This window comes from Microbacterium sp. NPDC056044, assembly GCF_042267145.1.
GTDB lineage: Bacteria > Actinomycetota > Actinomycetes > Actinomycetales > Microbacteriaceae > Microbacterium.
In genome coordinates this window covers 742,092-797,912 of the sequence record NZ_JBHJWZ010000002.1, presented here as the reverse complement: position 1 = coordinate 797,912, position 55,821 = coordinate 742,092, and the positions used below count along the sequence as shown (strand labels likewise).

Annotated in this window: 54 protein-coding genes (2 of these 54 running past the window's edge); 29 read left to right on the top strand and 25 right to left on the bottom strand. The window is 71.0% G+C overall.

Going from position 1 to position 55,821, the window contains the following annotated elements:
* From ACFC1I_RS08720 to purU (ACFC1I_RS08680), 9 genes are all read left to right on the top strand, one after another.
* Window positions 1-958: the 3' portion of a sugar ABC transporter ATP-binding protein gene (locus ACFC1I_RS08720; protein ID WP_376007995.1), read on the top strand. It extends 518 nt beyond the left edge of the window; only the last 958 of its 1,476 coding nucleotides appear in the window; its start codon lies beyond the left edge, outside the window; its stop codon occupies window positions 956-958.
* A gap of 146 nt (window positions 959-1,104) precedes the next feature.
* Window positions 1,105-2,064: an ABC transporter permease gene (locus ACFC1I_RS08715; protein ID WP_376008043.1), complete on the top strand. Its 960-nt coding sequence runs from the start codon at window positions 1,105-1,107 to the stop codon at window positions 2,062-2,064.
* A gap of 86 nt (window positions 2,065-2,150) precedes the next feature.
* Window positions 2,151-3,332 (top strand): ROK family transcriptional regulator, encoded by a 1,182-nt coding sequence (locus ACFC1I_RS08710; protein WP_376007993.1) that lies wholly within the window; start codon window positions 2,151-2,153, stop codon window positions 3,330-3,332.
* A gap of 248 nt (window positions 3,333-3,580) precedes the next feature.
* Complete coding sequence (locus tag ACFC1I_RS08705; protein ID WP_376007991.1) at window positions 3,581-3,820, top strand: twin-arginine translocase TatA/TatE family subunit; 240 nt, start codon at window positions 3,581-3,583, stop codon at window positions 3,818-3,820.
* 61 nt (window positions 3,821-3,881) lie between these two features.
* The gene (gene tatC / locus ACFC1I_RS08700; protein WP_376008041.1) at window positions 3,882-4,634 is read left to right on the top strand and encodes a twin-arginine translocase subunit TatC; all 753 of its coding nucleotides are present in this window, start codon (window positions 3,882-3,884) and stop codon (window positions 4,632-4,634) included.
* On the top strand, window positions 4,631-5,053 hold the full coding sequence (locus ACFC1I_RS08695; RefSeq protein WP_376007989.1) for a Sec-independent protein translocase TatB: 423 nt from the start codon (window positions 4,631-4,633) through the stop codon (window positions 5,051-5,053). The genes tatC and ACFC1I_RS08695 overlap by 4 nt, the downstream gene beginning before the upstream one ends.
* A 251-nt stretch (window positions 5,054-5,304) precedes the next feature.
* Window positions 5,305-6,471, top strand: a complete 1,167-nt coding sequence (locus tag ACFC1I_RS08690; RefSeq protein ID WP_376007987.1) for a sugar phosphate isomerase/epimerase family protein — start codon at window positions 5,305-5,307, stop codon at window positions 6,469-6,471.
* 132 nt (window positions 6,472-6,603) lie between these two features.
* Window positions 6,604-9,357, top strand: a complete 2,754-nt coding sequence (locus ACFC1I_RS08685) for a PQQ-dependent sugar dehydrogenase (RefSeq protein WP_376007985.1) — start codon at window positions 6,604-6,606, stop codon at window positions 9,355-9,357.
* A gap of 198 nt (window positions 9,358-9,555) precedes the next feature.
* On the top strand, window positions 9,556-10,431 hold the full coding sequence (gene purU / locus ACFC1I_RS08680; protein WP_376007983.1) for a formyltetrahydrofolate deformylase: 876 nt from the start codon (window positions 9,556-9,558) through the stop codon (window positions 10,429-10,431).
* Window positions 10,432-10,464: 33 nt separating this feature from the next.
* On the opposite strand, the gene ACFC1I_RS08675 is transcribed toward purU (ACFC1I_RS08680), so the two are convergent.
* The 12 genes from ACFC1I_RS08675 to ACFC1I_RS08620 form a co-directional block, all read right to left on the bottom strand.
* Window positions 10,465-11,268 carry an IclR family transcriptional regulator C-terminal domain-containing protein gene (locus ACFC1I_RS08675; protein WP_376007981.1) on the bottom strand — a complete coding sequence of 268 codons (804 nt, stop codon included), beginning with the start codon at window positions 11,266-11,268 and terminating at the stop codon, window positions 10,465-10,467.
* 25 nt (window positions 11,269-11,293) lie between these two features.
* Entirely contained in the window at window positions 11,294-12,466 is a 1,173-nt protein-coding gene (locus tag ACFC1I_RS08670; RefSeq protein ID WP_376007979.1) for a thiolase family protein, read from the bottom strand.
* Window positions 12,463-13,152 (bottom strand): 3-oxoacid CoA-transferase subunit B, encoded by a 690-nt coding sequence (locus tag ACFC1I_RS08665; RefSeq protein WP_376007977.1) that lies wholly within the window; start codon window positions 13,150-13,152, stop codon window positions 12,463-12,465. Before ACFC1I_RS08665 ends, ACFC1I_RS08670 begins: the two co-directional genes overlap by 4 nt.
* Window positions 13,149-13,910, bottom strand: a complete 762-nt coding sequence (locus ACFC1I_RS08660; protein ID WP_376007975.1) for a 3-oxoacid CoA-transferase subunit A — start codon at window positions 13,908-13,910, stop codon at window positions 13,149-13,151. Before ACFC1I_RS08660 ends, ACFC1I_RS08665 begins: the two co-directional genes overlap by 4 nt.
* 198 nt (window positions 13,911-14,108) lie before the next feature.
* Entirely contained in the window at window positions 14,109-15,461 is a 1,353-nt protein-coding gene (locus ACFC1I_RS08655) for an alpha/beta hydrolase family protein (protein WP_376007973.1), read from the bottom strand.
* Between the two features lie 84 nt (window positions 15,462-15,545).
* The gene (locus ACFC1I_RS08650) at window positions 15,546-15,989 is read right to left on the bottom strand and encodes a MarR family winged helix-turn-helix transcriptional regulator (protein WP_376007971.1); all 444 of its coding nucleotides are present in this window, start codon (window positions 15,987-15,989) and stop codon (window positions 15,546-15,548) included.
* Window positions 15,990-16,027: 38 nt separating this feature from the next.
* The gene (gene pcaC / locus ACFC1I_RS08645; RefSeq protein ID WP_376007968.1) at window positions 16,028-16,429 is read right to left on the bottom strand and encodes a 4-carboxymuconolactone decarboxylase; all 402 of its coding nucleotides are present in this window, start codon (window positions 16,427-16,429) and stop codon (window positions 16,028-16,030) included.
* Entirely contained in the window at window positions 16,426-17,205 is a 780-nt protein-coding gene (locus ACFC1I_RS08640) for an alpha/beta fold hydrolase (RefSeq protein WP_376007966.1), read from the bottom strand. The genes pcaC and ACFC1I_RS08640 overlap by 4 nt, the downstream gene beginning before the upstream one ends.
* Window positions 17,202-18,677, bottom strand: coding sequence for a lyase family protein (locus tag ACFC1I_RS08635; RefSeq protein WP_376007964.1), 1,476 nt, complete (start codon window positions 18,675-18,677; stop codon window positions 17,202-17,204). The genes ACFC1I_RS08640 and ACFC1I_RS08635 overlap by 4 nt, the downstream gene beginning before the upstream one ends.
* A complete protein-coding gene (gene pcaG, locus ACFC1I_RS08630) occupies window positions 18,667-19,251 on the bottom strand; it encodes a protocatechuate 3,4-dioxygenase subunit alpha (RefSeq protein WP_376007962.1) in 585 nt (194 codons plus the stop codon). Before pcaG ends, ACFC1I_RS08635 begins: the two co-directional genes overlap by 11 nt.
* Window positions 19,251-20,120 carry a protocatechuate 3,4-dioxygenase subunit beta gene (gene pcaH, locus ACFC1I_RS08625; protein WP_376007960.1) on the bottom strand — a complete coding sequence of 290 codons (870 nt, stop codon included), beginning with the start codon at window positions 20,118-20,120 and terminating at the stop codon, window positions 19,251-19,253. Before pcaH ends, pcaG begins: the two co-directional genes overlap by 1 nt.
* A gap of 871 nt (window positions 20,121-20,991) precedes the next feature.
* Window positions 20,992-21,750 carry an IclR family transcriptional regulator gene (locus ACFC1I_RS08620; protein ID WP_376007958.1) on the bottom strand — a complete coding sequence of 253 codons (759 nt, stop codon included), beginning with the start codon at window positions 21,748-21,750 and terminating at the stop codon, window positions 20,992-20,994.
* Between the two features lie 145 nt (window positions 21,751-21,895).
* Between ACFC1I_RS08620 and ACFC1I_RS08615 the strand changes: the two genes are divergently transcribed.
* From ACFC1I_RS08615 to ACFC1I_RS08605, 3 genes are all read left to right on the top strand, one after another.
* Window positions 21,896-22,648, top strand: coding sequence for an IclR family transcriptional regulator (locus ACFC1I_RS08615; RefSeq protein WP_376007956.1), 753 nt, complete (start codon window positions 21,896-21,898; stop codon window positions 22,646-22,648).
* Window positions 22,649-22,911: 263 nt separating this feature from the next.
* A complete protein-coding gene (locus ACFC1I_RS08610; protein WP_376007954.1) occupies window positions 22,912-24,114 on the top strand; it encodes a 4-hydroxybenzoate 3-monooxygenase in 1,203 nt (400 codons plus the stop codon).
* Between the two features lie 384 nt (window positions 24,115-24,498).
* Window positions 24,499-25,725 (top strand): MFS transporter, encoded by a 1,227-nt coding sequence (locus tag ACFC1I_RS08605; RefSeq protein WP_376007952.1) that lies wholly within the window; start codon window positions 24,499-24,501, stop codon window positions 25,723-25,725.
* Window positions 25,726-25,751: 26 nt separating this feature from the next.
* On the opposite strand, the gene ACFC1I_RS08600 is transcribed toward ACFC1I_RS08605, so the two are convergent.
* Complete coding sequence (locus ACFC1I_RS08600; protein WP_376007950.1) at window positions 25,752-26,216, bottom strand: MarR family winged helix-turn-helix transcriptional regulator; 465 nt, start codon at window positions 26,214-26,216, stop codon at window positions 25,752-25,754.
* 94 nt (window positions 26,217-26,310) lie between these two features.
* On the opposite strand from ACFC1I_RS08600, the gene ACFC1I_RS08595 reads away from it, so the two are divergent.
* The 6 genes from ACFC1I_RS08595 to ACFC1I_RS08570 all read left to right on the top strand — a co-directional run bounded on the left by ACFC1I_RS08595 (window position 26,311) and on the right by ACFC1I_RS08570 (window position 31,879).
* Entirely contained in the window at window positions 26,311-27,249 is a 939-nt protein-coding gene (locus ACFC1I_RS08595) for an SDR family oxidoreductase (protein WP_376007948.1), read from the top strand.
* A gap of 8 nt (window positions 27,250-27,257) precedes the next feature.
* Window positions 27,258-28,145 (top strand): amidohydrolase family protein, encoded by an 888-nt coding sequence (locus ACFC1I_RS08590; RefSeq protein WP_376007946.1) that lies wholly within the window; start codon window positions 27,258-27,260, stop codon window positions 28,143-28,145.
* A 1-nt stretch (window position 28,146) separates the two neighbouring features.
* A complete protein-coding gene (locus ACFC1I_RS08585; protein WP_376007944.1) occupies window positions 28,147-29,337 on the top strand; it encodes an acyl-CoA dehydrogenase family protein in 1,191 nt (396 codons plus the stop codon).
* Window positions 29,338-29,361: 24 nt separating this feature from the next.
* The gene (locus ACFC1I_RS08580) at window positions 29,362-29,814 is read left to right on the top strand and encodes a MaoC family dehydratase (protein WP_376007942.1); all 453 of its coding nucleotides are present in this window, start codon (window positions 29,362-29,364) and stop codon (window positions 29,812-29,814) included.
* Window positions 29,815-29,897: 83 nt separating this feature from the next.
* Window positions 29,898-31,421, top strand: coding sequence for a long-chain fatty acid--CoA ligase (locus ACFC1I_RS08575; RefSeq protein WP_376007940.1), 1,524 nt, complete (start codon window positions 29,898-29,900; stop codon window positions 31,419-31,421).
* Window positions 31,418-31,879, top strand: coding sequence for a DUF3237 domain-containing protein (locus ACFC1I_RS08570; RefSeq protein ID WP_376007938.1), 462 nt, complete (start codon window positions 31,418-31,420; stop codon window positions 31,877-31,879). Before ACFC1I_RS08575 ends, ACFC1I_RS08570 begins: the two co-directional genes overlap by 4 nt.
* Window positions 31,880-31,901: 22 nt before the next feature.
* Here ACFC1I_RS08570 and ACFC1I_RS08565 read toward each other — a convergent pair whose 3' ends face one another.
* The 5 genes from ACFC1I_RS08565 to ACFC1I_RS08545 all read right to left on the bottom strand — a co-directional run bounded on the left by ACFC1I_RS08565 (window position 31,902) and on the right by ACFC1I_RS08545 (window position 36,337).
* Window positions 31,902-32,729 carry a PaaX family transcriptional regulator C-terminal domain-containing protein gene (locus ACFC1I_RS08565; protein WP_376007936.1) on the bottom strand — a complete coding sequence of 276 codons (828 nt, stop codon included), beginning with the start codon at window positions 32,727-32,729 and terminating at the stop codon, window positions 31,902-31,904.
* Window positions 32,726-33,547, bottom strand: a complete 822-nt coding sequence (locus ACFC1I_RS08560) for an ABC transporter ATP-binding protein (protein WP_376007934.1) — start codon at window positions 33,545-33,547, stop codon at window positions 32,726-32,728. The genes ACFC1I_RS08565 and ACFC1I_RS08560 overlap by 4 nt, the downstream gene beginning before the upstream one ends.
* Complete coding sequence (locus tag ACFC1I_RS08555) at window positions 33,540-34,364, bottom strand: ABC transporter permease (RefSeq protein ID WP_376007932.1); 825 nt, start codon at window positions 34,362-34,364, stop codon at window positions 33,540-33,542. The genes ACFC1I_RS08560 and ACFC1I_RS08555 overlap by 8 nt, the downstream gene beginning before the upstream one ends.
* Window positions 34,361-35,197, bottom strand: coding sequence for an ABC transporter permease (locus tag ACFC1I_RS08550; protein ID WP_376007930.1), 837 nt, complete (start codon window positions 35,195-35,197; stop codon window positions 34,361-34,363). The genes ACFC1I_RS08555 and ACFC1I_RS08550 overlap by 4 nt, the downstream gene beginning before the upstream one ends.
* A gap of 150 nt (window positions 35,198-35,347) precedes the next feature.
* Entirely contained in the window at window positions 35,348-36,337 is a 990-nt protein-coding gene (locus ACFC1I_RS08545; RefSeq protein WP_376007928.1) for an ABC transporter substrate-binding protein, read from the bottom strand.
* Between the two features lie 589 nt (window positions 36,338-36,926).
* On the opposite strand from ACFC1I_RS08545, the gene ACFC1I_RS08540 reads away from it, so the two are divergent.
* The 4 genes from ACFC1I_RS08540 (at window position 36,927) to ACFC1I_RS08525 (ending at window position 40,811) form a co-directional block, all read left to right on the top strand.
* Window positions 36,927-37,748, top strand: a complete 822-nt coding sequence (locus ACFC1I_RS08540) for a methylenetetrahydrofolate reductase (RefSeq protein WP_376008039.1) — start codon at window positions 36,927-36,929, stop codon at window positions 37,746-37,748.
* Window positions 37,745-38,620, top strand: coding sequence for a formyltetrahydrofolate deformylase (gene purU, locus ACFC1I_RS08535; protein WP_376007926.1), 876 nt, complete (start codon window positions 37,745-37,747; stop codon window positions 38,618-38,620). Before ACFC1I_RS08540 ends, purU (ACFC1I_RS08535) begins: the two co-directional genes overlap by 4 nt.
* A gap of 71 nt (window positions 38,621-38,691) precedes the next feature.
* On the top strand, window positions 38,692-40,098 hold the full coding sequence (locus tag ACFC1I_RS08530; protein ID WP_376007924.1) for an aminomethyl transferase family protein: 1,407 nt from the start codon (window positions 38,692-38,694) through the stop codon (window positions 40,096-40,098).
* A 131-nt stretch (window positions 40,099-40,229) separates the two neighbouring features.
* Window positions 40,230-40,811, top strand: a complete 582-nt coding sequence (locus ACFC1I_RS08525; protein ID WP_376007922.1) for a PadR family transcriptional regulator — start codon at window positions 40,230-40,232, stop codon at window positions 40,809-40,811.
* 262 nt (window positions 40,812-41,073) lie between these two features.
* On the opposite strand, the gene ACFC1I_RS08520 is transcribed toward ACFC1I_RS08525, so the two are convergent.
* Window positions 41,074-42,570, bottom strand: a complete 1,497-nt coding sequence (locus tag ACFC1I_RS08520; protein ID WP_376007920.1) for an aldehyde dehydrogenase family protein — start codon at window positions 42,568-42,570, stop codon at window positions 41,074-41,076.
* Window positions 42,571-42,776: 206 nt separating this feature from the next.
* On the opposite strand from ACFC1I_RS08520, the gene ACFC1I_RS08515 reads away from it, so the two are divergent.
* On the top strand, window positions 42,777-43,436 hold the full coding sequence (locus ACFC1I_RS08515; protein ID WP_376007918.1) for a GntR family transcriptional regulator: 660 nt from the start codon (window positions 42,777-42,779) through the stop codon (window positions 43,434-43,436).
* A 387-nt stretch (window positions 43,437-43,823) separates the two neighbouring features.
* Here the strand turns inward: ACFC1I_RS08515 and ACFC1I_RS08510 are convergent, their stop codons facing one another.
* From ACFC1I_RS08510 to ACFC1I_RS08490, 5 genes are read right to left on the bottom strand one after another with little or no spacing between them, the layout of a single operon-like run.
* On the bottom strand, window positions 43,824-45,092 hold the full coding sequence (locus ACFC1I_RS08510; RefSeq protein ID WP_376007916.1) for an ABC transporter substrate-binding protein: 1,269 nt from the start codon (window positions 45,090-45,092) through the stop codon (window positions 43,824-43,826).
* Window positions 45,093-45,116: 24 nt separating this feature from the next.
* Window positions 45,117-46,211 carry a branched-chain amino acid ABC transporter permease gene (locus ACFC1I_RS08505; protein WP_376007914.1) on the bottom strand — a complete coding sequence of 365 codons (1,095 nt, stop codon included), beginning with the start codon at window positions 46,209-46,211 and terminating at the stop codon, window positions 45,117-45,119.
* Entirely contained in the window at window positions 46,211-47,092 is an 882-nt protein-coding gene (locus ACFC1I_RS08500) for a branched-chain amino acid ABC transporter permease (RefSeq protein ID WP_376007912.1), read from the bottom strand. Before ACFC1I_RS08500 ends, ACFC1I_RS08505 begins: the two co-directional genes overlap by 1 nt.
* Window positions 47,093-47,094: 2 nt before the next feature.
* Window positions 47,095-47,805 (bottom strand): ABC transporter ATP-binding protein, encoded by a 711-nt coding sequence (locus ACFC1I_RS08495; RefSeq protein ID WP_376007910.1) that lies wholly within the window; start codon window positions 47,803-47,805, stop codon window positions 47,095-47,097.
* On the bottom strand, window positions 47,792-48,571 hold the full coding sequence (locus ACFC1I_RS08490) for an ABC transporter ATP-binding protein (RefSeq protein ID WP_376007908.1): 780 nt from the start codon (window positions 48,569-48,571) through the stop codon (window positions 47,792-47,794). The genes ACFC1I_RS08495 and ACFC1I_RS08490 overlap by 14 nt, the downstream gene beginning before the upstream one ends.
* 259 nt (window positions 48,572-48,830) lie before the next feature.
* Here ACFC1I_RS08490 and ACFC1I_RS08485 point away from each other — a divergent pair, with 259 nt between their 5' ends.
* The 3 genes from ACFC1I_RS08485 to ACFC1I_RS08475 all read left to right on the top strand — a co-directional run bounded on the left by ACFC1I_RS08485 (window position 48,831) and on the right by ACFC1I_RS08475 (window position 52,065).
* The gene (locus tag ACFC1I_RS08485; protein WP_376007906.1) at window positions 48,831-50,219 is read left to right on the top strand and encodes an aminomethyl transferase family protein; all 1,389 of its coding nucleotides are present in this window, start codon (window positions 48,831-48,833) and stop codon (window positions 50,217-50,219) included.
* Between the two features lie 136 nt (window positions 50,220-50,355).
* Complete coding sequence (locus tag ACFC1I_RS08480; RefSeq protein WP_376007905.1) at window positions 50,356-51,276, top strand: IclR family transcriptional regulator; 921 nt, start codon at window positions 50,356-50,358, stop codon at window positions 51,274-51,276.
* Window positions 51,277-51,285: 9 nt separating this feature from the next.
* Window positions 51,286-52,065, top strand: coding sequence for a DUF1932 domain-containing protein (locus tag ACFC1I_RS08475; RefSeq protein ID WP_376007904.1), 780 nt, complete (start codon window positions 51,286-51,288; stop codon window positions 52,063-52,065).
* A 112-nt stretch (window positions 52,066-52,177) separates the two neighbouring features.
* Here the strand turns inward: ACFC1I_RS08475 and ACFC1I_RS08470 are convergent, their stop codons facing one another.
* Window positions 52,178-53,587, bottom strand: coding sequence for an aminomethyl transferase family protein (locus tag ACFC1I_RS08470; protein ID WP_376007902.1), 1,410 nt, complete (start codon window positions 53,585-53,587; stop codon window positions 52,178-52,180).
* Between the two features lie 150 nt (window positions 53,588-53,737).
* Between ACFC1I_RS08470 and ACFC1I_RS08465 the strand changes: the two genes are divergently transcribed.
* The 3 genes in view from ACFC1I_RS08465 to ACFC1I_RS08455 are tightly spaced (at most 33 nt apart) and all read left to right on the top strand, a layout consistent with a single transcriptional unit that may run on beyond the window.
* Window positions 53,738-54,496, top strand: a complete 759-nt coding sequence (locus ACFC1I_RS08465) for a PIG-L deacetylase family protein (RefSeq protein ID WP_376007900.1) — start codon at window positions 53,738-53,740, stop codon at window positions 54,494-54,496.
* A 33-nt stretch (window positions 54,497-54,529) separates the two neighbouring features.
* Window positions 54,530-55,249, top strand: a complete 720-nt coding sequence (locus tag ACFC1I_RS08460; protein ID WP_376007898.1) for a 4-carboxy-4-hydroxy-2-oxoadipate aldolase/oxaloacetate decarboxylase — start codon at window positions 54,530-54,532, stop codon at window positions 55,247-55,249.
* Window positions 55,236-55,821, top strand: partial view of a 4-oxalomesaconate tautomerase gene (locus tag ACFC1I_RS08455; protein ID WP_376007896.1) — the 5' portion only. 494 nt of this gene lie beyond the right edge of the window; the window shows 586 of its 1,080 coding nt (coding positions 1-586); its start codon is at window positions 55,236-55,238; its stop codon lies beyond the right edge, outside the window. The genes ACFC1I_RS08460 and ACFC1I_RS08455 overlap by 14 nt, the downstream gene beginning before the upstream one ends.

Below are 55,821 nucleotides of genomic sequence, written 5' to 3'. Positions count from 1 at the left end.
CGTGGTGCACGAACTCACGTCCGAAGGCATCGCCGTCGTGTACATCACGCACCGGCTCGAAGAGATCCGCCAGATCGGCGACCGCATCACGGTCCTGAAGGACGGACGCACCACCGCGGTGGGCCTGCCCGTCGCCGACACCCCGACGTCGGAGCTGATCCGCCTGATGACCGGCCGCGAGGTCGCGAACGTCTTCCCCCCAGCTGTCGCCATCCCCGCCGAAGCGCCGACGATCCTCGAGGTCGACGGCCTCGGGCTCGCCGGGGTGTTCGAAGACGTCTCGTTCAGCGTGCGCGCCGGCGAGATCGTCGGCCTGGCAGGCCTGGTCGGCTCGGGCCGGTCCGAGATCCTCGAGACCGTCTACGGCGCGCACCGCGCCACCGCGGGGACCGTCAAGGTCGCCGGCACCCAGCTGCGGCGCGGCTCGGTCGTGCACGCGGTGCGCGCCGGCGTCGGGCTGTCGCCCGAAGAGCGCAAGAGCCAGGGGCTGGTGCTCGACGAGCCGATCTTCGTCAACGTCACGCTGTCGTCGGTGTCGCGGTTCGCGAAAGCGGGATTCCTCGACGAGCGCGCCGAGCGCAAGATCACGCGCGAGCAGATCGATGCCCTCGAGCTGCGCCCAGCCGACCCCGACCGCGCGGCGATCACCCTCTCGGGCGGCAACCAGCAGAAGATCCTCCTCGCCCGCTGGCTCGTGCACGGCACCCGGGTGCTGCTGCTCGACGAGCCGACCCGCGGCGTCGACGTCGGCGCACGCGCCGAGATCTACGCCCTCATCCGCCGGCTCGCCGCCGCCGGCAACGCGGTCGTGATCGTCTCGAGCGAGATCGAGGAGGTGCTCGGCCTGGCCGACACCGTCCTCGTCGTCGCCGACGGCCGCGTGCTCGAAACCCTTCCCGCCTCCCAGATCGACGAGCACGGTGTGCTCGATCTCGTCATGAAAGGAACCGCCGCGTGAGCGAGCAGACTGGACTCAATGGGGCTCCGCCCCCCGCCCCCGGCGCGCCGGCGCGATCCCAGGGGACCGCCGGCGTCGCCACCGCCGGCGAGGCGCCGCCGCCCGCCGGTGGACCCGGCTCGTCCGGCAAGTCCGCGTTCCAGCGCGTGCTGTCGGGCTCGGTGGGACGCAACCTCGGCCTCGTGCTGGCCCTCGTGATCCTCATCGTGATCGGCGCCGTCACGGCGCCCGACACGTTCCCGACGGTGAACACGATGCTCACGATCCTCCGCCAGGCGTCGATCATCGGCGTCATCAGCATCGGCATGACCCTCGTCATCATCGCCGGCGGCATCGACCTGTCGGTCGGGTCGGTGATGGGCCTGGCATCCGTCGTCGCGACGCTCGCCGCGATCCAGGACCTCGCCGATCAGATGCACTGGATCGTCATGGTGGTGATGGCGCTGCTCGTGGGAGTGGCCGCCGGCCTCATCAACGGCATCGTCATCGCGTATGGAAAGGTCGTCGCCTTCATGGCCACCCTCGCCATGCTCGTCGCCGCCCGCGGCCTCGCCGAGATCCTCGCCGAGCGGCGCACGCTCCAGGTGGGCGACCGCGACTTCATCACGTTCATGAACCTCGACATCATCGGCGTCGACATGCTCATCTGGATCTTCGCGATCGTCGCGGCGCTCGGCTGGGTCCTCCTCAACCGCACCACCTTCGGCCGGCGCACGGTCGCCATCGGCGGCAACCGCGAGGCCGCGCGCCTCGCGGGCATCAACGTGAAGCGTCACCTGATGTGGCTCTACGCGATCTCGGGACTGTGCGCGGGCATCGCCGGCGTCATGATCGTGGGCCGCACGACCGCCGGCAGCTCGACCAACGGCACGCTGTACGAACTCGACGCCATCGCCGCGGTCGTGGTCGGCGGCACGCTCCTCGTCGGCGGGCGCGGCACGATCACCGGCACGGTGTTCGGCGTGCTCATCTTCGCCACGCTCACGAACGTGTTCGTGCAGAACAACCTGAACTCGTCGGCGCAGGCCGTCGTCAAGGGCGTCATCATCGTCGTCGCCGTGCTGCTCCAGCAGCGCTTCGCGAAGCCCACCGGGCGATCGAGTTAGAAGTTCGCCCGAAAGGAGCCCGTGACCGGCAGAAGTCTGTCGACTTCTGCCGGTCAGCTGCATGATGTACTGAGGAAGTGAGACCAATGACGACGGAATCCCCCGCTTCGGCGATGGGTGTGAGCCAGCTGTTCCAGCTGCTTCGCGACGGTGTGCCGCGCACGCGCGCAGAACTGGCGAAATCGACCGGTCTGGCACGATCGACGATCGCGGCCCGCGTCGACGAGCTGATGCGCATCGGCCTGATCACCCCCGTCGCCGACGGCGTCTCGACCGGCGGCCGGCCGCCGTCGCAGTTCGCCCTGAACCCGGCCGCAAAGGTCGCTGTCGCTGTCGACCTCGGCGCATCGCACGCGACGGTCGCGATCACCGATCTGACGGGCTCGATCATCGCGGAGCACTCCGAGCCGCTCGACATCAGCCTCGGTCCCGTGCCCGTCCTGGAATGGGTCGTCTCGGGTGCGAAGGACCTGCTCGACCGCAATCACCGCGCGGTCGCCGACATCGCCGCCGTCGGCATCGGCGTCCCCGGCCCGGTCGAGCACGAGACGGGCCAGCCCGTCAATCCGCCGATCATGCCGGGGTGGGACCACTTCGACATCCCCGGCTGGGTGCAGCAGCACCTGCCGGTGCCCGTCCTCGTCGACAACGACGTGAACATCATGGCGCTCGGCGAACGCGCCGTCGCGTGGCCCAACGTCGAGCATCTGATGTTCGTCAAGGTGGCCACCGGCATCGGCTCCGGCATCATCTCGGGTGGCCTGCTGCAGCGCGGCGCCCAGGGCATCGCCGGCGACATCGGGCACGTCCAGGTCGCGCGCGGCGCCAATGTGCCCTGCCAGTGCGGCAACCGCGGCTGCCTCGAGGCCCTCGCCTCCGGCCCCGCCCTCGCGCGCGCCCTCCGCGAGGAGGAGGTGGAGGCGTACACCGGTCGCGACGTCGTCGATCTGGTCAAGCGCGGCAACATCGACGCGATCCAGGCCGTGCGCCAGGCCGGGCGCGACATCGGCGAGGTGCTCACGGCCTGCGTGAGCCTCATGAACCCGTCCGTCATCGCGATCGGCGGCTCCATGGCCCAGGTCGGCGAGCACCTCATCGCCGGCGTCCGCGAGGTGGTCTACACGCGCTCGACGCCGCTCGCGACGAAGCACCTGTCGATCGTGCAGTCCCTCGCGGGCGAGAAGGCCGCCGTGATCGGGGCGAGCATGCTCGCGGTCGAGCACGCCCTCTCCCCCGAAGCGCTGAGCGCGGGACTCGCGCTCAGCTGACCTGCGCCGTCCCAGGAGCACGCCGAGAGGCGTGCTCCTCGGCGTGCCTGCGTCCGGATCTTCTGTCGACGCTCACGCAAAACTCGCATGAGAACTTTCACATTATTGAATTGCACCGTGCATCTTGTTTCTTCGCGATGTAGGCCAATAGGCTCCGAGCACTACTAATGGCCTTGGGGGAGTCACGCGTGGTGCGCTCGACGCATGCCACCGCTCTGCCCCGACATGGCGCCCAAAGGAGGGCACTCATGCTTCATGGACTGACCGGCTGGCACCTCATCATCCTTCTCGTCGTGATCCTGCTGCTGTTCGGAGCTGCGAAGCTCCCGGCGCTGGCGAAGAGCGTCGGCCAGTCGGCCCGCGTGCTCAAGGGCGAGATGAAGGCGATGAAGGCCGACGACGCGGCCGACGTCCCCGCCGACGCGGGCTCCGCACCGCCCGCGAAGGACGCGACCGGCGTCTCAGGCTCCGTCCCCACCGCCTCCTGAGCCCGCCGTGGTCGCGATCGACCGTCCCGTGACGCCTCCCCGCGTCCGGGACGACAAGCGGATGACGCTCGGCGGTCATCTCGCCGAGCTGCGGCGCCGGCTGCTCGTCGCGGCCGCCGCCCTGCTCGCGGGCATGATCGTCGCCTTCGTCCTGACGGACCCGATCATCTTCGTCCTGACCGAGCCCATCCGCGCCGTCGCCGAGGCCCGCGGCGACGACTTCGCGGTGCTGAACTTCGAGACGATCACGAGCGCGTTCGATCTGCGCCTGCGCATCGCCTTCTCGATCGGCCTCCTCCTGTCGGCGCCGGTGTGGCTGTGGCAGGCGTGGGCGTTCCTGATGCCGGGCTTGAGCAGGCGCGAGATCCGGTACACGGTGGGATTCCTCGCCGCCGCGATCCCGCTCTTCTTCGCCGGGTGCGCTGCCGGGTGCCTCATGATGCCGCACATCATCGAGATGATGGCGACATTCGTCCCCGAGCAGGGCGCGCAGTTCTATACGGCGAGCTACTACTACGACTTCGTCTTCAAGCTGCTGATCATCGTCGGCATCTCGTTCGTGCTGCCGGTCTTCCTCGTCGCGCTCAACCTCGCGGGCGTGGTGACGGGCCGCACGATCCTCAGAGGATGGCGGGTCGCGATCCTGGTCGCCACGGTCTTCGCGGCGGTGGCCACGCCTGCCGCCGACGTCGGGTCGATGCTCCTCCTCGGAGGCATGCTCGTGGCCCTCTTCTTCGCCGCGGCCCTGCTGTCGCTGCTGTTCGACCGCCGCAGGGCCACGCGGGCTGCGGCGTCGGAGGCGAGGATCGCATGACCTTCGGACTCACGATCGAGAAGCTGGTCATGATCGCCTTCATCGCGGCGATGCTGATCGGGCCGACCCGTCTCCCCGCCTACGCGGCCGCGCTGGCGCGGACGGTCCGCCGAACGCGGGAGTTCCTCCGCGACACGACGGATCGCGTCAAGGGCGACCTCGGCCCCGAGATCGGCGACGTCGACTGGCGCTCGCTCGATCCACGCCGTTACGACCCCCGCCGCATCGTGCTGCAGGCGCTCCTCGACGACGACACCCCCGGCCCGGGCGCCACGCGGGCGATCGACGGCGATGCCGACGGCGGTCGTGGCAACAACGATCCCCGGCCGAACGGGTACACGCCGCAGCGGTACACCCGCGCCATCGCGGCGGCCGAGAGCGCCTCCATCGAGGAGTCGGCCGGGCCACCGGGCCGCTGAGGCCCGCACGTCCACCCGCCGTCGCCGGCGGGAGATACCTTTTGCCCTGCATCGGCAAAAGTTGTCTGTTCGACACTAAATTGACGCTTGCCAGACGCACAATTTGTGCCATAACGTGCAACATGATTCGAAGTCGCAAGACGACAAGACCTTGCCGGGTCGAGCCAGACCCGGCGGAGGAGACAGTGCCTCGCAAGGGCACCGTTCGCGGGCAGAGCCCGTTCCACCCCAGGGAAATGCAAGGGAGCATGATGGACGACATCACCTATCAGGCCGAAGAGGACGCCCGCGTCCTCGGAGGCAAGCTCGGTCTCAGCCGGCGGCAGCTGCTCGCCGCCACGACCGGAATGGCGGCCGCGGCGGCGTTCGGCCTCGGCACGGGACACGCGCACGCGGCGACCGGCGCCACGGCGGCGGCAGCTGCTGCGGTGAAGACCGGCCCGGGCGGCGGCAACGGGGTGCTGGTGCCCCCGGGCAAGCGCGGGATCATCCTGTACACCGTCCGCGACGCGATCAGCCGCGACCCGAACACGACCGACCTGCCGTCGGGCTTCAAGGAGGTCTTCGCCGAGCTGTCGCGGATCGGCTACAAGCAGATCGAGTTCGCGGGGTTCGGCCAGAGCGCGAACGCCGAGGGCGGCAACGTCAACAACGTCGCGGGTGCTCACCTGCTGCGGACGTGGCTCGACGACAACGGCCTCGAGGCCGAGGGCAACCACGGCTCGATCCCCTCGACGATCACGGATGCCACCCTCGCGCAGTTCGACGCCGCGTGCGAGATCGCCAACATCCTCGGGTTCGGCCACATCGGCACGGGCAACGACCCGACCAGCAGCGCATACCTCTCCGACTGGCAGGCGGCCGCCGAGCGCTGGAACATCCTCGGCGCCCGCGCGGCGACGCACGGCCTGAAGCTGTACACGCACAACCACGACACCGCGTACAACTTCCTGCTGGACAGCGGGCCCGCCGACGCGGCCGGCCGCCCGACGCGCTCGAGCGGCGTCCGGCGCCTGGAGTGGTTCCTGCAGAACACCGACCCGAACTACGTCTGGCTCGAGATGGACATCTACTGGGCCCACGTGGCGCAGTACCGGTTCCGCCAGTTCACGGCGGCGGACGGCACGCTCGTCGACAACGTCTTCGACCCGGCGGGCCTCGTCGCCGCGCAGACGAACCGCTTCCCGCTGTTCCACGCCAAGGACGGCATGTTCACGCCGACGGGGTACTCGATCACGCCGTTCGGTCAGGGAAACATCGACTACAAGACGTTCTTCCAGCGCGTGGGCGCCAAGGGGTACCACAACTCGATGTACGAGCAGGACAACGCGGCGACGGTGCCGGCTCCGGCAGCGCCCGACCTGTCGCTGCGCAACGCCGCGACGTCGTTCGCGCACATGGCGTCGCTCCGCGGCTGAACCGACGCACGCCGGCCGATCCCCCGGCCGGCGTGCGGGGGTGGGCGGCTCCGGCCGCCCACCCCACCGGTCCCCCGAGGACCACCACTCCAGAAACGGATCCCGCCACCCCACATCCGACTGGAGCAGTACATGCGCAACGCAGCGCCACGCACCGTGGCACTCGCGACGGGCCTTCTCGTCGCAGCATCCCTTGCCGTCGCCGCACCGGCGACCGCACACGAGGGCCATGACCACGGAGACGAGATCTCCGCGACCACCTGGGCCAACTACGAGCGGACGACGCTCACCAAGGACGTCGGCGAGGGCATCGACCTCGCCGTCATGCCCGACAAGCGGGTGCTGCACACCACGCGCGGCGGCCAGGTGCGCCTGACCGATCCCGCCCAGGGCACCACGACCGTCGTCAACACGATCGACGTCTACTCGAACTCCGAGGACGGCCTGCAGACCGTCACCCTCGACCCCGACTTCGCGAACAACAAGTGGGTGTACCTCTACTACGCCCCGCGCGAGATGGTCGCGCCCTACCCCGCCACGACGGCCACGGGCTCGGCGCCGAACACCCTCCCGGCCGGGGCTGACGCCTCGTACTGGAACCAGTGGCTCGGCTACAACCAGCTCAGCCGGTACCAGTGGGACGACGCCGCCGGCGCGCTCGACCTGGGCACCCGGCAGGACATCATCCGCGTCGAGGTCCAGCGCGGCCAGTGCTGCCACGTCGCCGGTGACGTCGCGTTCGACAAGGACGGCAACCTGCTGCTCGCGACGGGCGACAACACTCCGGCCGGCACGCCGGGCGCCAACGGGTTCGCCCCGATGAACGACCGCGTCGGCTACAACCCCGGCTTCGACGCCCGCCGCGGCGCGGGCAACACGAACGACTTCCGCGGCAAGATCCTCCGGATCGACGTGCAGGCCGACGGCTCGTACACGGTGCCCGCGGGCAACCTGTTCGCTCCCGGTACCGCGAACACGCGGCCTGAGATCTTCGCCATGGGTCTGCGCAACCCGTTCCGCATCGACGCGGACCCGGTGACGGGCGCCATCACGTGGGGCGACTACGGGCCCGACGCGGGCACGGCGAACGCGCAGCGCGGCCCGATGGGCTACGTCGAGTGGCAGTCCACGACGGTGCCGGTCAACGGCGGATGGCCGTTCTGCCACGGCCCGAACGCGAACTACAACGATTGGGACTACGAGCTCTCGGTCCCCGGCGCCTGGTACGACTGCGAAGGCACGCTCGTCAACAACAGCCCGTACAACACCGGGCTGTCGACGCTGCCCACCTCGACGGCGCCGCAGCTGTACTACGGCGACACCCCGACGCACCAGCCGTGGCCGGAGTTCGGCTCGGGCGGCCAGGGCCCCATGGGCGGACCGACCTACCGCTACGACGCCGAGAACCCGGCGACGACGAAGTTCCCGCAGTCCTGGGACGGCAAGAGCTTCATGGGCGAGTTCTCGCGCGACCGCGTCTTCGTCTTCTCGCAGGACGACCCCGACGGCGAGGTGAAGCGCATCCAGGACTTCCTCCCGAACTCCGCGCTGAACGCCGCCGGCATGCCGGTGTGGGACAACCCGATCGACATGGAGTTCGGCCCCGACGGCTCGCTCTACGTGCTCGACTACGGTGACGGCTTCTTCCGCCCGAACCCCGACGCGGGCCTGTACCGCGTCGACTACGTCGAGGGCACGAAGGGTCCGCGCGTCGATCTCACCGCGTCGGTCACATCGGGCCAGGGCCCGCTCACGGTCGACTTCTCGGCCGCGAACTCGACCCACCCGAACGGCCTCGCGCTGAGCTTCGCGTGGGACCTCGAGGGCGACGGCACCTTCACCCCCGGTGACGCGACCGCGTCGCACACCTACACCGAGGACGGCCAGTTCGCCGCCCGCGTCCAGGTGACCGATGCGTCGGGCCGCGTCAGCCTCGCGTCGGTGACGATCACGGTCGGCAACACCGCGCCGGTGGTCGAGATCGTGACGCCCGCCAACGGCGCGTTCACGGATTGGGGCGACAAGGTCGCCTTCGAAGTGAAGGTGACGGATGCCGAGGACCAGACGATCGACTGCAGCCGCGTGCTGTGGAGCTACGGCCTGGGCCACGACAACACGCACACCCACCCGCTGTTCACGGGGTCGGGCTGCACGGCCGTGATCGAGACGGCGCTCGAGGCGGGTCACGGCGAGACCGAGAACATCTACGGTCAGATCGGCGCCTCGTACACGGACGGCGGCGGCGCGGTCGCGCCGGCCCTCGTCGGTGACGACGCGGTGCTGCTGAACCCGCGCGACCTCGAGGCCGAGCACGCCGACGCCCGCACCGGCGGCACGTCGGTCGCCGAGGATGAGCACGCCTCCGCCCACGGCAAGCTGGCGGGTCTGGTCGCGGGCGAGTCCCTCACCTACGACCCGATCAACCTCGGCGGGATCACCGGTGTCGAGCTGCGCGCGGCCGGCGTCGGCACGGTGGAGCTGCGCTGGAACGACGCGAACGCCACGCCGTTCGCGAAGATCCCGGTGAACTCGGCCACGTGGTCGTCGGTGGCCGTGCCGCTCGTCTCGATCCCGGAGGGGACGGGCAAGATCGTCGTCACCTCGAACGGCGGGCTCGAGCTCGACAAGTTCACCTTCACGACGAGGATCGAGGACCTGAAGGCGGCGCTGGCCGAGCTGAAGGCCGCGGGCAAGGTGACCAACGGCGCCCTGACGTCGCTGGGCATCCGCCTCGACCGCGCCCTCGCGGCGCAGGCCGCCGGTGACGGCGCCAAGGTGCTGAGCGAGCTGACCTTCGTCGAGCGGCAGATCCCCGAGCGCGTCGAGAACCGCGAGGCGCGCGCGCTCCTGCAGCGCAACGTGGCGGCGGTGATCGCCGAGCTGTAGCGATCACCTCGTCGGACAGGCCGGGTGCGGCCGGAAACACACCTTGGCGGGATCCGCCGGCCGCACCTCGACTCAGCCGGGTCGTGCTCTTCGGAGCACGGCCCGGCTCTCTGCGCGGGTGCCGGCTCTGCGCGGGTGCTGGCTCCGCCCGGTAACCGGCGAGACGCGGCGTTTCCTCGCACAGGGCAGAATCGAACAATGCCCGACTCCCTGCACTTGAATCCCGACCACGCCTGCCTCATCGTCCACGGCAGCGACCAGCCGGGGATCGTGGCGGCGGTCTCGGCGATGATCACGCGCATCGGCGGCAACATCGTCGCGTTCGACCAGTACTCCGACAACCCCGAGGGCGGCGCGTACTTCCAGCGGGTCGTGTTCCACCGGCCCGGTTTCGCGGCCGACCGCCCGCGCATCGAGGACGAGATCGCCCAGACCCTCGCCGGGTTCGACCTGGAGTGGTCGCTCACCGACCAGTCCGTGCCGAAGCGCATGGCGATCCTGTCGTCGAAGCAGGACCACTGCCTGCTCGACCTGCTGTGGCGGCACCGCCGCGGCGACCTCCCGGTCACCGTGCCGATGGTGATCTCGAACCACACGACCTCCGCCGAGGACGTCCGCTCGTTCGGCGTCCCGTTCTTCCACGTGCCGGGCGTCGCGGGCCCCGACAAGTCGGCGTCTGAGGCGAAGATCCTCGAGCTGCTGCGCGGGAACGTGGACTTCGTGGTGCTGGCGCGCTACATGCAGATCCTCTCCGGCGACTTCCTCAAGGAGCTGGGCGTGCCGGTGATCAACATCCACCACTCGTTCCTGCCGGCCTTCATCGGCGCCGAGCCGTACAAGAAGGCGAAGGAGCGCGGCGTCAAGCTCATCGGCGCCACCTCGCACTACGTCACCGACGACCTCGACGAGGGTCCGATCATCGAGCAGGACACCGTGCGGGTGACCCACGCCGACTCCGCCGCCGAGCTCGCGCGCCGCGGCGCCGACGTCGAGCGCCAGGTGCTCTCCCGCGCCGTGCTGTGGCACGCCGAAGACCGCGTCATCCGTCACGGGAACCACACGATCGTCTTCTGAGACGGATGCCTCGGCCCGAGGCATCCATCCCTCTCAGACCAGGCGCAGCTCGGCCTCGGCCGCGGCGGCCGTGCGCCGCAGCGCAGGCAGGTGGTGCTCGAGCACGTGCTCGACCGAGTCGCGCGTCGCGCTGGTCGAGACGTTGACCGCGGCGACGACCTCGCCGCGCCGGCCGTGCAGCGGTACGGCGACCGACCTGAGGCCCGGTTCCAGCTCGCCGTCGACGAGCGAGAAGCCCTGCGCGCGCACGCGGTCGAACTCCGATCGCAGCTCGCCGGTGTCGGTGACGGTGCGCTCGGTGAGGGACGGGAGGGCGGATGCTGCGAGCAGCTCGTCGCGCGCAGCATCCGGCAGTCCCGCCAGCAGCACACGGCCCATCGACGTCGCGAAGGCGGGGAAGCGGGTGCCGATCGTGATGCGCACGCTCATGATGCGCCGGGTCGGAACGCGCGCGACGTACACGATGTCGCCGCCGTCGAGCACCGCGGCCGAGACGCTCTCGTTGACCTCTCGTGAGAGTCGCTCGAGGTGCGGCTGCACGATCTCGGGGATCGACAGTGCCGAGAGGTAGCTGAACCCGAGCTCGAGCACGCGCGGCGTCAGCGCGAAGGTGCGGCCGACGGCGGCGCCGGCGCCCGCACCCGCCGAGGGGCTCACGTACCCGAGCTCTTCGAGGGTGCGCAGGAACCTGCCCGCGGCCGCGCGCGTGATGCCGGCCCTGCGGGCGACGTCGCTGAGCGTCAGCTCGGGGTGCTCCGCGTCGAACGCGCGGATGACCGCGAGCCCCCGCACCAGCGACTGGACGGTGTCGCCGGCACGGCCCGCGTCGTCGGTCACCCGTTCACCCTCTTCACGCGTCGCCTCAGCGCTCGAGCACGACGGCGAGGCCCTGCCCGACGCCGATGCAGATCGCCGCGACCGCGACACCGCCGCCGCGGCGCGCGAGCTCCTGCGCGGCGTGGCCGATGATGCGGGTGCCCGAGGCGCCGAGCGGGTGGCCGATCGCGAGCGCGCCGCCGTGGATGTTGAGCTTCGCGGGGTCGAGGTCGGGCCAGCCGGCCTGGCACGCGAGCGACTGCGATGCGAACGCCTCGTTGAGCTCGACGAAGTCGACGTCGGCCCACGTGCGGCCGGCGCGCGCGAGCGCCTTGTCCGCGGCCTCGATCGGCGCGATCGGGAACTGGTCGGGGTCGACGCCGTGCGCGGCGCGGCCGGTGATGCGCGCGAGCGGCTCGATCGGCAGCACGCCCTCGCGGGCCAGCAGCACGGCCGACGCGCCGTCGTTGATGGGCGACGAGTTGCCCGCGGTCACCGTGCCCTCGCCGCCGGCGGCGAACAGCGGCTTGAGCCCGGCGAGTTTCTCGACCGACGTGTCGTCGCGGATGCCCTCGTCGCGCGCGAGCTCGGCGCCGGGCACCTGCACGATCTCGCGGTCGTAGTGGCCCGCGGCCCACGCCTCGGCGGCGAGGCGGTGGGAGCGCACGGCGAACTCGTCCTGCGCCTCGCGCGTGATGCCCCACTCGCGGGCGATCAGCTCGGCGGACTCCCCGTTCGAGATGGTCCAGTGCTTCGGCAGCTTCGGGTTGGTCATGCGCCACCCGATCGACGTGTTCCACAGCGTCTGGTTGCCCACGCTCGGCCACGGCCGCGGCGACTTCTCGACGACGTACGGGGCGCGGCTCATCGACTCGACGCCGCCCGCGAGCACGATGTCGGCATCGCCCGCGTCGATCGCGCGCGACCCCTGGATGACCGCCTCGACCGACGAGGCGCACAGGCGGTTGACGGTCACACCCGTCACCGAGGTCGGGAATCCCGCGAGCAGCGCCGCCATGCGGCCGACGTTGCGGTTGTCCTCTCCGGCCTGGTTCGCGCCGCCGAAGATCACGTCGTCGACGCGGGCCGGGTCGAGTCCGGTGCGGTCCACGACCGCCCGCACGACGATCGCCGCGAGGTCGTCGGGCCGCACGCCCGAGAGCGCGCCGCCGGCGCGGCCGAAGGGGGTGCGTACAGCGTCGTACACGTGGGTGGTCATGTCGTTTCTCCTTCACGGATGCCTCGGCTCGAGGCATCCCGTACATCCAATCCGGTGAGCCCCGCGAGGAGCTCGAGGGTATTCTCGCCGAACGCCTCGCGAACGACGAACCCCTCGGGGGTGACGTCGAAGACGGCGTGGTCGGTGTAGACGCGGGTGACGCAGCCGACGCCGGTGAGCGGGTAGGTGCACGCCTCGACGAGCTTCGACTCCCCCGTCTTGGTGAGGAGGTCCGTCATCACGTAGACGTTCTTCGCACCGATGGCGAGGTCCATGGCGCCGCCGACCGCGGGGATCGCGCCGGGCGCGCCCGTCGACCAGTTCGCCAGGTCGCCCGTCTGCGACACCTGGAACGCGCCGAGCACGCACACGTCCAGGTGCCCGCCGCGCATCATGCCGAACGAGTCGGCATGGTGGAAGTACGCGGCGCCCGCGAGCGCCGTCACCGGCTGCTTGCCGGCGTTGATGAGGTCGGGGTCGATCTCGCCGGCGGCGGGCGACGGCCCCATGCCGAGCATGCCGTTCTCGGTGTGGAGGATGATCTCCTGGTCCAGCGGCAGATAGTCGGCGACGAGCGTCGGCGCGCCGATGCCGAGGTTGACGTAGGAGCCCTCGGGGATGTCCGCCGCGATGCGCGCGGCGAGCTGCTCGCGCGAGATGCGTGTCGCAGGCGTCGGTTCGCTCAATGGTCGACCTCGATTCCGGATGCTGCGGCCCGCGCCAGCGGGCGGCCTTCGATGTCGACTCCCCCGGTGAAGGCGCCGGCGTCGAGCCACGCGCGCTCGCCGACCGCGACGACACGGTCGACGAAGATGCCGGGGGTCACGACGGTCTCAGGATCGAGCGATCCGAGCGGGACGACCTCGTCCACCTGGACGATCGTGGTCGTCGCGGCGGAGGCCATGATCGGCCCGAAGTTGCGCGCGGTCTCTCGGTAGACCAGGTTGCCCCAGCGGTCGGCGCGGTACGCGCTCACGAGGGCGTAGTCGGCCTTGATCGGGTACTCGAGCGCGTAGAGGCGGCCGTCGATCTCGCGTGTCTCCTTGCCCTCGGCGAGCTGCGTGCCGACGCCGGTGGGCGAGAAGAACGCGCCGATGCCCGCGCCTGCCGCGCGGATGCGCTCGGCGAGGTTGCCCTGCGGCACGAGCTCGAGCTCGATCTCGCCGGCTCGGTAGAGCCCGTCGAACACCCACGAGTCGTGCTGGCGGGGGAACGAGCAGAGGATCTTGCGCACGCGCTTCTTGGCGAGCAGGGCCGCGAGCCCGACGTCGCCGTTGCCCGCGTTGTTGTTGATGATGGTGAGGCCCTTCGCACCCTGCGCGATGAGGGCGTCGATCAGCTCGACCGGCTGCCCGGCGCGCCCGAAGCCGCCGATCATGATGGTGGCGCCGTCGTCGATGCCGGCCACAGCCTGCTCGACCGACGCCACGGTCTTGTCGATCACGTACTCGCCTCCTTGCTGTTCGCTCTGCGAACACTTGTACGCTATGCGACCCAGTCTACGTTCCACTTGCGCGTTGGGGAAGCCCGGGGCAGCATCCATCTCCCCCCTCGTTCTGGGACGCGGCGGGACAGAACCGCGGGGCGACATCCGGAGGGATGCCGCCCCGCGGGGTGCGTCACGTCGCTGTCAGCGATTGCCTTAGCGGTCGCCGAGGAACTCGCCCGGCTGGGTCGCGACGAACGCCGAGCCGCTGTCGTCGATCGACGCGGCGAGCCTGTTCATGACGGTCGCCGAGCTGCCCGACCAGTGCCCCGACTGCACCCGCTCGTGGAGCACGTCGATGCCGGCGGCGATCTCGGCCGCGGTGAAGCTGCAGTGGCCGACCCGGTCGACGAAGAACTGCCGCAGCAGGCTCGCATCGTGCGCACCCCGGACGTCTTCGGCATACTCCTGCTCGACCTGGACGGGCGCCAGGATGTCGTCGAGCGTGTGGAGCGTGACCACCGGCATCTGCAGGTCGCCGGTGAGGGTCGACGACGCGCGGAGCGTCTCGACCGAACCCGGATCGGCGACGATGTCCGCGGTCCGGGTCAGCGTTGCGAGGTCGGCCTTGAGGTCGAGCCCCGCCTCGCGGTAGAGCTTCGCGACCAGGTTGCGGTCCTCGGACTGCGCGAAGAGCTTGCCGTAGTCGACCCCGGCGTTCCACGTCGCGTTCCCGCCCACGGTCGACTCGATGTCGAAGCGGCCCGGGGTCACGAAGCCGATCGTCTGCAGCAGCTGGGTGTACAGCGACTGCTGATGGACGGCGGTGTCCTTCGTCGCCTGGGCGGCGGGAACGCCGTCCGAGATGTGGAAGAGCGCGGCGGCGAGCGCGACGCGTGCACGCCCCTCGGACGTCTGCTGCCCCGCCTGCACGGCGGCGCTCAGCGCGGCCGACGTCGCGAAGGCGTCGTTGAGCGACGCGTAGCCCTCGATCTGCAGGTCCTGGTCGGTGAGGAGCTGCTCGATGGCATGGGATCCGTCGAGCTGGTAGTTGTTCAGGTCGACGGCGCCTTCCATCAGGCCGCACGTCGGCATGGCCCCGTCGATGATGTCGCCGGCGGACTCGGCGATGCGCCCGGTGACCAGGCCGCCCATCGAGGTGCCGTAGGCGAGGATGTGCTCGGGATCGAGCCCGGTCTGGCCGAGCATGGCGTCGAGCGACTGCAGCTGGTCGTCGACCGCGGTGGGGACCGCCCAGCCGCCGGCGGCGTACGACGAGCCGACGAGGGCGTACCCCCGCTCGAGCAGCAGCGCCTTCGTGGCGTCGTCGGGCGCGACCGAGGCCGGGTTGCCCGGCACGAACGACGGGCGGTAGCCATGGCTGTAGAGCAGCACCGTGCCGTTCCATTCGGCGGGCACCGAGGCGAGCCACGTGGTGCCGTTCGAGAGCGAGCCCGCGTAGTCGCCGCCGGCGTCGGCCGAGGCCGGCGGCGCGACGAGTGCGACAGAGAGGGCGACACCGGCGGCTGCGGCGACCGCGAGCGCGCGAGTGCGATGGCGTGGGGACATGGGGATGGTCCTTCCGTTGTCGTCGTCGACAGGGGCGCCGTCGTCGTCGACGGCGCTAGGACCAATTATCAAGTTTCCTGATGATCAGTCAACGGGTGGCGATGACTCCAGCGCTCTGCGCGCATCCTGCAGCCACCGGCCGAGCTGTGCTCTCTGGTCGGCGGTCAGCCCGGCGAAGGCCTCGCCCTCGATACGGTCCACGTCCGCGCGGCACGCCCCCAGCATCGCGGTCCCGGCGGGCGTGAGCGAGATCGTCATGCGGCGGCGGTTCTGCGGGTCGCGCACGCGGTCGATGAGTCCGGCGTCGCTCAGCGCGCGCACGATGCCCTCCATCGCCTGCGCCGAGACGAACGCGTGGCGCGCCAGCTGCGCCGAGCTCATGCCGGGGTGCTGCTCGAGCACCGTGAGGGCGGTGTACTGCGTGACGGTGATCCCGTGCGGACGCACGACGGCGTCGAGCCGCCCGCGGACCGCGAGCTCGACCTGCTTCACCTGGTAGAGGATCCGGGGCGCGTGCTCGGCCGTCATGCGGTCCCCGGGTCCGTCATGCGATGAAGCCTACGGGTTCACTCCGCCTCGGCGAACACGTCCTTCGCGATGCGGAATGCCGTGTTCGCGGCGGGAACGCCGCAGTAGAGCCCGGCCTGCAGGATCACTTCCCTGATCTCGTTGACCGTGAGCCCGTTGCGCAGGGCCGCGCGCAGGTGCATCGCGAGCTCCTCGTGGTGCCCGAGCGCGATGAGCGCCGTGAGCACCGCGACCGACCGCGACCGGCGGTCGAGCCCGGGGCGTGACCAGATGTCGCCCCACGCGACGCGGGTGATGAAGTCCTGGAAGTCGGCCGTCAGCTCGGTCGTGCCCGCGATCGCGCGGTCGACGTGCGCGTCCGAGAGCACCTCGCGCCGCACGACCATGCCCTGGTCGTAGCGCTCCTCGTCGGTGAGGCCCTCGCCGTCGGGCCGGCTCACGCGGCACGCTCCGCGGCGACGGTGGCGAAGAAGTCGAGCAGCACGGCGGCGGTCGCCGCCGGGGAATCCGCAGGGGCGAGGTGCGAGGCATCCGGGATCCCGATCGCCTGGCCGTGCCGCACCCCCGCGGCGATCTCGCGAGCGGATGCCTCGGGCGTGACCGCGTCGTGATCGCCCCACACCGCGAGCACCGGCGTGGCGATCTCGCCCAGCCGGTCGCGCACGTCGAAGGCCGCGAGCGCGTCGCAGCAGCGGGCGTAGCTCTCGTCGTCGGTGTTCTGCAGCACGTGGAGCAGGCGCCCGGTGAGGTCGGGGTCGCGCTCGATCGAGCCCGGCGCGAACCAGCGCTGCGCGGACCCGATGATGAGGCTCGAGGTGCTCTGCGCACGCACCTGAGCGGCCCGCTCATGCCAGCCCTCGGACGTGCCGATGGCCGCGCCCGAGCACAGGATCGCCGCCGCCGTGACACGGTCGCGGTGGCGCAGCAGCAGTTCGAGTCCGACGGCACCGCCGAGCGAGACGCCGGCGTAGCGGAAGGGGCCTTGGACCGCGTCGGCGACGGCATCGGCGAGCTCGGCGATCGTGAAGGCGTCCGTCGACGCGGGCGCGGCGCCGTGGCCGGGCAGATCCCACGCCACGACGCGATAGTGCTCGGCGAGCGCCGGGATCACGCGGTCCCACAGCAGCGTCGAGGTGCCGAGCGAAGGCCCGAGCACCAGCAGCGGGGCGCCGGCGGCACCGGCGGGATCGGTGAGGGCGATGGCGGGGACGGTCACGCGTCCTCCTCCTCTGAGTCGAGTGGCGTTCGGGGCGCCGCGGAGTCGTCCGGGGCGTGCGCGGCGCGCCCCGGACGGTCGCCGTCCGCCCCGGAGGCTGCGGTCTCGTCGACCAGGCGGCCGGCGAGTCCGGTGTAGCGGGCGGGGTCGATGAGGTCGGCGACGAACGCCTCGGGCGTGGCTCCCGCCTCCGCGGCGAGGGCGGCGACCTCGGGCAGTGCGGCGAGGAGCGCGGCGAGATCGCCTCCGGACGCAGCATCCGTCACGATCTCCGACACGCGGGCCGCGCCCACCGCGGGCGCGAGCACGATCGAGAGGCGCTCCGACACGATGAGCCCGCCGGTGGCGGCGAGGTTGCGGGCGACGGCGTCGGGGTCGACGTGCAGGCCCGCGACGAGCGATGCGGCATGGGCCGTCGCGCCGAGCGCGAGGCGCAGCAGCTCGCGCAGCGTCGGCCACTCCGCGTGCCACGCGCCGTCGGGGCGCTCGTCAGCGGCGAGCGCCGACGCGAGGTGCAGTGTCGCGCCGAGCTGCGGGGCGCGCAGGGCGGCGGAGCGGATGAGGACGGATGCTGCGGGGTTGCGCTTCTGCGGCATCGCCGACGATCCCCCGCCGGCGCCCTCGGCGAGCTCGCCGATCTCGGTGCGGCTGAGGGTCGCAACGTCGGCCGCGATCTTGCCGACGGCGTCGATCGCCTGCACCAGGGCGTCGCCCAGTTCGGTGACCGGCCAGCGGTTCGTGTGCCACGGGGCGTCGGGCGCGGCGAGTCCGAGTTCGTGCGCGAAGGCGGCGGGGAGCGCGGCCGCGCGCTCGGGCCCCGCGATCTCGGCGAATGACGCGAGAGTCCCGGCGGCGCCGCCGAGCTGGGCCGGCAGCCGGTGCTGCACCTCGTCGACGCGGTCCTTCGCGCGCTCGACAGCCCGCAGCCAGCCGGCGGCGCGCAGGCCGACGGTCGTCGGCACGGCGTGCTGCGTGAGCGTGCGCGCGGCCGCGACCTCGTCGCGCCGCGAGCGGGCGAGGGAGCGCAGCGAGACCCCGGTGTGCACGAGCGCGGCGACGATCCGGCTCGTCGCCGCGCGGGCGACGAGCATCACGGCGGTGTCGACGATGTCCTGGCTGGTCGCACCGCGGTGGATCCAGACCCGGGCGTCGACGCCGACCCGCTCCTTCAGCCGGCCGACGAGCGGGATCACCGGGTTTCCCCCGGCCACCGCTGCGGCCGCCAGCGCCGTGCCGGCGACGCCGTGGTCACGGCATCCGCGCAGGGCCCCCTGCCAGCCGAACTCCGCCTCGATCTCGTCGACCGCTTCGGCCGGCGCGAGGCCGATCTCCTGCCACGCCCGCGCCAGCGCGACCTCGGCCGTCACGAGCGCGTCGAGGTACGCGGCATCCGTCACCGTCTCGTCGTGACCGACGGTCACCGGCGAGAGCAGGCCCGCATCGAGGGCGGACCGGTCACGGTCAGAAGGCAAGGAACACGGTCTCCTTCTCGCCCTGCAGGTGGATGTCGTGGTGCAGATTGCCGTCCGGCAGGCGCGTCGCGATGAGCGTAGCGCGCTCGTCGTTCTCGAGCGAGGAGAGGAGCGGGTCGGCGTCGAGGAGCTCCTCGTGCTCGGGCAGGTAGACGCGCGTCACGAGCTTGTCGGGAAGACCGCGGGCGAACACGATGACCGAGTAGAACGGCGCGCCGCCGTCGACGGGGCCGGGGTTGCGGGTCCAGAACTCGTAGCGGCCGACGTCGGTCGTGGCCGCGCGGCCGAAGCCCGTGAACGAGTGGTCGTCGCGGCGGAAGGCGCCGTGGGCGCGCGGGATGTTGCCGTTCTCGTCGGCGCTCCAGATCTCGATGACCGCGTCGGGGATCGGGTTGCCGGCGCCGTCGAACACGGTGCCGCCCAGCACGATCGCGCCCGGGCTGTGCGGGAAGACGACCTCGTGCTTCTTGTCGTAGTCCAGGCCGAAGGCGAAGAACGGGCCGACGGTCTGCCCGCCGGTGGCCTCGTGCGTCTTCGGGCCGAGGTCGCGTGCCGTGCGGGGTGCGGCGGCCATCAGTGCTCTCCTTCTTCGGGCTCGAACCAAGTCGCGTCGGGGCCGTCGACGACGATGTCGAAGCGGTAGCCCATCGAGAACTCGGGCACCGACAGGTCGTGGTCGTACAGGCCGATGAGGCGGTCCCGGTCCTTCTGACGCCAGATGGTGTTGTAGATCGGGTCGAGCGGGAACAGCGGGTCGCCCGGGAAGTACATCTGCGTCACGAGGCGCTGCGTGAAGCCCGAGCCGAAGATCGAGAAGTGGATGTGGGCGGGCCGCCACGCGTTGACGTGGTTCTTCCACGGGTAGGCGCCGGGCTTGATCGTCGTGAACTTGTAATACCCGTCGTCGTCGGTGACGATGCGGCCGGCGCCGGTGAAGTTCGGGTCGAGCGGGGCCGGGTGCTGATCCCGCTGGTGGATGTAGCGGCCCGCGGCGTTCGCCTGCCAGATCTCGACGAGCTGGTTCGCGACCGGACGCCCCCACGAGTCGAGCACGCGGCCCTCGACGGTCATGCGCTCACCCTGGGGCTCGCCGATGTGCTGCAGCGTCAGGTCGGACTCGATGGCCGCGACGTCGCGCTGGCCGAAGGCCGGCGACCACAGCTCGATCGTCTCGGGGTCGACGAGCTTCGGGTTCTTCGTCGGGTGGCGCAGCAGGCTCGACCGGTATGGCGGGAAGTCGTGCAGGCTCATGTTGAGCCGCTCCCCCGCCGCCTCGCGCCGCGCGGCGGCGGCGTGGTAGTCGACGATCTCCTGCGTGATCTCGCGCTGGGTGAGCTGGTCGGGCGAGGCCAGCAGCGACTCGGGCGCCGCCGCCGTCTGCTCCAGCACCACCGACGACGAGAACGCCTCCTCGCCCCGGGGATCGGGCTGCGCCTGTGTCATGAGGTCTCCTTCGACGACTCGGGTCGTCCCAGGTTCGCACCGCCTGCTTCTCGCGCCGTGCCGGATTCCCACTCAGTAGGAATCCGGATGCCTCGGCCCGCAGCATCCGTCCCCCATCACGGGTTCGAGGCGCGGCGCGGGGGTCTCCTCCCGGGTTTGGGGCGCGATCCCTCCGTTGGGGCGCGATTCGCGCGCCCCAACGGACGAAATGCGCCCCAAACCCCGGCACAGGGCCCGGACATGACGGATGCCTCGGCCCGCAGCATCCACCACCATCACGGGTTCGGGGCGCGGCGTGGGGGGGGTCCTTCCGGGTTTGGGGCGCGGCGTGTTCGTTCGGGGCGCACAGCGTGCGCCCCGAACGCGCGGCGTGCGCCCCGAACGGCCAGGAAGGCGGGCCTGTCGCGTCGGGCGGTCCCGCTGTCGCGCGGTGCGGGGTCGGTGCTGTCGCTTGGGTGCGCTCGCGCTGTCCGAATCGGCAATCGCTACCGTTCCCGCACCACCCCACCGTTCGCGCTATAGGAATCGGCAATCGCTGCCGTCCTGTTCGGGCGCGAATGCCGATTTCGACAGCGCGGAGCCAGGGGCCGACCTCGCACAACGCGTGCGGACGACGGATGCCTCGGCCCGCAGCATCCGTCCCCCACACGCCTGGCGGGGTCGGTGCTGTCGCCTAGTGCGCTCGCGCTGCCCGAATCGGCAATCGCTACCGTTCCCGCACCACCCCCATCGTTCGCGCTATAGGAATCGGCAATCGCTGCCGTCCTGTTCGGGCGCGAATGCCGATTTCGACAGCGCGGAGCCGAAGCGCGGGAACGCGAACCTCCGAGCATCCGAGCCCCCGAGCCCCGAACGGTCAGAAAGGAGGGGCTTACGTCGTGCGCAGGTCGTGGTGGAGGTCCTTCGCGGCCTGCACCACGAGGGGGCCGAGGCGGCGCTCGTCGGCGCGGCCGAGGTGCACGACGAGGCCGAGGGCGATCGGCGGCAGGCCCTCGACGCGGGGCAGCGCGGCGGCGACCGAGACGTTGCCGAGGGTCATCTCCTCGCGGGTCGTGGCGTAGCCGAGGGCGCGGGTGCGCGCGATATCGGCACGCAGCTCGGCCTCGGTCGTGATCGAGTTCACCGTCTCGCGCTCGAGCGGGGCCTCGAAGTACTGCCGCAGCCACCCCTCGTCGCGCGTCGCGAGCAGCGCCTTGCCGACGCCGGTCGTGTGCAGCGGTCCGCGCCCGCCCATGCGGCTCAGCGTCGGGATCGACTGGCGCCCGGTGAGGCGGCCGACGTAGAGCGCGGTCGTCGCCGGCGGCGTCGGGCCGTCGAGCACCGCGAGGTGCACGTTCTCGCCCGTCGCCTCGTAGAGGCGCACCATGTGCGGCAGCGCCGTCTCGCGCAGGCGCAGCGACAGGGGCGAGAGCTCGCCGAGCTCCCACAGCCGCGGACCGATCGCATAGGTGTGCCCCGGCCCCCGGGTGAGGAGCCCCTCGGCCACGAGCATCGCGAGCAGGCGATGCAGCGTGGACGACGCGAGGCCCGTGCGGGCGGCGAGCGTCGTCGCGGTGACCGCGGGCTCGTCGTCGGTGAAGCACCCGAGCACGCGCAGCGTGCGTTCGAGCACGCCCTCGCCCTGCGCCATGGATCCTCCCCGAGCGACGTTACCGGCACGGCCCCCGCAGAACTCCACCGAGGCGCCGGGCGACCGGCCGAACCGGGGGCTGACCCGTCCGTGCGGTACAGGATCCGTGGAGTTCGGCAGGCCGGGCCTGTGGGACAGTGGGCGCATGGCCAACTCGCCCTCCGGCGACTCGATGACCGACCGCATCGTTCGGGTGCTCGAGACGTTCACCGCCGAGCGCTCGATGCAGTCGGCCGCCGAGATCGGCCGCCGCGCGGGGCTGCCGTCGTCGACCGCGCACCGCATCGTCGACGAGCTCGTCGCCGCGGGCCTGCTCGAACGCGACGAGGACCGCCGCGTGCACCTCGGCCTGCGCCTGTGGGAGCTCGCGCTCCGCGGCTCGACCGCCCTTCGGCTGCGCCAGGCCGCACTCCCCCACATGGAGCAGGTGCAGGCCCGCATCCGCGAGCACACCCAGCTCGCCGTGCTCGAGCAGGACGAGGCCCTCTTCCTCGAGCGCCTCTCCCACCCCGACGCCGGCGCGAACATCACGCGTATCGCCGGGCGCCTGCCACTGCACGCCTCGTCGTCGGGCCTCGTCCTCCTCGCGCACGCGCCGTCGGCCCTCCGCGAGCGCGTGCTCGCCGGCCCGCTGCGTGCCCTTGCTCCCGAGACGGTGACGGATGCTGCGCGCCTCCGCCGCCTCATCGCCGAGGTGCGCCGCGCCGGCGTGGTGGTCGCGCCCGGCTCGATCGAGGCCGTATCGACCGGCGTGGCCGTGCCGATCCGCGACGCGGGCGAAGTCGTCGCCGCGCTGTCGGTCGTACTCCCGCGCGAGGCCGACCCGGAGCCCGCGGTCCAGGCGCTGCGCGACGCCGCGGCCGGGATCGAGGCCGACCTGCGGGCCGACCGCCGCTGACCCCTCCCCGACACAACCGCGGATCCGCACGTGCGGACGCCTGCGGCGACACGCCGTTTCCGTGGCGTCAGCATCGGCGTGTCGCGCCGCACGTCCGCACCAGCGGATCCGATTCTGCGCATGGGGGGGAACTCCCAACCAGCGCGCACCCGAGCAATGCACCCGTTGCCCGGCGCCCGTTCAACGGGAATCCGCGTCCAGCTGGGCGGGATCGGTTCACACTGGGTCGCAGCATCCGTTCCCGCACGTCGAAGGAGACGTCCATGTCAACGATCCGCACCCGCGTCGCCATCGTCGGCGCCGGCCCGGCGGGGCTGCTGCTCTCGCACCTGCTCGGGATCGCCGGCATCGAGTCGGTCGTGATCGACCAGCGCTCGCGCGAAGAGATCGAGACGACGATCCGCGCCGGCATCCTCGAGCAGGGCACCGTCGAGGTGCTCGACTCATCGGGCGCGTCGGGCCGCGTGCGCACCGTCGGCAACCGCCACGACGGCATCGAGCTGCGGTTCGCCGGCGCCGGCCACCGCATCGACTTCGCCGACCTCGTCGGCCGCGGGGTATGGCTGTACCCGCAGCACGAGGCCCTGAAGGACTTGATCGCGGTGCGCCTCGCCAACGGCCAGGACCTCCGCTTCGGTGTGACCGCCGTGCGGGTCGAGGACGCAGCATCCAACCTCCCCCGCGTGATCGCGACCGACGCCGACGGCGCGCCCCTCGAGATCGAGGCCGAGTTCGTCGTGGGCGCCGACGGCTCGCGCAGCGTCGCGCGCGAAGCGGTCACGGGTTCGTCGACCGGCGGGTACTTCCGCGAGTATCCGTTCGCGTGGTTCGGCATCCTGTGCGAGGCGCCGCCGAGCGCGGACGAGCTCATCTACAGCAACTCGCCCGACGGGTTCGCGCTCATCAGCCAGCGCAGCGCGACGGTGCAGCGCATGTACTTCCAGTGCGACCCGAACGCCGACCCGAACGCGCTCAGCGAGGAGCAGCTGTGGGAGGAGCTGCAGAAGCGCGTGCCCGGCACGACGCTCAAGGAGGGCCCGATCTTCCAGCGCGACGTGCTGCGGTTCCGGAGCTTCGTGGCCCACGAGCTGCTCAACGGCCGCGTCGCGCTGATCGGCGACGCCGCGCACACCGTGCCCCCGACCGGCGCGAAGGGCATGAACCTCGCCGTCGCCGATGTGCTCGTGCTCGAACGCGCGCTGCGCGCTCTCCTCCTCGACCACGACGACCGCCTCATCGAAGCCTTCCCCGAGACGGCGCTGCACCGCATCTGGAAGGCGCAGCACTTCTCGTGGTGGATGACCAACATGCTGCACGTCGCACCCGACGCGTCGGACTTCGACCGCCTGCGCCAGCTCGGCGAGCTGCGCTCGGTCGTCGAGTCCGAGGCCGGCCGCCGCTACCTCGCCGAGGCGTACACGGGCTGGCCGCTCGAAGGGCTGGGCCCCGGCGCCGGCCTCGGCTGAGGGTTCGGCTGAGGGGTTCGGGTGAGGGTGGGGCTGCGACGAGGTTGGTGGCGCCGCACGACCCCCGCTCTCGCCGAAACAGGGGAATCCCGCCGAGACCCAGGACGACACCCCCGCTCTCGGCGGAAACACCCGGCCTCGGTCTCGGCCTCGGCCTCGGCTGAGGGTTCGGCTGAGGGTCCGGCTGAGGGTTGGGCTGAGGGTTCGGCTGAGACTAGGTTGGTGGCGCCGCACGACCCCCGCTCTCGCCGAAACAGGGGAATCCCGCCGAGACCCAGGACAACACCCCCGGTCTCGGCGCATGCGCCCGGTCTCGCCGATCGTTGCCACCCATTGAGAGCGGACGGATGCTGCGGCCCCGCGGTCGGCTATAGTCCGAGGCCTATGGCCTCAGCGTCGCGGACCACCCCGCCCGAGCCGTCGCGCACGGCATCCGTGGCGATGCTGCTCGCGGCCGTGTGCCTGGTCGCCGCGAACATGCGGCCTGCGATCACGGGCCTCGGGCCGCTCCTCGACCAGATCGGCGCCGACACCGGCATGTCGGTCTCGGCGCTGGGCCTGCTCGCCGCGGTGCCGCTGGTCGCGTGGGCGCTGTTCTCGCCGCTCGCGCACGACCTGAGTCGCCGCTTCGGGCAGCCGCGGGTGCTGCTGTGGTCGCTGCTCGTGCTGCTCGCCGGCACGCTGGTGCGCTCGACCCCGGGACCGGTGGTGAGCCTCTGGATCGGCACCGCGATCATCGGCATGGGGATCGCCATCATCAACGTGCTGATGCCCGCTGTGGTCAAGCGCGAGTTCAGCGGCCACGTCGCCGCCGTGACCGCCGCGTACACCGCGCTGCTCGCGGGCCTCGGCGCGGTCTCGTCGGGCGTGGTCGTGCCGATCTCGCACATCGAGCTCGGCGGCGATCCGGCGGGCTGGCGGTTCGCGCTCCTCGTGACGGGCGCCGCGCTCCTGCCGTTCGCGATCGGTGCGTGGTGGTGGGCGCACCGCGGCACCGTGCGTGCGCACGACCGCCGCACGGCACCGCGTGGACGCACCGGCATCTGGCGCGACCGGGTCGCCTGGCTCGTCGCCGCCTACATGGGGCTCCAGGCATCCATGTTCTACATGTTCGTGACCTGGCTCGCTCCGCTGTCGATGTCGATCGGCCGCTCCGAGGTCGTCGCCGGCATCGACGTGATGGTCTACCAGCTGTTCTCGCTCGCCGGCTGCCTGCTGCTGCCGCTCGCCCTGCGCGGCGGACTCGAACGGTGGGCGCCGGCGCTCATCCCGTCGCTCGCGATCGTCGGCGTCGCGGGCCTCGTCATCGCGCCCGACGGCGTACTGGTCTGGGCGTCGCTCATCGGCCTGACCGGCGGCGCGACGCTCGCGATGTCGCTCACGCTCATGGCCCAGCGCGCCCGCGACCACGACACCTCCGCCGCACTGTCGGGCATGTCGCAGTCGGTCGGGTACGTCATCGCCGCACTCGGACCTGTCGCCTTCGGCGCCCTGCACAGCCTCACCGGCGGCTGGACCGCCTCGCTCGCCCTCGTGCTCGCCGTGCTCGCGGCGCTGACGGTGGTGGGCGTCTTCGCCGGCCGCGACCGCTTCGTGCTCGAACACCGCTGAGGGCGATGGATGCTGCAGCCCGGCGCCTACTCGGAGGGGAAGGCGAGCGTGCGCAGCAGCGTGGCGAGCGTGGCGCGCTCGGCGGCCGACAGCTCGGCGTGCACGCGTTCCTCGGCGGCGCGCGCGGACTCCCCCGCCTGCACGACGAGGGCACGGCCGGCGTCGGTCGCGACGACGACGTTCGCGCGGCGGTCGGCCGGGTCGGGCGTGCGCTCGACGAGGCCGCGGGACTGCAGCTCGTCGACGAGGCTCACGACCTGACTGGGGTCGAGACGGAGGAACTCGGCCAGCTCGCGCTGCGACGGCCGGGCCTCGCCCGATGTCAGCACCAGCACCGAGTACGAGCGCACCTTCAGCCCGTGCGCCGAGAGCGCGGCGTTGCCCGCGGCCAGCGCCACGGCGTTCGCGCGAGCGAGCAGGAAGCTCACGTCGTCGGTCAGCGCCGACGCCCGCAGCCCCTCGGGGCTCGTCGGGTCGGCGCTCTTGGACATGCTGCCGATCGTACTCGAATTCATAGACGAACGGAATGATTGACTTTCTCAACCGTTGGGTCTTCAATGGGTTCCGACACGAAGGAGTTCACGCATGTCTTCGCACGCCCCCCTCGACGGCAAGGTCGCCATCGTCACCGGCTCGGGCCGCGGCCTCGGCCTCGCCTATGCCCAGGAGCTCGCCCGTCAGGGCGCCGCCGTCGTGATCAACGACGTCGACGAGGCCACCGCCGCCGCCGCGGTCGCGACGATCGAGGCAGAGGGCGGCCGCGCCGTCGCCGTCGCCCTGCCGGTCGGCCCGACCGAGACCGCGAAAGAGCTCGTGCGCACCGCGGTCGACACGTTCGGGCGCCTCGACATCCTCGTCACCAACGCGGGCGTCCTGCGCGACACCGTGCTGTGGAAGATGAGCGACGACGACTTCGACACCGTCATCAACGTGCACCTGCGCGGCACCTTCACGTGCGTGCGCGAGGCCGCGAGCTGGATGCGCGAGAACGAGGTCGCCGGCCGCATCATCTGCATCGGCTCTCCCACCGGGCAGCGCGGCAACTTCGGCCAGACCAACTACGCCGCCGCCAAGGCCGGCATCGTCGGCATGGTGCGAACGTGGGCGCTCGAGCTCAAGCGCGCCGGCATCACCGCGAACGCCGTCATCCCCGTCGCCGCCACCGCGATGACCGCGACCGTGCCGTACTTCGCCGCCGCCGTCGAGGCCGACGCCGCGGGCGAGCCGATGCCCGCGTTCTTCCGCCACGACCTCGGGTTCGGCACGTCCGACGACGTCGCGGGACTCATCGCGTATCTCGCATCGGATGCTGCGGCCGCCGTCACCGGTCAGGCCATCGGCATCGGCGGCGACAGGCTGCAGGTGTGGTCGCACCCCGAGGCCGTCGCGACCGCCTACAGCGACGGCGGCTGGTCGTACGACGACCTGGCGACCGGCTTCGCCGACGCGGCGGGCGCCCTCCAGTCGGTCGGCGAGAAGTTCCCGCCGCTTCCCGAAGAGCTGCAGCGCCCGGCCGCCGGCTGAGGACCGACATGACCCGCTACGAACCCGCGATCGACCTCGATGCGCTCACCGCGATCGACGTGCACGTGCACATCGAGGTCGATCACCACGGGCACTCGTCGCTGCCCGACGACCTCCGCGATGCCGCGGCGAAGTACTTCAGCACCGACGGGCCGAACCCCGACCTCGACGGCGTGGCCGCGTACTACCGCGAGCGCAAGATGGCGGCCGTCGTGTTCACGGTCGACGCCCGCACGAATTTCGGGCACGCGCCGATCTCGAGCGCCGACATCGCCGAGGGCGCGGCGCGCAACAACGACGTGCTGATCCCGTTCGGCTCGGTCGACCCGCTGTCGCCGACCGCGGTCGACGACGCCCGCCGTCTCATCGAGGACCACGGCGTGCGCGGCTTCAAGTTCCACCCCACCGTGCAGGGGTTCGACCCGTCAGACCCGGCCTACTCGTCGCTGTACGAGATCCTGCAGGACGCCGGCGTCGTGGCCCTCTTCCACACCGGCCAGACCGGCATCGGCGCGGGCCTCCCCGGCGGGCGCGGCCTGCTGCTGGGCCTGTCGAACCCGATGCTGCTCGACCCCGTCGCGGCCCGCTTCCCCGACCTGCAGATCATCATGGCGCACCCCTCGGTGCCCTGGCAGGACGAAGCGCTCTCGGTGGCGACGCACAAGCACAACACGTGGATCGACCTGTCGGGCTGGAGCCCGAAGTACTTCCCCGAGTCTCTCGTGCGCGCCGCGAACTCGTACCTCAAGAAGCGGGTGCTCTTCGGCTCGGATTTCCCCCTGCTCACCCCCGACCGCTGGATGCGGGACGCCGAGACCGTCGGCTCGTTCAAGCCCGAGGTCATGCCCGGCATCCTGAAGGACAACGCCGCACGCCTCCTCGGACTCGGCGGCTGACATGCCCACCCTCGAGGCGGATGCGACGTTCGGGTTCGACCCGTTCGCGATCGCGGACGCGCATCTGAGCCCCGCCGCGCGGGCGGCGCTCGGGCGTCTGCAGCAGACGCTGGATCGCAGCATCCATCCCCTCCTCGCCGAGGCTTGGGAGACGGCGACCATGCCGCCCGAGGTCCTCGAGTCCCTCATCCCGCTCGACCTCATGCAGCCGGAGGGGATGGATGCTGCGGAGGCGCGTTCGAGCGTGTTCTCGGGGTTTCGCAACTACGTGCTGGCACGCGCCGACGTGTCGGTGGCGACGCTGTACAACGCGCAGTCCGGACTGTTCCGCACCGCGGTCGCGCTCGGCGGGTCGCCCGCCCAGGCGGCGGAGCTCGACCCGCGCGTGCGCAGCTTCGCGCTGAAGGGCGTGTTCGCGCTCACCGAGCCGGAGCACGGGTCCGACATCGCCGGCGGCCTCGCCACCACCGCGCGCCGCGAGGGCGACGCCTGGGTGATCGACGGCCGTAAGAAGTGGATCGGCGGGGCCGCGGCATCCGATGTGCTCGTCGTGTTCGCGCGCGACGTCGACGACCACGCGGTCAAGGCGTTCCTGGTGCCCACCGACGCACCGGGCGTGCAGCTCGAGAAGGTCGGCGGCAAGATCGCGCTGCGACCCATGCAGAACGCGCTCATCACGCTCGACGGCGTGCGCGTCCATGAGACGGCGCGGCTGCAGAACGTGAACGGCTGGCGCGATGTCGCGCGGATCCTGCGCGCGATGCGCTCGGACGTGGCGTGGATCGCCGCCGGCCTCCAGGCCGGCGCGCTCGACGCGACAGTGCGTTACGCGCGCGAGCGGCACCAGTTCGAGCGGCCCATCGGCGGCTTCCAGCTCGTGCAGGAGAAGCTCGCGCGCATGCTCGGCAACACCGTCGCGTCGCTCGCGCTCGTGGCGCAGCTGTCGGCCCGGCAGGACGCGGGCGAGTACGCCGACGAGAACTCCGCGCTCGCGAAGCTGCAGACCGCGCGCCTTGCGCGCGAGACCGTCGCCCTCGGCCGCGAGGTGCTCGGCGGCAACGGCATCCTGCTCGAGCACGACGTCGCCCGCTTCTTCGCCGACGCCGAAGCCGTGTACTCGTACGAGGGCACGCACGAGATCAACGCCCTCATCGTCGGCCGCGCGCTCACCGGCGCCTCGGCCTTCACCTGATCCGCCCCATCTAAGGAGAACCCCATGACCACCACCGTCGACTACGCCGACGTCGCAGGACTCGCCGGCACCGACCTCGGCTGGACCGAGTGGCTCGAGGTCACGCAGGAGCGCGTGAACCTCTTCGCCGACGCCACCGACGACCACCAGTGGATCCACGTCGACCCCGAGCGCGCCGCCGACGGTCCGTTCGGCGCCCCGATCGCACACGGCTTCCTGTCGCTGTCGCTGACCGTGAAGTTCTGGTCGGAGCTGTTCGACGTCACCGGCGTGACCACGCGCGTGAACTACGGCCTCGACAAGGTGCGGTTCGTGTCGCCGGTCAAGGTCGGCGCGCGGGTGCGCGGCGGCGCGGTCATCGCCGAGGTCACCGAGGTCGCCGGCGGCTACCAGTTCGCCGTCGACCAGACCATCGAGATCGAGGGCGCCGGCAAGCCCGCCGTCGTCGCGCGGGGCCTGTACCGCTTCTACGCCTGACCCGCGACCCGGTCGCCGCCCCCCGTCGCCGCGCGGCGGCTCGGCGACCGGGCGCACTCCTCGAAGGAGAGGACACCGCCACGATGCACAAGGGGATCGGGTTCTGGCTCGCCAAGCGGCGCCTCAAGGACCCCGGCAAGACCGCCGTCGTCTTCGGCGACGACGAGCTCACCTATCGGGAGCTCGCCGACGCCGCCGACCGGGTGGCCGCCGTGCTGTGGCACCGCGGCATCCGGCGCGGCGACGCCGTGGCGTACATCGGCGAGAACAGCCCGCAGTTCCTGCAGGTGATGTTCGGCGCCGCGCAGCTCGGCGCGGTGTTCGTGCCCGTCAACACCCGCCTCGCCGCCCCCGAAGTGCAGCACGTGCTCGTCGACGCCGGCGCGCGGGCCGTCGTGCTCGACGCGGAGTTCCTCGAGCGGGCGATGCCCGGCGTCGAGGCCGGCCGGATCGCGCACGTGATCGTCACCGGCGACGGCCCGCCCGAGCACCCGGGCCTCGCGCGGCTCACCGCCGCGGCGCCGGGCGGGCACACTGTCGCCGACGTCGACCTCGACGACCCGGCCGCGATCGTCTACACCTCCGGCACGACCGGCAAGCCGAAGGGCGCCGTGCTCAGCCACGGCAACCTGACGTGGGTCGCGCTCAACTGCGTCGTCGACTACGACGTCGTCTCGACCGACGTGTCGCTCATGATCTCGCCGCTCTTCCACGTCGCCTCGCTCGGCATGGGCGCGCTGCCCGTGCTGCTGAAGGGTGCGACGCTCGTGCTCGAGAAGGGCTTCGACCCCGGCCGGGCGCTGGCGCTCATCCAGCAGCACCGCATCACCATGCTGAGCGGTGTGCCCACGACATACCAGTTGATGGCCGACCACCCGACGTGGGCGTCGACCGACGTGTCGAGCCTCCGCAAGCTCACGTGCGGCGGCTCGGCCGTTCCGACCCGCATCCTCAACGCGTACGAGGAGCGCGGGCTGTCGTTCTCGCAGGGTTACGGCATGACCGAGACCTCTCCAGGGGCGACCTCGCTCTCCCCCGCGATGACTCGCGAGAAGCAGGGCAGCGTGGGCCTGCCGCACTTCTTCACCGACGTGCGCATCACCGACGAGCGCGGCGAGGTGGTGCCGCGGGGCACCGTGGGCGAGATCGAGGTCGCAGGGCCGAACGTGTTCCTCGGCTATCACGGCCTGCCCGACGCGACGGCAGCCGCGTTCACCGCCGACGGCTGGTACCGCTCCGGCGACCTGGGCTACCTCGACGCCGACGGCTACCTCTACATCTCCGACCGCCTGAAGGACATGATCATCTCGGGCGGCGAGAACATCTACCCGGCCGAGGTCGAGAACCTCATCGCCGACATCGAGGGCATCTCGGGCGTGGCCGTGGTCGGCGTGCCCGACGAGCGCTGGGGCGAAGTCCCGTGGGCGGTGGTCACCCTCCGCGAGGGCGCCGAGGTCGATACCGAGATCGTGCGCCGCCACCTCGACGGCCTGCTCGCCCGCTACAAGCTGCCCAAGAACGTCGTGGTCGTCGAAGACCTGCCGCGCACGGCATCCGGCAAGATCCGCAAGGCCGACCTCCGCGCCCGCTACGGAGAAGGTCGATGACCCACCAGCCGCCGGTGCCCGCGCTCGAGCCGGCGTTCGAGGTCGTCGCCGAACTCGGCCCGCTCGAAGACCACGGCCTGACGCGCGCCGGCCACCGCCGCATCATCCCGGTGACCGGCGGCACCATCACGGGCGCGTTCACGGGCGTGATCCTCGCGGGCGGCGCCGACTGGCAGACCGTGCGCGCCGACGGCTCGATCGAGATCGACGGCCGCTACAGCGCGCGCGGCGACGACGGGTCGCTCCTGTACATCCGCGCCCAGGGTGTGCGCAGCGGCGATCCGGCCGTGCTCGAGGCGCTGCTGCGCGGCGACGACGTCGACCCGTCGGACTACTACTTCCGCGCCGCGCTCACGCTCGAGTGCGCCGCGCACCCCGAGTTCGAGCGCGCGGTGTATCTGGCGTCGTACATCCGCGAGGCGGACCGCGTGCGGTACGTGGCGTACCGCGTCACCTGAACGGGGTCCGTCCGGCGTGACCTCAGGTCACGAGGCCCGCGAAATCGCGCACCGCGGGGAACGCGAAAGCCCGCTGCCGGTTGGTGAAGAGCTCGAACGACCGGTCGGCCGGCCAGTCGTCGCCCATGTACTGGCGGGGCAGCCGCGGGTCGGCGCGCAGCAGCGCCAGCCAGTCGGCGACGAGCAGCGTGCGCGCCGTGACGGGAGGGAGATGGGATGCCGCGTCCTCACGCTCCCAGTGGGCGATGAACTCCTCGTGCGCAGCGCGGATGCCTTCGACATCCCACGCGACGCGCACCGCCTCCGCCATCGGGAACCCGTCGAGCTCCGTCGCCGAGAAGGCGTTGACCGAGCCCGGCGGCAGGTCGGGGATGATGGCGCCGAGCGCGGCGGCGAGGTCGACGGCTCCCGGCGCGATCCACAGTCCGTCGCGCAGCACGGCGAAGCCCGACCAGGTGAGCGCGGCCCGCAGCCGGTGACGCAGGTCGCGCAGCTGCTCGGGCACGCTGAAGGTGACGAGCGTCCAGCCCTCGCCCTGCGGCTCGAACGGCGCGGGGCCCTTGACGCGGCCCGACGCCTCGCGCAGCACCTCGCTGCCGTGCGCGGTGAGCTCGAACCCGATCTCCCGCCCCAGCCGGCGGCGCTCCAGCACGCCGCTGTCGACCATGCGGTCGAGGTTCGTGCGCACCGCCGACGCCGCGACGCCCGCGCTCTCAAGCACGCCGATGAGGACGCTCGCACGCAGCGGGTCGAAGTACCGGTCGCACACGAACTCGCCGAAGAACGCCAGCAGCAGCTGGCGCGGCTTGCGCGTGAGGATCGACGCGTCGGCGGCGGGGATCGCGCTCACGCGGCCTCCGGGCGGACGGCCTCCCCGCGCTTGGCGCGCTGGATCTGCTCGTAGACGTGGGTGCGCAGCTCGGTGAACCGCGGCAGCGCCCGCGTGGTGATCTGGTCGCGCTCGGGGGCGAGGTCGATCACGAGATCCTCCTGCACCCAGGTCGGGGACTTCGACAGCACGATGACCCGCTCGCCGAGGTAGACCGACTCGTCGATGTCGTGCGTGACGAACAGGATCGACATGCCGCGTTCGCGGTGCAGCGTCCGCACGAGATCCTCGAGGTCGGCGCGGGTCTGCGCGTCGACGGCGGCGAAGGGCTCGTCCATGATGAGCACCTCCGGCTGGTACGCGACCGCACGCGCGATGGCCACGCGCTGCTGCATGCCGCCCGACAGCTGCCACGGGTAGCTCTTGGCGGCGTGGTCGAGGCCGACGGCGGTCAGCGCGTCGTCGACGAGCCGGTCGCGCTCCGCGCGCGTGAGCTTCTTGTGCTTGAGCGGCAGCTCGACGTTGCCGCGCACCGTCAGCCACGGGTACAGGCTCCGGCCGTACTCCTGGAATACGAGCGCCATCTTGGGCGGCGGCGCCGTCACCCGCTTGCCGTCGAGCTCGACGACTCCCGACGTCGGCTTGAGCAGGCCGGCGATGCACTTCAAGAGCGTCGTCTTGCCGCACCCGGAGGGCCCGACGATGCACACCAGCTCACCGGCATCCATCCGGAATCCGATGTCGCCGATCGCCTCGACGTTGCCGGTCGACGATTCGTACACCTTGCGCAGGTGCTCGACGTTCAAGAGCGTCTGTGCGGTCCGAAGCGAGTCAGGCACGCTCCACCTCCTTGATTCCGTGATACCACCCGAGGACCCGCCGCTCGACCAGGCCGAAGATGGCGGCGAGCAGCACGCCGATGAGTCCCAGCAGCAGGATGCCGCTCCACATCTCGGCGATGAGGTAATTGCGCTGGAAGAAGACGATCTGATAGCCGAGGCCCGACGACGAATACGCCAGCTCCGAGATCACCATGAGGATCAGGGCGATCGAGAGCGACTGCCGCACCCCCGCCATGATGCGCGGGCTGGCGGCCGGGAGCACGAGATACCGCAGGCGCTCCCGCGGGGTCAGCGCGAACGACCGCGCGGTCTCGGTCATCACCGAGTCGGTCGCACGCACGCCCTCGATCGTGTTGAGCAGGATCGGCCACACCGACCCCAGCACGATCACCACGATCTTCATGGCGTCGGTCGGTCCCATCAGCACGACCACGATGGGAAGGAGCACCGGCGGCGGGACCGCGCGGAAGAACTCGAGCATGGGCTCGAGCAGCTCGCGCAGCCAGCGGTTGAGGCCGATGACCGTGCCGGCGACGATCCCGACGACGATCGAGACGACGATGCCGATGGCGAGCCGGCCGAGGCTGGGCAGCACGTCGGTCACGAACGCGGGCCCGACCCACGTGTCGACGAACGCGTCGAGGATCTCCATCGGCGCCGGGAAGAACTTCGCCGGGGCGAGGGTCGCCCAGATGCCCCAGATCACCAGCAGCACGATCGGCAGCCCGATGGCGTAGAGAGTGTTCTCGCCGATCTTCGCCCAGACGCGCGATCGCCGGCGGGGCGTCACGACGGTGCTCGTGTAGAGAGTCACAGCACTTCCTCCCCTCGCACCGACTGGTGCCACGAGAGCGAGCGCCGCTCGATCGCGCGGAAGATGAGGTTGATGACGAGGCCCAGCAGGCCCGTGACGACGACGAGCGCGTACACGGCGGGCCAGTCGCCCGCCGACTGCGCGAGGACGATCTCGCGGCCGAGGCCGGGATTGCCGATGAACATCTCGGCGGTGATCGCGAGGATCAGCGCGACGGCGGCCGCGAGACGCAGGCCCGTCATGAGGTACGGCAGAGCTGTCGGCAGCACCAGATTCACGATGCGCGAGCCCCGTGAGAGCCCGAAGCTGCGCGCCGTGTCGCGGGCCACCGTGTCGACGTCGGCGACGCCGTAGAGCACCTGGATGAACACCTGCCAGAAGCTCGCGTAGACGATGATGACGAGCGCCGACTCGATGCGCAGGCCGAACAGGAGGATCGCAAGCGGGATGAGCGCGACTGACGGGATGGGGCGCAGGAACTCCACCGTCGTGTGAGTCGCGCGGCGCAGGAACGGCACCAGGCCGATGATGGTGCCGAGCACTGTCGCGAGCACCGTGGCGATCACGAGGCCGATGCCCCACGCCGTCATGGTGCGCCCGACGTTGCGCCAGAACTCCAGGTCGCGCATCAGCTGGCCGAGCTCGGCGAGCGTCGTGGTCGCTGTCGGGAAGTAGCGCGGATCGACGACGCCCAGCGTCGGCAGCAGCTGCCAGGTCAGCAGGAATCCGAGGATTCCCGCGACGCCCAGCGCGATCTTACGCAGCGTGCGCAGCCGCCGCGGGCTCCGCGAGCTCCGCGCGGCGCGGGCGGGCGCGGCTTCGGCGATGGCCATCGGCGGTTCCGATCTGCTCGTGGGGATGAAGGCGCGGGAGGGGACGGATGCCTCGGGGCCAGGCTGGGCCCCCGCCCCTAGAGGCTCCGCACGACGCGCCAGCGGCGTGTGGAGGGGGAGCGGGGACCGTCTTCCTCCTTCTTGCGCGGGTTACTGCTGCTGGATGAGGCTGTCGTAGTCGGGCTCGGCGTCGATGTACGCGAACTCGACGGCGAGCGCGCCGAGGTCTTCGATGCCGGCGTCGGCGAGGTCCCACGTGAACGTCGGGAGCGTGATGCCCGCGGCCGCCTCGGCCGGGATCTTGAGGTTGGTCGCGATCGCGGTACGCACGGCCTCTTCGTTGCCGGCCGCCCAGTCGAGCGCCTCGGCCATCGCCTCGGAGTACGCGGTCACGAGCTCGGGATCCTCGTCGAGGAGGGCCTGCGTCGTGATGTTCGTGAGCACCGAGAGGCCCGGGATCGTCGCCTGGTACGGCTGCACGACCGACGTGCCGCCGGCACCGACGACCATGCCGCGGAACGGGTCGGGCGCCCACGCGGCGTCCATCGTGCCCGCTTCGAGCTGCGCCGGCACGTCGGGGAAGGCGACCTCGACGAACTCGATCGTCGCCGGGTCGCCGCCGTCGTCCTGCACGGCCTTGCGGATCGTGAGGTCGCCCGCGGCGCCGAGGGTGTTCACCGACACCTTCTTGCCGGCGAGGTCGGCGGGGCGCGTGATGCCCGAGTCGCCCAGCGCGACGACAGCGTTGACGTCGTCGCCGTCCGCGAGGCTGTTGGCGTAGTTGCCCACGATCACGACGCCGAGGTCCTGCTGGTCGGCGCGGATCGGGCCGAACGGCTGGCCGATAGCGAACTGGATGTCGCCACTCAGGAGCGCCGGGATCGCGTTCGCGCCGCCCTGGGCGGGGACGACCTCGATCTCGAGGCCGTGCTCCTCGAAGATGCCCTCGTCGATCGCGGCCCAGAGGGCCCCGGTCTCGGCGATGGGCAGTGCGGCGACGCGGACCTTGGTGAGTTCGCCCGAGCCGGCGTCGCCGGTCGCGCCGGCGGTGGATTCGGGTCGGGCGGCGGAATCGGTGCAGCCGCTCAGCGCGAGCGCGGCGGCGGCGAGAACGCCGAGGGTGACAAGACTCTTCTTCATTGACGGGCCTCTCGTAGCGGTGCGGGGGTTGCCGGCGGCCTGGGGTGCGTCCACGAGTCGGGGTCCTCACCGCGGCGTGCCGGACATAAGTCATCGTGCGGCAGGCGCGAACCATTGTCAATGGTTTTGTGACGCCCGTCACGATTTGCTTGAACTAGGCCCCTAGTCCTCAACAGGTCAACCGGGCCTCCACATGACCGGATCGGCCGAATTGCTCCTGTGGAAGGGCGGTTGACCTGTCGAAGCGCGGTTGACCTGTCGAAGCGCGGTTGACCTGTGGAAGCGGGGGTGGGGCCGGCGCGCTGGCGCGGGCTCGCGCTCGAGGGTGGGGGTGGGGGTGGGGCCGGCGCGGGGGCGCGGGGGCGCAGCATCCATTCATCGGAACTCGGAAGGTGCACCGCGCGGGCTGAGCCGCAGGCTGGTGGGCATGGCCGACTTGGCTATTGCCATTACCTATGCCCATAGGTAATCTGACATCACTCCCCGCGGTGCGAAGGCGCCCGCGCCGAGGAAAGGACCTCGATCAGTGGCACACCAGACCCCCGTCTCGCCGAAGGCCGCAGCTCTCGTGGACGGCTTCTCGCTCGAGATGACCGGCAAGGACATCCCCGGTCTCGAGGAGGCCCGCGAGATGATCCCGCAGGGCACCAAGATCAACGTGACGTTCCTCGGCAACGAGGATCTCGAGATGCGCGTGGCCGCGGCGAAGGCCGTCAAGGAGATGGGCTTCGTGCCGGTCCCCCATCTGTCGGCCCGCCGGCTGCGGTCGCAGGACGAGCTCGAGGAGTTCCTCGGCCGGCTGCAGGAGGTCGGCGCGACCGAGCACGTGTTCGCCGTCGGCGGCGACCCCGCCGAGCCCGAGGGCCCCTACCCCGACTCGCTCACGGTGATCCAGTCGGGCGTGCTGCAGAAGTTCGGCGTGCGCGAGGTCTCGATCGCCGGCTACCCCGAGGGGCACCCCGACATCGCCGACGACGTGCTGTGGCGGCACCTCGACGAGAAGTCGCTCGCGCTTGCCCAGCAGGGATTGGATGCTGTGATCCTGACGCAGTTCGCGTTCGACACCGATCCCGTGATGACGTGGATCGACGCGGTGCGCGCCCGCGGGATCGAGTCGCAGATCCGCATCGGCACCCCCGGCCCCGCCGGCATCAAGCGGCTGCTCGGCTTCGCCCGCCGCTTCGGCATCGGCGCGAACGCCATGATCGTGAAGAAGTACGGCTTCTCGCTCACGAACCTCATGGGCACCGCCGGGCCCGACCGCTTCGTGTCGGATCTCGCCGGACTGCTGGCCGACGACGAGGACTCCGGCGATGTGAAGCTGCACTTCTACACGTTCGGCGGGCTGCTGGCGACGAGCAACTGGGCGCGGGAGTTCGTCGCGGCGCAATCCTCGGGGGCGCGCCGATGACGACGCACCTCGACGTGCGGCGCGATCACGCGTGCCTGATCGTGCACGGGCCCGACCGCTCGGGCATCGTCGCCGCGGTCACGGCGCTGGTGGCCCGCAACGAAGGCAACATCGTGACGCTCGACCAGTACTCCGACAACCCCGAGGGCGGCGAGTTCTTCCAGCGCGTGGTGTTCCACCGCCCCGACCTGCAGGCCGCCCTGCCGGCTATCGAGGCCGACCTCGACGAAACACTCACCCCGCTCGGCCTCGAGTGGCGGCTCACCGACCAGTCGATCCCCAAGCGCATGGCGATCCTCGCCTCGACGAGCGACCACTGCCTGCTCGAGCTCTTGTGGCGCCACCGCCGCGGCGAGCTGCCGGTCACGATCCCGATGGTGATCTCGAACCACACGAACACGGCGGAAGACGTGCGCAGCTTCGGCATCCCGTTCTTCCACATCCCGTCGCAGGGGCCCGACAAGTCCGCCGCCGAGGCGAAGATCGTCGACCTACTGAAGGGCAACGTCGACTTCGTCGTGCTGGCCCGCTACATGCAGATCCTCTCGGACTCGTTCCTCGACGAGGTGGGGGTGCCGGTGATCAACATCCACCACTCGTTCCTCCCCGCCTTCATCGGCGCGGCGCCCTACCGCAAGGCGAAGGAGCGGGGCGTGAAGCTCATCGGGGCGACGAGCCACTACGTCACCGAAGACCTCGACGAGGGCCCGATCATCGAGCAGGACGTCGCCCGCGTGACCCACGCCATGACGGCGTCCGACCTGCAGGCGCGCGGCGCGTACGTCGAGCGCGCGGTGCTCTCCCGCGCCGTGCAGTGGCACGCCGAAGACCGCGTGATCAGACACGGCAACCACACGATCGTCTTCACCTGAGCGACCCGGAGGCCGCGGGCCGCAGCATCCGACATCCCGACCGACACAACCCACGAACAGAGAGGTTCCCCATGGCGAAGAATCTGCAGGAGCTGCTCGACGGCCACAACGCCGTCGAGATGCTGCGCAATTCGCAGATCGGCTCATACATCTACCCGGTGGTCCCCGCGGACTTCCAGAACTGGATCAAGGAGCAGCGCGCGTGGCGTGACACGGCCGTGCTCTACGACCAGTCGCACCACATGGACAATGTGTTCCTCAAGGGCTCGGACGCGATCCGGCTCATCTCCGACACCGCCATCAACTCGGTCGCGACCTTCCCGGTGAATCGCGCCAAGCAGTACGTGCCGACCACCGCGTCGGGTCACGTCATCGGCGACGGCATCCTCTTCCACGAGGCCGAGGACGAGTACGTCTACGTCGGCCGCGCACCAGCGTCGAACTGGCTGCTGTACCACGGTGAGACCGGCGGCTACTCGAACCTCGACATCACGGTCGACCGCCGCTCCCCCTCGCGTCCCTATGGCGACGCGGTGAGCCGGCGCTACTACCGGTTCCAGATCCAGGGACCGGCGGCGTGGAACGTCATCGAGAAGCTCAACGGCGGACCGCTCGAGCAGCTGAAGTTCTTCAGCATGGCCGAGATGCAGATCGGCGGCGTGAACGTGCGCACCCTGCGTCACGGCATGGCCGGCGCCCCCGGCCTCGAAGTGTGGGGCCCGTACGAGGACCACCACCGCGTGCGCGACCTGATCGTCGAGGCCGGCGCCGAGTTCGGGCTCGTCCCGGTCGGCTCGCGGGCCTACCCGTCGAACACGCTCGAGTCGGGCTGGATCCCGTCGCCGCTTCCCGCCATCTACTCCGGCGAGGCCGAGCGCGGCTACCGCGAGTGGCTCGGCGTCGATAGCTATGAGGCGACCGGCACCCTGGCGGGCTCGTTCGTGTCGGACGACATCTCGGACTACTACCTGACCCCGTGGGAGCTCGGGTACGGCTCGTTCGTGAAGTTCGACCACGACTTCATCGGCCGCGACGCGCTCGAGAAGATCGACCCCGCGACGCAGCGCCGCAAGGTCACGCTGGCGTGGAACGCCGAGGACGTGACGAAGATCTTCGCCTCGCTCTTCGACACCGAGGGCGAGAGCTACAAGTTCTTCGACCTGCCGCTGGCGAACTACGGGTCGGCGAACTACGACTCGGTGACCGACGCCGACGGCAACAACGTCGGCTTCTCGATGTTCACCGGCTACAGCGCCAACGAGAAGCGCGCGCTGTCGCTGGCGACGGTCAACCCCGATGTGCCCGAGGGCGCCGAGGTGACGGTCGTGTGGGGCGAGCCGAACGGCGGCACCACGAAGGCCTCCGTCGAGCCGCACAAGCAGCTCGAGGTGCGCGCCGTCGTCTCGCCCGTGCCGTACTCGACGGTCGCCCGTCAGACCTACCACGGCGGCTGGCGCACGCAGTACCAGCCGGCCTGAGCCGTCCGGCCGCAGCGAACGGACCGAGGGGGGTCCGCCCACGCCGGGCGGGTCCCCCTTCGGGCATTCCGGGCGACGCCTGGCCGAGGCATCCGGATCCGGTCGCTACGCTCGGGGACGAAGGGAGACGCATGAGTCTGCGCTACGCACTGCTGGCGATCCTGCGGGTCGGCCCGCTGTCGGGCTACGACCTGCAGAAGCAGTTCCACCAGTCGGTCGGCCACGTGTGGCACGCGCCCGACTCCCAGATCTATCCCGAGCTGCGCAAGATGGAGGAGCTCGGCCTCATCGAGGGCGAGGAGCAGACGCGCGGCGAACGCGGCACGCGGCGGATGTACCACGTGACGGATGCCGGTGAGCAGGCGTTCGTCGCATGGATGAGCTCTCCTCTGGACTACCAGCGCGTGCGCGACCCCGCCCACCTCCGCGCGGCCTACCTCGAGGCCGCGACTCCCGCCGACGCGCGCGCCTTCCTGGAACGGCACATCGTGCAGTGGGAGGGCGAGCTGGCGCAGTGGGAGGGCGAGCTCGAGCGCATCGACGCGGTCGCGAACCCGATGCTGGTGCGCCGCCTCGAGGTCACCGCCGACGCCGACCGCGAGCGCACCATCGCCTACAAGCGCTTCGCGTACGAGGGTCTCGTCGAGCGCGCCCAGGGCGAGATCGCCTGGGCCCGCCGCGGCCTCGCGCTCGTCACCCGCCTCGACCCCTGACCCGTCCGGCCCGGGGTGCGTCGCCGGCTCCGGCGCGTCGCCCGGCCCCCGGTGCGTCGCCGGCGCCGGGGTGCGTCTCCGGCCCGGGGCGCGTCGCCCGGCCCGGGGTGCGTCGCCGGCCCGGGCTCACTTTCCGCGAGAGTACAGCTGGTCGCCGAGAGGTAGGGAAGCAACCACCCTCTCGTCCACCAGCAGTACTCTCGCGGAAGGGCAGGTCCCGCCGGAGCGGAGACCTGCCCTTCGTGCGTCGGTGGGGTGGGGGTCAGTGGGCCATCGAGGCCAGGGCCTCGGGGTCGAGGGTCGCGATGGAGCGGGTGTCCTGGAACGCGCGGACGCCCTCGATGCCCTGCTCGCGGCCGAAGCCCGACTGCTTCATGCCGCCGAACGGGGCGCGCAGGTCGAGGCGGGTCGCGCCGTGGTCGTTGACCCAGACGTAGCCGCACTCGAGCTGTGAGCCGACGCGCTGCGCCGCCTCGGGCGAGGCCGTCCACACCGAGCCGCACAGGCCGCCCCAGGTGTCGTTGGCCAGGCGGACGGCCTCGGCCTCGTCGTCGAACGGGATCACCGGGATGACGGGACCGAACTGCTCCTGCGTCACCACGCGCAGCTCGAGCGAGGGGTCGACGACGATCGCCGGGCGCACGAAGTTGCCGCCGGCGAGGTCCCCGCCGGGCAGCTCGCCGAACTCGCGGACGTCGGCGCCGGCATCCTTCGCCTCCTGGATGATCTCGTCGACGAACGCCTTCTGCGCCGGCTGGTGCAGCGGGCCCATCGTCGTGCCCTCGTCGAGGCCGTAGCCGAGCTTCGCGGCCTCGAGGCGGGCGGAAAGCCCGGCGACGAGCTCGTCAGCGCGCGAGCGGTGCACGAAGACGCGCTTGGCGTTCATGCAGATCTGGCCCGTGGTGTCGTAGATCGCCGCGTAGAGCCGGTCGAGGTGCGCGTCGTCGAGGATCGCGTCGTCGAGGAAGACCGCCGCGTCGTTGCCGCCCAGCTCGAGCGTGACCCGGGTGAGGGTCTTCGACGCCATCTCCATGATCCGCTTGCCGCCGTTCACGCTGCCGGTGAAGCAGACCTTCGCGATGTCGGGGTTCTGGATGAGCGCACTCATGTCCTGGTCGCGGCCCGTCACGACGTTGAGCACGCCGGGCGGCAGCTTCTCGGCTACCCGCTGCACGACGCGGGTCGTCGCGAGCGGCGCCGAGGGCGGCGGCTTCACGATCGCCGTGTTGCCCGCGAGCAGCGCGTGCGGCAGCGCCGCGCCGAGGATCGCGATCGGCCAGTTGAACGGCACGATCACGGTCACGACGCCGAGCGGCTGGTAGGTCACGTCTGTCGACACCGGGATCGCGCCGGGGATCGGCGGCAGGTTCTTCGAGGCGTCGACCTCGTCGGCGAGCATGAGCGCGAGGTTCCAGCGGATCTCGAACACGAGCGCGTCGATCCACGCCTCCATGCGGACCTTGCCGTTCTCCTGCGACAGCACCGCCGCGTCCTCGTCGCGGTCGTCCGCGATGCCGGCGATCGCCTCGGCCATCGCGGCCGCACGCTCTTGCGGCGTGAGGGCCGCCCACGCGGGGAAGGCCTTCTTCGCCGCGGCCACGGCATCCTTCACATCCGACTCGCTCGCCGCCGCCGCCTCACCGACGACCGCACCCGGCTTGCCGGGATCGGCGATCGTCAGCACATCATCGGTGAAGCGCTCCTCACCCCCGATGTAGAGCCCCGTCCGGACCGAAGTCCCCGTTGTCGTCTCGCTCATGGAACGCCCACCTCTCCGTGTCGTGCGCCAGGATCCGCCTCGGGTCGGCGCGGATCCACACCTCTTCCAGCGTGCCCCTCCTATGCGTGTGAATCAAGATTGTCGACGATTTTCGCGCACATTTCGTATGAGATTCTTCGCGATGACCGGCCTCTCGCGAGATAGTGTCAGTGCACGGACGATGGCGCCGAAGGAGGTTGGCCGAGATGACCGATGCTGCGATCCTGCGCGACGACGAGACCACGGAGCGTCCCGACCTGACTCAGGTGATCCGCGAGGCGATCCTGGACGCGCAGTTCGCGCCGCACCAGCGTCTCATCGAGGCGGACCTGAGCGAACGCTACGGCGCATCGCGCGCCTCCGTGCGCACGGCGCTGCTGAACCTCGCCGGCGAAGGGCTCGTCGAGCGCCTCCCCAACCGCGGCGCGCGCGTGCGGGCGATCACCGTCGACGAGGCGATCGAGATCGTCGAGGTCCGGATCGGGCTCGAGACGCTGTGCGCCCGCAAGGCCGCCGAGAACCTCACGCCCGCCGACGCCAAGAAGCTGCGGGCGCTGCGCGCCGAAATCGAGGCGGCGATCGGCTCGGGCGACCTGATGGCGTACTCGCGCCTCAACCAGGAGCTCGACCGCCGCATCCGCGACTTGAGCCGCCACGGCACCGCGACGCAGCTGCTCGAACGCCTGCGCGCGCAGTCCGCGCGCCATCAGTTCCGGCTCGCCTTCCACCCCGGTCGCGCCGCGACCTCCGCGCCCGAGCACATCGCGATCATCGACGCGATCCTCGCCAAGGACCCCGACGCCGCCGAGGCCGCGACCCGCGCCCACCTCTCGGGCATCGTCGAGGTGCTGCACGGCATGGAGTGACCCGCGGCCGCGGGCCGCAGCATCCATCCCCTCCTTCGCCCGGCCCGAGCTCGCCCGCACTCCCGCCGCCGCTGGTGTTCGAATCAGGCGATGAGGCGAAATCAGGAAGATTCTGCCGCCAGACGTCCTGTTTTCGCCTCATCGCCTGATTCCGATACCGGACGAGGGACGGATGGACGCACCACCACGACACCGGACGCGGGACGGATGGACGCACGACCCCGGCACCGCGAAGGGGCGGGCGGACGCACGACCCAGACACCGGACGGGGACGGACGCACGCACCACCGCGACCCCGACACCGGACGCGGGACGGACGCACGCGCGACCCCGGCACAGCGAGAGGGGCGGGCGGATCACTCCGCCCGCCCCCTCGCGGGGCTCAGGTCACTCGCCCCAGGCTGTGGCCGGGGCGTAGCCCTTGCCGTTGTACTTCTGCACCTGCACGGTCGAGACGGCGGGCTGGCCGTCCTCGGTCGTGTCGACGCTGGAGCCCTCGAGCATGAGCGGCGCGACGTAGTCCTTGATGCTGCGCAGCTGCGTCATGAAGTCGTCGCGCGTCGGCTCGGTCATCTTCGCGAAGACCTGCTCGAGCGTCGCGCCGACCTGGTACGACCAGACGCAGTGCGGGAACGCGGGGACGTCGGAGTAGTTCGCGTAGTCCTTCAGGGCGCTGAGGAACGCGCCGCCGTCCTCGCTCTCGGCGAAGGTCGGCGCAGCCGCGGCCTGCGCGAACGCGACCGTGTAGACGCCGGGGAACGCCGACGCCCCGCCGGGCTCGAGGATCGCGGACGGGCTCGACGTGTTCGACGGCAGGAACCAGCTGGGCAGCCAGCCGAGCTCCTGCGTCTTCTGCAGCGACGAGATCACGAGCGGCGTGATCGACATGGCGTTGAAGAACACGTCGGCGCCGGAGCCCGCGAGCTCGGTCAGCTGCGCGTCGACCGAGGTGTCGGTGGCCTCGTACGTGAGCTCCTTGACGATCTCGATGTTGTCGGCGCCCTCGATGCCCTTCTTGAAGCCCTCGACGTAGCCCTCGCCGTAGTCGTCGTTCTGCGAGAGGATCGCGACCTTGTGGTCCTCGCTCGAGCTCGCCAGCAGCGTGCCGAAGGCCTCGCCCTCGTTCTGGTAGATCGGCACGAAGCCGAGCGACCACGGGCTCTCCTGCTGGTCGCTGAAGATCGGGTCACCCGACATGATCAGCGCCTGCGGCACCTCGTCGGCGATCGCGGCCTCGCGCCATGCGCGGTTGGTGGGCGTGCCCAGTCCGGCGGTCATCGCGAAGACGCTGCTCTTCAGCTGGTCGTAGTTCGCCTTGGCCTTCTGCGGGTCGTACTCGTCGTCGAGCGCCGTGATCTCGACCGTGCGGGTCTTGCCGTCGCCGAACTCGACGCCGCCGTCGGCGTTCTTGGCGCCGAAGTAGGCCGTGATGCCGGCGACGGTGCACGTGCCAGGGCCGGCGGTGGGCCCCGACAGCGGGGTCGTGATGCCGAGCGTGATCGAGTCGTCGGTGATGCCGGGGCTCGCCTGGGCCGCACCGTCGCCGGTCTCGTTCGGCGTGCCGCCGCCGCGAGAGCAGCCGGCGGCGAGGACGGCGACGATGCCGATCCCGGCGACGACCGAGGCGACGCGCAACTTCCTGCGGTTCATGCTCATGGTCTTGCCTCTCTGTGTGTGTGGTTATGACTGCGTCGGTGAAGCTGGGGGCGGGTCGGTGACGGCCGGGGCGTCTGCGGCGACGGTCTTCGCGGAAGTGGATGCTGCGGCAGCCGTCCGTCCGGAGGGCCCGGTCGCGCCGCCCCGCGGGGCGCCCGCATCGCGGCGGCGGCGACGCCACAGTCGCGGCAGCGACACCAGGCCGCCGGGCAGGATGAACAGCACCACCAGGAGGATCGCGCCCTGCAGCATCGCTGTGATGTTGGGGTCGATGATGTTCGTGATCTGCGGCAGCAGCACGTACCAGACGCCGCCGAGGAGCGAGCCGATGATGCTGCCGGCGCCGCCGATCACCATCGCGGCGAGCAGCTCGATCGAGTGGCCGAAGTGCAGCGTCTCGGGCGACGTGTACTGGATCACGACCATATAGAGGAAGCCGCTCACGCCGCCGATGAGCGACGCGATAGTGAACGCGAGCACCTTGTAGCGGTACGGCGAGACACCCATGGATGCTGCGACAGCCTCGTTGCCCTTCACGATGGCGAAGGCGCGCCCGTACTTGCCGCGCACGAGGTTGCGCGTCAGCAGGAACGTGATGCCGCCGATGAGGATCACGATGTACAGCTGCCACTGGTCGTCATAGAGGCCGGTCCACTCCGGCGCGCTCGAGAAGCGGGCCGACGTGCCCTGGGATCCGCCGGTGAAGTCCGAAAGCCGCTTGGCGAGCGGCAGCCCGACGAGCGGGAGGGCGATCGTCACCATCGCGATCGCGAGGCCGCCGAGACGGGCCGCGGCGAGTGCGACGAGCAGCCCGAACACGGCGGGAACGATGCACGCGAGCACGAACACGAGGACGATGTTCCAGTCCTGGTTGACGCCGTACGCCGTGACGTACGCTCCGACACCGACGAAGAAGATCTGGCCGAGCGAGACCTGCCCGGTGTAGCCCATCACGACGTTGAGGCCGAGCACCGCGACGGCGAAGACGCCGATGCGTGCGATCGTCTGGTTGGCGAACTCGGGGAGGATCAGCGGCCCGACGATGAGCAGCACGACGACGAGGCCGACTCCGGCCCACTTCACCCAGGGGCGCGTCCAGAATTCCGCGGTCGAAGGCATCAGACGCGCACCACCGCTTTCCGGCCGAACAGGCCCTGTGGCCGCACGATGAGCACGACGAAGATGAGGATGAACGGCACCGCGATCTTGAGGTCGTGCCCGATGAAAGGCACGTAGACCGCGGCGAGGTTCTCGAGGACGCCGATGAGCCACGCCGCGACGACCACGCCGATCGGGCTCGAGAGGCCGCCGAGGATGCAGGCGGCGAGCGCGTACACGAGGGCGCCGTCCATCATGCCGGGGGTGAGCGTCAGCTGCGGGGCGACCAGCACGCCGGCGACGGCGCCGAGCACGGCGGCGAGTCCCCAGCCGACCATGAGGTTGCGGCCGACATTGATGCCCGAGAACGCGGCCGAGTCGGGATTGATCGCCACCGCCCGCAGCGCCAGGCCCAGCTTCGTGCCGAGGAACAGCGCCTGCAGGAGCAGCATGATGACGACGATCACGATGATCGTGCCGAGCGAGCGGACGCTGATCACCGCCCCGGCGACCTTGATCGTCTCGAGTGGGAACAGCGACGGGAAGAGCCGGTTGTTGTACGTCCAGATCCACGCGCAGAGCCCGGTGATGAACGTCAGCAGGCCGATCGTCACGACGACGGCAGTGTCGGGGTCGCCGCGCTCGAACCGGCGGATGAGGTAGCGCTCGATGAGCGCCCCCATGAAGAAGGAGATGACGATCGCGCCCAGGATCGCGAGCACGATCGGCACGCCGAACCCGTTGAGGGCCCACGCGATGTACGCCGACAGCACCGCCATGCCGCCCTGCGCGAAGTTGATGAGGCCGGTCGCCTGGTTGACGAGCACGATCGCGAGCGCGAGCGCCGCGTAGATCGACCCCGTCGACAGGCCGTCGATCACGAGCTGGATGAACGTGCCCACCGTCAGCCTCCCAGGTACGCGCGGCGGATCTCGTCCATGCCCTTGAGCTCCGCGGTCGAGCCGGTGAGGACATTGCGCCCCGTCTCGAGCACGGTCGCGCTGTCGACGAGGGTGAAGGCGAGGTTGGCGTTCTGCTCGACGACGAGCATGGCGATGCCCGACTCCTCACGCAGCCGGCCGATCGCCTGGTACACCGTCTTCGCGGTGCCGGGAGCGAGACCGAGGGATGCCTCGTCCAAGAGCAGCAGCCGCGGCCGGGCCATGATCGCCCGGGCGATGGCGAGCATCTGCTGCTCGCCGCCCGACAGGGCCGACCCGTTCGAGCGGATGCGGTCCTTCAGCTGCGGGAACAGCTCGAGGCAGTAGTCGATGTCGGCGCGGATCGCCTTGGCGTCCTTGCGGCGGTACGCGCCCACCCGGAGGTTCTCGCGCACCGTGAGGTCGGAGAGCGTGCCGCGCCCTTCGGGCACGTGCGCGATGCCGAGGGCCGCGACCTGGTCGGGCCGCATGCCCTTGAGGTCCTTGCCGTCGAAGCGGATCGTGCCGGTCGAGCGGACGGTGCCCGACACCGCGCGCAGCGTCGTCGTCTTGCCGGCCCCGTTCGCGCCGAGGATGCCGACCGCTCCCCCGTCGGGCACCGTGAGGGAGACGCCCTCGAGCACCTGCACGCGCCCGTAGAAGGCGCGGACATCGGCGAGCTCAAGCAGCGTCATCGGCGGCGTCCTTCCCGATGTAGGCCTCGATCACGCGCGCGTCGGCCTGCGCCTCGGCGGCCGAGCCCTCCATGAGCTTGCGCCCGTGGTCGAGCACCACGACGCGGTCGGTGAGGGCCGAGATGAGCCCCATGTTGTGCTCGACGATGACGACGGTGATGTCGTCGTCGCGGACGCGCCGGACGGTCTCGATGAGCTGCTCGACCTCGGAGTGCGGGAGTCCCGCCGCGGGCTCGTCGAGCAGCAGCAGCCGCGGCTTCATGAGGAGGGCCCGGCAGAGCTCGACGCCCTTGTGGAGACCGTGCGACAGCTCGTCGGCGCGGGTGCGGGCGGCCCAGCCGAGACCGTGGCCCTCGAGCAGTTCGAGCGCCTCGGCGCGGAGCGCCTTCTCGGAGCGCGTGGTGCGCGGCAGCCGCAGCGACCACTCGGCCGGGCCGCCGGGCAGACGGCTGTGCGCGCCGAGCAGCACGTTCTCGAGGACGGTCTCGCGCAGCTGCAGGGCCGGGTGCTGGAACGTTCGGGCCAGGCCGTGCCGCGCGAGGGTCGCCGGCGGCGAGCCGAGCACCTCGTCGTCGTCGATCGTGATCGAGCCGGAGCTCGGGCGGTAGTGACCGCTCACGCAGTTGAAGAGCGACGTCTTGCCGGCGCCGTTCGGGCCCACGAGACCGAAGATCTGACCGGGCTCCACGGTGAAGGTCACGTCCTCGAGCACCTTGACGCCGCCGAACTGCAGACTCACGTCGCGGACTGCGAGCCGAGCGCCCATGGCCCCCACCTTTCGCGTCGTCGCGTCGTCGTGGTCGATCCGGGAGTCGAGTCCTCCCGTGTTTGGGAAACTACGGATTCGCGGCCAGATTGTCAACGATTTTGGTGCGAAGTTCCGCGACCGTGACCTACGACACGTTGCTGGCTCGCCGCGCACAGGGGCGCAGCATCCGTTTCCGTTCAAAGGAACAACCCTGTCGAGGCGAGGGGTCACGCTCGTACGCTGACCGCAGCTTCCCCAACCCGAAGGAGGGTCGACGATGACCACGATCACCGACACCACGACGGAGTCGCTCGCTCAGGCGATCGACCGCGCCGGCAGTCCCGTCGAGCTGCTGCGCAACCAGAACTGGCCGGCGTTCACGTTCCCGGTGGCGCCCGAGTTCACCAACTGGCGCGACGAGCAGCGGGCGTGGAACACGTCGGTGGCGCTCATGGACCAGTCGCACCACATGACGCAGCTGTTCCTCGACGGCGCCGACCTGATCCCGCTGCTGAGCTCGATCTCGCCCAACACGTTCGCGACTTTCCGGCCCGGTGTCGCGAAGCAGCTCATCTCGGTGAACAAGGACGGCTACCTCATCGGCGACGGCATCCTCTTCTACAACGCCGGGGGGCCAGAGGGGGTCGTGCTCATCGGCCACCACATCCTCATCGACTGGGTGCGGTTCAACGTCGAGAAGGCACAGGCGGCCGGCAAAGACGTGCGCTACCGTCTCGAGGCGAACTCGCACATGCGGCAGGGTCCGCCCACGTTCTACCGGTACGAGCTGCAGGGCCCGAACGCCGACCTCGTGATGGAGAAGGTGTTCGGCGGCCCGGTGCCCGAGATCAAGTTCTTCCACATCGGCGACGTCGAGATCGCGGGACGGCCCGTCAAGGCGCTGCGCCACGGCATGGCCGGGCAGCCGGGCTTCGAGTTCTACGGCCCGTGGGAAGACAGCGACGTCGTGCTCGAGGCGCTGATGGAGGCGGGCGAGGAGCACGGCATCCGCCGCGTCGGCGCCAAGGCCTACTCGTCGTCGCCGCTCGAGTCGGGCTGGGTGCCGACGCCGTTCCCCGCCGTGTTCGACGACGACTTCGCCGAGTACCGCGAGTGGCTGCCGGCGGCGCGCATCGGCTCGGTGGGCGGCTCGCTGTACTCGACCGACATCCACGACTTCTACATGACGCCGTTCGACATCGGCCTCGGCCGCTCTGTGCGGTTCGACCACGACTTCCACGGGCGCGAGGCGCTCGCGAAGCACTCCGAGAACCAGCGCCGCCGCAAGGTGACGCTCATCTGGAACGCCGACGACGTCGCCGCCGTGGTGCGCTCGCAGCTCGAGCCGGGCACGCCCGCGAAGTACCTCGACTTCCCCAAGGCGCGCTACGGGCTGTACCAGATGGACGAGATCCAGAAGGACGGCGAGCGCGTGGGGATCTCGACGGATGCCGGCTACGTGGCGTACGACCAGCTCTACATGTCGCTGGCGACCCTGGACGCCGGCATCCGCGACGGCGACGAGGTCGAGGTGCTGTGGGGAGAGGACCCGATCTCGCGCAAGGACGGTGTCGACGCCGATCACCGCCAGGTGCGGATCCGCGCGACAGTCGCCCCCGCGCCGTACCACGACTACGCCCGGACGGTGTATCGCCAGAACGCCTGAAGCAGGGCCGGGTCGGTCCGGCGTGAGAGGGGGAGGTCGGCGCGAACCGGCCTCCCTCTCCACGTCGGCGGAGATTCCCGCTCAGTGGAACATCGCCCACCGCACGGTTTAGCATGGCGGCGTCGAGGAGGATGCTGTGGCACGAGGGTCGGCCGGAGAGTCGGTGCTTCACCGGCACCTGCGCGTGCTCGAGAGCTTCGATGCGTGGCATCCGTTCCTCACCCTGACGGAGATCGTGGATGCCTCGGGCATCCCGCCGTCGACCGCGCACCGCCTCATCGCCGAGCTCGAGCACGAGGGCCTGCTCGAGCGCCTGCCGGATCGCACGTACCGCCTCGGCGTGCGGCTGTGGGAGTTCGCGAGCCGCACGCCCGGCGCGGTCGGGCTGCGCGAGATCGCCCGGCCGTGGCTGGGCGCCGTGCACGAGCGGGTGCGGCAGCACGCGCAGCTGGGCGTGCTGAGCGGGCACGACGTGCTCTTCATCGACCGGATGTCGACGCGCGACGCCGTCGTCAACGCGACGCTGATCGGGGGCCGCATCCCGCTGCACGCGTCGTCGAGCGGGCTCGTGCTGCTCGCGCACGCCGACGCCGCGCTGGTCGCCGAGGTGATCGCCGCGGGGCTGCGGACCTACACCGAGCGCACGATCCGCACAGGGCCGGAGCTGCGCACGGAGCTGCGCCGCGTGCGGGACGAGGGCTACGCCGTCACCGAGGGGCACATCCATCCCGAGTCGCGCGGCATCGCGGTGCCCGTGACCGGACCCGGCGGGACCGTGTACGCCGCGATCGGCGTCGTCGTGCCGAACGACGGCGCGTCGACGCACGCCTACGCCGAGCTCCTTCACCGAGCAGCCGCCGGGATCGCGCGCGACCTCGCGGTCGCCTACCGGCCCGACGTCGACGAGCGCACCCACGGCATCCGCTCGCTCGTGAGCGGCTCACGGCGCTCGCTCGAGTACTTCGAGAGCCTCGACGCCGACCCTCACGAACTGGGGTCGCCGCCCGTCCTCGACCCCGCCCTGAGCTCACCCGTCACCCCCGCGCCGGTGCCATAGGTCGGCGCCATGACGACGATCGCGGTCCTCGGTCTCGGCGAAGCCGGGAGGCGCTACGCGCGCGGCCTCGCGCACGCCGGCGCGGAGGTGCGCGGCTTCGACCCCGCGCACGACCTCGGCGACCCCGACGTGCCGCAGTTCGCCTCGCTCGCCGACGCCCTCGCCGGGGCCGATGTCGCCCTGAGCCTCGTGACCGGGCATGCCGCAGCATCCGTCGCCCGTGAAGCACTGCCGCACGTCGCCGCGGGTGCCGTGTACGCCGACCTCAACACCGCCGCGCCCGAGCTCAAGCAGCGCATCGCGCGGCTCGCCGCCGACCGCGGGCTCGCGATGGCCGACGTCGCGGTGCTCGCGCCCGTGGTGCGCGAGGGGCATCGCACGCCGCTGCTCGCCAGCGGGCCCGGAGCCCGCGAGTTCGCGGCGCGGGTCGGGCCGTTCGAGGTGCCGGTCGACGTGGTCGAGGGCGAGGCCGGCGAGGCCGCGCGCCTGCGGCTGCTGCGGAGCGTGTTCATGAAGGGCCTCGCGGCGCTCGTGCTGGAGGGGCTCGGCGCGTCGCGCGCGGTCGGCGCCGAGGACTGGCTCCGCGCGCAGATGGCGCAGGAGCTCGGCCCCGACGGCGCGGCCCTGATCGACCGCCTCGTCGACGGCTCGACCACGCACGCGGTGCGCCGAGAGCACGAGGTGCGCGCCGCGCTGGCCGCGCTCGAGGCCTCCGGCCAGCCCGCCGACATGACCCGCGCCACGCTCGCGTGGTTCGAACGCCTCGTGGCCGAGCGCGACCACGACTGACGCTCGCCGCCCGACCGGTGTCGCGCCGCGTCAGGTGGCGCAGCACGCGGAATGGATGCTGCCACCCCGCGTGCCGCGCCCCCGAACGGTTGTCGCGTCCGCCTGGCCCGGGCTACACCGCGGCAGCCGCGGTGCGCCAGCCGCCGTGGTACTCCTGCCGCGCCGTCACGGCATAAGGCACGGGCGAGACGACGGCCCGCACCGCCAGCTGCTCGTGCGGCTCGACGGTGGTCTTGCGCGAGCCACCGTCGGGCTCGCCCCACACCACGCGCACCTCGGCGCCGATCGGCACGTCGCGGTCGACCGTCGCGAGCGACAGCCCGCGCTTCTCGTTCGCGGTGACGCCGGTGAAGAGGGAGAGGCCGATCGTGTCGCCGTCGGCGTCGATCACAGCGTCGTAGTTCGACGAGCCGTAGTTCGCGTTCGGCAGGTCGAAGAACTGGTATCCGGGACCCTCGCGGTCGATCACGCTCGTCAACACCTTCGCGAGGTCCTCGTCGTTCCACGCGAGCGTCACCTTCTTGCGCTGCGTCTCGGGGTCGACCTGCTCCAGCGCCTCGCGGCCGATGAAGTCGTGGTCGAACTTCACGAACGAGCCGTAGCCGAGGTCCCACGGGTTGAGGTAGTAGTCCTCGATGTTCTCCGACACGAACGAGCCGGCGAGCGCGTTGGTCGCCTCGTAGCTGTTCGCCGGCAGCCACTCGCGGTAGCGGCGCTCGATGTCGCCGCCGGTGTAGATCGCCGGCAGCGGCGACGGGATCCAGCCCGACTCGAGCGTGTTCGACGAGTACGCGCGCGAGCCGCAGGGCTCGAGGCCGAAATCGCGGCCCGCCTCAAGCACGGCGTCGCGGATGCGGCCGTGCTCGGCGTACGGGCCCCAGATCTCGAGGCCCGGCGCTCCGGCCATGCCGTGGCGCAGCGTGCGCACCTGCTGCCCCGCGATCTCGAGCTCGCCCATGTGGAAGAACCGCACCTGCTCGACCTCGTGGCCGGCGAGCTTCTCGATGATCGGCCACGCGTTCGGGCCCTGGATCTGGAAGCGGTAGAACTCGCGCGTGACGGCCTCGCCGTACGGACGCGACGGCGAGCGGTCGTCGTAGCGGGTCTCGACGTCGTAGCCGCCGGTCTCGGCGTGGAACTGCAGCCAGTTCGCACCCGGCGCGCGGCCGACGTAGACGTACTCGTCCTCCGACAGGTGGAACAGGATGCCGTCGCCGATCACGCCGCCCGTCGACGAGGTCGGCACGAACTGCTTGGCCGTGTTCACCGGGAAGTTCGCGAACGAGTTGATGCCCGTGTCCGACAGCAGCTTGAGCGCATCGGGGCCGGTCATGAAGAAGTTCACCATGTGGTGGGTCTGGTCGTAGAGCACGGCCGTCTCGCGCCACGCCTTCTGCTCGCGCCGCCAGTTCGAGAACTCGGCCGGCACCACGGGGTAGATGTACGTGCCCAGCTGCGAGTTGCGCAGCATCTCGACGACGTTCCCCTTCTCGTCCAGCAGCTCCTGCAGATTGCTCGCCATGCCTGTCTCGACTTCCTCGTCCAGTGGTTCGTGCCGGGTGACCTGACCGCGATGCTACGTGGCGGCTATACCTACGTCCAGAGGTATTTGGTCGCCACGATTGTAGACAATTTGTTGACCATTTCGCCACGGGTATGGTTCGCTGGCCCCATGACAGACACCGCCGTCGACACCCTCCTCGTCGTGAGCGCCCACGCGGGCGACTTCGTGTGGCGGGCCGGCGGAGCGATCGCGGCCGCCGCCCTCCGCGGCGAGCGCGCGGTGGTCGCGTGCCTGTCGTACGGCGAGCGCGGCGAGTCGGCGAGCCAATGGCTCGACGGCAAGTCGCTCGATGAGATCAAGCGCATCCGTCGCGACGAGGCGGAGGCTGCAGCATCCGCTCTCGGTGCAGAGATCGAGTTCCTCGACCTCGGGGACTACCCCCTCGTCGAGTCGCGCGAGGCCGTCTCGCGCCTGGTCGACGTGTACCGGCGGGTGCAGCCCACCGTCGTGCTGACGCACACGTTGCGCGACCCCTACAACGGCGACCACCCCGCCGCGGCCCGCATGGCGCTCGAGGCGCGCGTGCTCGCGCAGGCGATCGGCGTCGCGAACTCTGACGGCACCTACCCGACCAAGGACGACATCATCGGCGCCCCGCCGGTCTTCTTCTTCGAGCCGCACCAACCCGAGCAGTGCGACTTCACTCCCGACGTGCTCCTCGACATCACCGAGGCGTTCGACCGCAAGCGCGCCGCGATGGAGTGCCTGTCCGCCCAGAAGCACATGTGGTCGTACTACACCGACCTCGCGGTGCGGCGCGGCGTGCAGCTCAAGCGCAACGCGGGCCCGAACCTCGGCCTTCCCCACGAGACCATGGGCGAGGCCTACATGCGCCACTTCCCGCAGGTCACGTCGGTGCTGTCGTGAGCGGGGTGGCGTGATGAGGGGATGGATGCTGCGATGAGCGGTCCCGTCGTCGTCACCGGCATCGCGCGGGCCGATGCCGCGACGGCCGCCGCGCTCGGGGTGCACGGCGTCGCCACGGTGCACGAGGCGATGGGGCGGACCGGACTCGTGGGACGCAGCATCCGTCCCGTCCAGACCGGTGCGCGCGTCGCGGGCACGGCCGTCACGGTGCTGAGCTGGCCCGGCGACAACCTGATGATCCACGCGGCGATCGAGCAGTGCCGCGAGGGCGATCTGCTCGTCGTTGCGACGACCTCGCCGTCGGGCGACGGCGCCTTCGGCGACCTGTTCGCCACGGCGCTCACCGCGCGCGGTGTGCGCGGGCTCGTCACCGCGACGGGCGTGCGCGACACCGCGGACCTGCGCGCCATGGGCTTTCCGGTGTGGTCGAACGGCGTGCATGCGCAGGGCACGGTGAAGGCCACCGCCGGGTCGGTGAACGTGCCGGTCGTCGTCGACGGCGCGACGGTGCGGCCCGGCGACGTGGTCGTGGCCGACGACGACGGGGTCGTGATCGTCCCGCGCGAGCGCGTGGACGCGGTGCTCGCCGCGGCGGACGCGCGCGTGGCGAAGGAGGCCGCGGACCGCGAGGCGTACGCCTCGGGCGCGGAGCTCAGCCTCGACCGCAAGGGCCTGCGCCCGCTCCTGGCCGAGCTCGGCGTCGAATACGTCACGCAGGCCGAGTACGAGGCGCGCGGCGATGAGCGTTCCTGACCCTGTGCGCGACGGTGTGCGCTGCATGCTCATGCGAGGCGGCACGTCGAAGGGCGCGTATTTCCTCGCCGCCGACCTGCCGTCCGACGCGGCCGCGCGCGACGACCTGCTGCTGCGGATCATGGGCTCGCCCGATCCTCGGCAGATCGACGGCATCGGCGGCGCGCACCCGCTCACCAGCAAGGTCGCGATCGTCTCGGCGCCGAGTGCCGAGGGCATCGACGTCGACTACCTCTTTCTACAGGTCGGCGTCGACACCGCGACGGTGGCCGACGCGCAGACCTGCGGCAACCTGCTCGCGGGCATCGGCCCGTTCGCCGTGGAGCGCGGCCTCGTCGCGGCGACGGGTGCGCGCACGACGGTGCGCATCCGGCTTCTCAACACCGGGGATGCCGCGACCGCCGTCTTCGCCACGGCCGACGGTCGCCCCGACTACGACGGCGATGTCGCCATCGACGGGGTTCCGGGCACGGCATCCGCCATCGACCTCGAGGTGGGGGGCGGGCCTTCCAAGGCGCTCCTTCCGACGGGCAACCCCGCCGACGCGGTCGACGGAGTCACCGCGACGCTGA

Bases quoted from the DNA above. Each gene is read 5' to 3' on its own strand.
- pcaG (WP_376007962.1), bottom strand. From the start codon at position 19,251: ATGGCCGCCGCACCCCGCACGGCACGCGACCTCGGCCCGAAGACGCAC.
- ACFC1I_RS08650 (WP_376007971.1), bottom strand. From the start codon at position 15,989: ATGACGGCCGAGCACGCGCCCCGGATCCTCTACCAGGTGAAGCAGGTC.
- ACFC1I_RS08465 (WP_376007900.1), top strand. From the start codon at position 53,738: ATGACAGACACCGCCGTCGACACCCTCCTCGTCGTGAGCGCCCACGCG.
- ACFC1I_RS08520 (WP_376007920.1), bottom strand. From the start codon at position 42,570: ATGAGCGAGACGACAACGGGGACTTCGGTCCGGACGGGGCTCTACATC.
- tatC (WP_376008041.1), top strand. From the start codon at position 3,882: ATGACGCTCGGCGGTCATCTCGCCGAGCTGCGGCGCCGGCTGCTCGTC.
- ACFC1I_RS08595 (WP_376007948.1), top strand. From the start codon at position 26,311: ATGTCTTCGCACGCCCCCCTCGACGGCAAGGTCGCCATCGTCACCGGC.
- ACFC1I_RS08530 (WP_376007924.1), top strand. From the start codon at position 38,692: ATGGCGAAGAATCTGCAGGAGCTGCTCGACGGCCACAACGCCGTCGAG.
- ACFC1I_RS08615 (WP_376007956.1), top strand. From the start codon at position 21,896: ATGGCCAACTCGCCCTCCGGCGACTCGATGACCGACCGCATCGTTCGG.
- ACFC1I_RS08510 (WP_376007916.1), bottom strand. From the start codon at position 45,092: ATGAGCATGAACCGCAGGAAGTTGCGCGTCGCCTCGGTCGTCGCCGGG.
- ACFC1I_RS08505 (WP_376007914.1), bottom strand. From the start codon at position 46,211: ATGCCTTCGACCGCGGAATTCTGGACGCGCCCCTGGGTGAAGTGGGCC.
- ACFC1I_RS08575 (WP_376007940.1), top strand. From the start codon at position 29,898: ATGCACAAGGGGATCGGGTTCTGGCTCGCCAAGCGGCGCCTCAAGGAC.
- ACFC1I_RS08620 (WP_376007958.1), bottom strand. From the start codon at position 21,750: ATGGCGCAGGGCGAGGGCGTGCTCGAACGCACGCTGCGCGTGCTCGGG.
- ACFC1I_RS08610 (WP_376007954.1), top strand. From the start codon at position 22,912: ATGTCAACGATCCGCACCCGCGTCGCCATCGTCGGCGCCGGCCCGGCG.
- ACFC1I_RS08605 (WP_376007952.1), top strand. From the start codon at position 24,499: ATGGCCTCAGCGTCGCGGACCACCCCGCCCGAGCCGTCGCGCACGGCA.
- ACFC1I_RS08695 (WP_376007989.1), top strand. From the start codon at position 4,631: ATGACCTTCGGACTCACGATCGAGAAGCTGGTCATGATCGCCTTCATC.
- ACFC1I_RS08490 (WP_376007908.1), bottom strand. From the start codon at position 48,571: ATGGGCGCTCGGCTCGCAGTCCGCGACGTGAGTCTGCAGTTCGGCGGC.
- ACFC1I_RS08470 (WP_376007902.1), bottom strand. From the start codon at position 53,587: ATGGCGAGCAATCTGCAGGAGCTGCTGGACGAGAAGGGGAACGTCGTC.
- ACFC1I_RS08590 (WP_376007946.1), top strand. From the start codon at position 27,258: ATGACCCGCTACGAACCCGCGATCGACCTCGATGCGCTCACCGCGATC.
- ACFC1I_RS08670 (WP_376007979.1), bottom strand. From the start codon at position 12,466: ATGACCACCCACGTGTACGACGCTGTACGCACCCCCTTCGGCCGCGCC.
- ACFC1I_RS08525 (WP_376007922.1), top strand. From the start codon at position 40,230: ATGAGTCTGCGCTACGCACTGCTGGCGATCCTGCGGGTCGGCCCGCTG.
- ACFC1I_RS08710 (WP_376007993.1), top strand. From the start codon at position 2,151: ATGACGACGGAATCCCCCGCTTCGGCGATGGGTGTGAGCCAGCTGTTC.
- ACFC1I_RS08550 (WP_376007930.1), bottom strand. From the start codon at position 35,197: ATGGCCATCGCCGAAGCCGCGCCCGCCCGCGCCGCGCGGAGCTCGCGG.
- ACFC1I_RS08545 (WP_376007928.1), bottom strand. From the start codon at position 36,337: ATGAAGAAGAGTCTTGTCACCCTCGGCGTTCTCGCCGCCGCCGCGCTC.
- ACFC1I_RS08690 (WP_376007987.1), top strand. From the start codon at position 5,305: ATGGACGACATCACCTATCAGGCCGAAGAGGACGCCCGCGTCCTCGGA.
- ACFC1I_RS08685 (WP_376007985.1), top strand. From the start codon at position 6,604: ATGCGCAACGCAGCGCCACGCACCGTGGCACTCGCGACGGGCCTTCTC.
- ACFC1I_RS08515 (WP_376007918.1), top strand. From the start codon at position 42,777: ATGACCGATGCTGCGATCCTGCGCGACGACGAGACCACGGAGCGTCCC.
- ACFC1I_RS08495 (WP_376007910.1), bottom strand. From the start codon at position 47,805: ATGACGCTGCTTGAGCTCGCCGATGTCCGCGCCTTCTACGGGCGCGTG.
- ACFC1I_RS08705 (WP_376007991.1), top strand. From the start codon at position 3,581: ATGCTTCATGGACTGACCGGCTGGCACCTCATCATCCTTCTCGTCGTG.
- ACFC1I_RS08485 (WP_376007906.1), top strand. From the start codon at position 48,831: ATGACCACGATCACCGACACCACGACGGAGTCGCTCGCTCAGGCGATC.
- ACFC1I_RS08655 (WP_376007973.1), bottom strand. From the start codon at position 15,461: ATGTCCCCACGCCATCGCACTCGCGCGCTCGCGGTCGCCGCAGCCGCC.
- ACFC1I_RS08475 (WP_376007904.1), top strand. From the start codon at position 51,286: ATGACGACGATCGCGGTCCTCGGTCTCGGCGAAGCCGGGAGGCGCTAC.
- ACFC1I_RS08540 (WP_376008039.1), top strand. From the start codon at position 36,927: ATGACCGGCAAGGACATCCCCGGTCTCGAGGAGGCCCGCGAGATGATC.
- ACFC1I_RS08585 (WP_376007944.1), top strand. From the start codon at position 28,147: ATGCCCACCCTCGAGGCGGATGCGACGTTCGGGTTCGACCCGTTCGCG.
- ACFC1I_RS08460 (WP_376007898.1), top strand. From the start codon at position 54,530: ATGAGCGGTCCCGTCGTCGTCACCGGCATCGCGCGGGCCGATGCCGCG.
- pcaH (WP_376007960.1), bottom strand. From the start codon at position 20,120: ATGACACAGGCGCAGCCCGATCCCCGGGGCGAGGAGGCGTTCTCGTCG.
- purU (WP_376007983.1), top strand. From the start codon at position 9,556: ATGCCCGACTCCCTGCACTTGAATCCCGACCACGCCTGCCTCATCGTC.
- ACFC1I_RS08580 (WP_376007942.1), top strand. From the start codon at position 29,362: ATGACCACCACCGTCGACTACGCCGACGTCGCAGGACTCGCCGGCACC.
- ACFC1I_RS08570 (WP_376007938.1), top strand. From the start codon at position 31,418: ATGACCCACCAGCCGCCGGTGCCCGCGCTCGAGCCGGCGTTCGAGGTC.
- purU (WP_376007926.1), top strand. From the start codon at position 37,745: ATGACGACGCACCTCGACGTGCGGCGCGATCACGCGTGCCTGATCGTG.
- ACFC1I_RS08600 (WP_376007950.1), bottom strand. From the start codon at position 26,216: ATGTCCAAGAGCGCCGACCCGACGAGCCCCGAGGGGCTGCGGGCGTCG.